This is a genomic window from Rhodococcus sp. MH15 (assembly GCF_019266045.1).
GTDB lineage: Bacteria > Actinomycetota > Actinomycetes > Mycobacteriales > Mycobacteriaceae > Rhodococcus_F > Rhodococcus_F qingshengii.
On sequence record NZ_LPNP01000081.1, the window covers coordinates 152,797 to 209,296 of the forward strand.

Below are 56,500 nucleotides of genomic sequence, written 5' to 3' on the forward strand. Positions count from 1 at the left end.
AGTTGTCGAAGACGAACAGCCTTCCAATCAGGTCGGCGGAGTCGCGAAGCTCAGATGACGACGTAGCCGTACATCCGTTCGCCCTGAGCCACAGCTCTGGTCGCTAGTTCGGCGAAGGCGGTCAGGAACGGCACTGAGTCCTCCGACGGTTCACTCGTCTCGTCGATTGCCCAGGCCGCCGCAGCGGCGGCGACACCGTCAGCGTTCAATTCCGCTAGTGCATCGCGTAATTCGTCGGTAACCGTGAGCACGAGGGTGTCGCCGTCGTCGCTCATCGCGACGAGTTTCCCGCAGCGTGGACCTTTTGCAACTTCGTCGTAGGGGCGAGCGGTGAGGGCTGCTTCCAGTCGGCCGAGCGCGACAACTGGATCGACGCCTTTCGCCTGCAGAACTGGAGTCCCACTCGCAGCCAACTGGACCCGCGGGCGAGAAGCTGCGTTCGCCTCCATCACCTCTGGTTCCAAGTCGACGAGTCCCGCGAGGGCAGAGGTGGCATGCTCATCCGTGCGCGCGGTGAAGTAGTCGGTGATCGCAGACATGGCGCGATCATCTCACACACGATGCATCTCAATGCCCCGGACTCCTTCCGCGACTTACTGATCGACGTCAGGAGGGACAGGTGTGTGCTTCCTCGATTGCTTTCGCGAAAGCGCGAAGTCGTGGGCTTTCGAGATCGGTACGCCACACGAGACCCAAAGCAGATTCGGGTAATCCGTTGATCGGTACGAATGTGATGTCCGAGCGCTGGCTGTATGCAGCGGTTGCAGCGCAGAGGATGAGGCCGACCTGACTGAATGCGACCTGCGACAGGCCTTCCTGAACGGTGCTCGCCCCACCCTGCGTGGTAATCGTGGCTCCGCCCGGCGTCGTGCTCGGGGAATTCACACGCTGCCAATAGTCGGGGGCGGGGCCGGTTATGGGTACGAGACAGATCTGCGCCAACTGCTCGGCGTCGATCACGCCCAGTTCGCTGAACGGGTGATGGACTGAGACGGCGAGCGTCTGGGGCTGTCGAGAAAAGACGAGCCCGGTTGTCAGTTCCGGCTCATCTACGGGGAGAAGGGCCACTGCCGCATCGATTCGCCCGGCGAGTACATCACTGAACGGATCACCCAGGGGTAATTCTTTGATGGTCAGGCATGTTTGCGGATGTTGTATCTCGAAACGAGAGACAGCAGCCGCGATCGAATCGTAAATTGCTCCTTGGAAACCCACCCGAAACGGCGTCGGCGTGTTGCGTGCTCTTGACTGAGCGTCCTCGATTACTCCGACAAGCGCACGATGCGCGGGAGCCAACGACGCAAGAAAATCGGCACCGAATTCAGTCAGGTGCACGCGGCGACTGGTGCGCGCCACCAGGCTGGTGCCGATACGACGCTCCAACGCGCTGATCAGCTGACTGACTCGGCCCTGGGAGATGAACAGTCGTTCGCCGGTGCGACCGAAGTGCAGTTCTTCAGCGAGAACGAGGAAACACTCGATCTCACGCATCGGAGGCTCCGACATTTTCACTCCGACCTTCGACTCATTCGACCACTCCATCATGGCTCATCGATGAATTGAGCTAATGGTTGGATGAGCGATTCGCCGTTGATCCTTGGGCGTACGGGAGCTTCTCTGGTTACATGCCACATTCCGCGCCCGGGCAGAACAGCCCCGCGCCCACGTCCTCAACCCACGCACACACCATCGAGAACCACTGGGCTGCGGTCGCCCTGATCGCAGCGTCCACCTTCATCGTTGTCGCGGCAGAGATGATGCCGGTCGGGCTACTCACCCCGATCGGTGCTGACCTGGTGGAAAGCGAAGGGACCATCGGGCTCTCACTGGCCATTACCGGATTGGTGGCAGCGGCCACTGCCCCGTTTGTGCCCATCGTGACCCGGCGCTTCGATCGTCGGTCGACGCTTATCGTTCTGATGCTTGTAGTCGCAGCGGCGAACGCCCTCACGGCTCTCGCACCAAGCTTCGCTGTTCTCGCTGGTGCTCGCGTCCTACTCGGTGTGAGCATGGGCGGAGTCTGGGCACTCGCCGCAAGCCTGGCTCCCAGGTTGGTGGGTTCCAGATCCGTCGGGTTGGCGACCACGATCATCTTCAGCGGAATCGCGGTTGCCTCAGTTCTCGGTGTCCCTGCGGGGACGTATATCGGAGCAGCGGCCGGGTGGAGCGTGGCATTCTGGACTCTCAGCTGCGCCGCGACGCTGATCGCGCTCGCCATGTTCGCTGTCCTACCCGTGATGCCAGCTGATCAAGCTTTGTCGCTCGGCAGTCTCGTGGTGGCTTTTCGGAACCCGGGAGTCCGGGTCGGAATCGCGATTACCGCGCTCATCGTCACCGCTCATTTCGCGGCGTACACCTATGTGCGTCCGGGGCTGGAGTTCTTCGCAGGATTGCACCCTGCGCAGATCGGCACGATGCTCTTGATCTACGGGGCTCTGGGCGTTGTCGGCAACTTCATAGCCGGGCCGTCTGCTACCAAGTCACCGAAGACTGTGGTCGTCATCCTCAGCGCGGGAGTAGCGATCACCCTTGCCCTGTTCCCGATCTCGGCTACCACCTTGATCACAGCTGCTCTGCTCATGGCGGCTTGGGGCCTCTTCTACGGTGGTGTATCGGTGAGTACTCAAACATGGATCGCACGAGCAGCTCCCGTTCACCGAGAGTCCGCTGCGGCTCTGTGGGTTGCAGTCTTCAATGCAAGCATCGCCCTCGGCGCGTTCGCGGGTGGACGCATTCATGACCACTCTGGTTCCGAAACGGTCTTCTGGATAGCCGCGGGAATCGCCACTCTTGCAATGCTGCTCGCCACATTCCGCAATCCCGTCGCGGCAAAGCACGAACTGACAGCCTAGCCGCCTACACAAACCTTCATAGAGGCAGGACCACAGATATGCGCCAGACTCCCGTTTCAACCTTCATGGATGTGACCGAGATGCTCGAACGCTACCGGGACAAATCGCTGTCTCCGGTGGAGGTACTCGAGTCCACCATCGAACGTATCGAGGCGCTCAACCCGACCTTGAATGCAGTGGGACACACTTTCTTCGATACTGCACGGGCACAAGCGAAGTCAGCGGAACGCCACTATGCCCGCGGTTCGGATGTCAGCCTTCCGTTCGCCGGTGTTCCCGTTGTGGTGAAAGAGGATGAACCGGTACAAGGCCAGCCGTGGACTCAAGGGTCCAAGGTCTATGAGGACTTGATCGCCACCCACACTTCGACTTTCGTGCAGCGGATCGTCGACGCCGGTGCCATCGTCCACGCGCGATCGACGGCCCCGGAATTCTCCTCGGCCGCGTTCACACAGTCCGAGTTGTGGGGCGTCACTCGCAATCCGTGGAACACGAAATACTCCTCCGGCGGGTCTTCCGGTGGATCGGCAGTCGCACTTGCCACCGGTATGACGCACTTGGCTACCGGTTCCGATGTTGCAGGATCGATCCGAACTCCGTCGTCGTTCAACGGAATTGTCGGGTTCAAGCCACCGCATGGCCGTGTCCCAGTCGATCCGCCCTTCAATCTCGATCGCTACTGCCACTGCGGTCCGATGGCTCGCACCGTAAGTGATTGCCTCACACTGCAGTCGGTCATCGCGGGACCGACCTCCCCTGACATTGCCTCGCATGTGCCGGCATCGCCGCTGTCCGGCCTCGCAACGCATTCGTTGACAGGAATGCGTATCGCCGTGATCCCCGCGTTGGGTGACTGGCCGGTTGATCCGGACGTTGCCGCCAACACCGCCAAGTTGGTGGACACCCTCACTGCGCTGGGCGCACGCGCGGAGATCATCGAAGTCGACCTGTCACGCGCTGCAATCATGCGTGCGGCCGCCATTCACTACGATCACGTGTTCGGTGCATCGATCTCCGCCGAAGCGTCCGCGCACCCCGGCAAGGTCACGGAGTACGCGAAGGAATTCGCCCGATGGGCACGCCGCACCCGTGGTGACGCGACTTTCCTCGACGGACTCGCGATCGAAGCCGAACTGTATTCGTCGATCGGATCCCTGTTCGACACCTATGACGCGTTGATCACTCCGGCAGTGGTGACCGATGGCTTTCTTGCCGGCGATGACTACGTCGGGCACGGAATCAACGTGGCTGGAACAGAATTGGGATTCTATCTCGAGGCCGTACCGGCCATCACCTTCAACATCCTGAGCAACTGCCCGGTGCTGACAATCCCCACCGGTTTCGCTCGGAACGGAATCCCCACGGGCACACAGATAGTTACGCGACCGTACGACGACCAGACGGCCTTTGCGATAGGGCTCGCCCTCGAGAAGGTCCAGCCCTATCCCGGCAATCACCCGGATTGTCGTGCCTTCTCGTGAGAATTTCGGGCAGGCGGGTGAATCACGCCACGCAGAATTCGTTGCCCTCGGGATCGGCCATGATCACATGGTGACCCTCGAATCTTTCCAATTCTGATGCGCCCGCGCGTAGTAGCCGTTCGACCTCGCGAAGGATTGTCGCCCACTTCTGAGTCGGGGTTCCGTCTCCGGATACCCGGAGATCGAGATGTAATCGGTTCTTGGCCACCTTGGATTCAGGAACCTGTAGAAGGCAGAGTCGAGGAGCCACTCCGAGCGGGTGGTGCAACCAAGCTCCGCCCATCCCGTCGTCTTCGTCGTCGAAAGTGGCAAGCCACTCCTCGCGAGTCGAAAAAGGCTGCGGTGGTGGCTCATCGACGTATCCAGCGGCTATCTTCCAAAACGTAGCCAAGCGGTCGGGGTCTGTGCAGTCCATCGTCAGATCGACGCGAGTGAGCATCTGTCGATGTTAACGCCCAGGGCAATCGAGTGCCGGGAGGGAGGAAGCTTGCGGCATTCTTCGGAACCAAGCCGCTCGCCGCTATTTCCGCGTGCGACGTGGGCAGTCCACCTGTCTGTCGGCTGCTCGATTGTCAGCAGCAGCAGATACTCGACCAGTCGCTTGTAGCGTCGATCCCGTATTCGGCCCTGTGCCAATGTGCAGGAGGACGTCACCGCAACCGCTGTCGGGGGCCGCGTTCGGGAATGTCGAACAAGCCGATCGTTCGGATCGCTATCATTCTGGCTACGCCCGCCGACCGGGCCGGGATCTCGAGGAGACGCGTGAACCACACCACGACCGAATCTACTGCCGTGCCGCCCGCGTCGTGGTTGCCGATGAAGTACCCCCGGCGCGGCGGTTTTGCCGCCGACGTGGCACCTGTCGATCCCGCAGCCGGTGCCGAACTCGATCGACAATTCGACAGCGACGACCAGTTTGGCGAATTCAGTTCAGCGTATTTGGTCAATGATCCTGATCCTGACGAGCTCACCCTCGCCGCCCGGAAGTATCAAGCCGGTGAGATCTCCGCTGTCGGTGCAGCTGCTTTGTACTGCATACTCGGCCGCTACGCAGATAATGACCGGCAACGATCGACAGTTCTCGTGGACGGGTTGGCGGCACGGCACGGGTTGGTCTTCGCGGTCGAAGCACTCTTGGAATGGGCCGACCTGCGGTTCGTTCATGTTTCGGTGCCTGTGTCAGAGCTGGGACCCGACGCGGTAATTGTAGTGGCGAACATCGGCGGTGAGTCGCCAGCTGCGGGATACAAGATGCCTGAGTATGTACTGCGCGAGCAGCTCGGGCGGACGGACGAACCTGATGCGCAAGTGGTCCGAGAGCACATGCTCGACCGTATGCGCGGCCTGTTGGCGACAGCCTCTGACGAGGACTACGCCGCAGCCCGAGAGGTGGCGTCGTCGATGCGCACCAACAGCACCCGCCGTTTGACGGCGTCGTACATCTTTCCGACCGAGGAAGGATGGTCGGAAGAACTCATCATGGGAATGCGCGCTCGGTGGTATCACTGGAACACTCAGCTGACGGTTTCGTCGAACACGGTACAGCAGCTCGAACGGGTGACCGACTCACACGCAATGCGCAGTTGGCTCGAGGACGACGCGATGGTTGCCGCAGTAGTTGACGGCATAGGTGCAGGTCTTACCGGACTGTTGGTCGACGCGTTCGACAAACCAAACCAGTACGGAAACATGAGGGACGAGGCGACACTGCTCCGAATCCTCTGGGCGCTCTCGGCGATACCCACCGACGAAGCGTTCACTGCTCTGGTTGAACGTCGCCACGTGAAGAGTGCGTTGCCCGCGGTCCTACACGCAATGCAACATTACCCACGTCGAGCATTGAAGATATTGGCAGAGAAGGATATCGACCTGTTGGACCGTCACGTGCGGGCGAATCCCGACATCGCCGCCGAGCTGTCGCCTACACTTCCCGAGCCTGCACGGCGAAGGATCGCCGAATTGTCGACGCCGACGCCCGAGGCCACGGATCTTCCGCCCATTCTCGTCGCGCCGCCATGGTCGAACAGAAAGAAAGCGCTCGACGTCGCGGTGATCGGTGATCTCGTTGCTCCTGAAATCAGCCGAATAGTCTGGCTTCCAGGTGAACTCGAACAAATCAAGAACACTCCGAGCGACTACTCCTACACCACGTGGGAAAATTACAAACAGTATGTGCAGGATGTATCACCGCGTTCGACCCATGACTGGAACACCTGGGTGATTTTTCTACTGGCCCCAGACGAAATCGCGCGCCCGTTCCTGACGGACTGGCCCGGAACCTCGCTCAAGGATCCACTTCGGGTTGTCGCTCGCTACGAACTCGATGCGCTGCCGCTGATGCTTCGCTTCACGCGCGCTCATCCAGGTGCCGCGGCGCCATACTTGATGCCATATGTCGATATCGATGTCGCGCGCGTGCATGCGACGATGTTCGCCACCAGGAAGAATCTCCGCAAACCTGCGATGGCGTGGCTGGTTCGACACGCTGAAGATGCAGTGGCACTACTCGTTCCAGACGCAGTGGGTCCGGCAGGTGCTCAACGTGATCATGCTGCCGCCGCCCTGCGTGCGCTCGCCAGAACAACCTCACGCGAGACAGTGGTCGACGGAGCGAACCGGTACGGCCCCGAAGCCGGGCAGGTAGTCGCCGGCATTGTCGATCTCGACCCGCTCGAGATGTTGCCCAAGCGGATACCGAAAACTCCGGTTTGGGTGGATGTCTCTTCACTTCCGCTGATTCTGAACGAGAATCGATCAGCCGCACTGCCGACGTCGGCGGTGTCGACGATCCTGACGATGTGCGCAATCGGAACCGCGGACGCTCCTTACGCCGGACTCGATGTAGTAACTGCGTATTGTGACCGATCGTCGCTCGCCGAGGCCGCGTGGGAACTATTCGAACGATGGTGGGGTGCCGGCGCTCCGTCGAAGGACAACTGGGTGATTCTTGCGCTGGGTTGGCTCGGCGACGATTCGACAGTGGCAAGATTGGCACCCCTCGTCAGACGGTGGCCAGGTGAGAATGGTGCAGCACGAGCACAACTCGGTCTCGATGCACTGGCTGCACATGGGTCAGCCCGCGCGTTGACAGAACTCGATCACATCTCCCGAAAAATGAAGTTCAAGTCGTTGAAGAACGGAGCGGCACAACGCGTCGCAGAGTTGGCCGACAGTCTCGGGCTCGATCGAGAACAGCTGGCCGACCGGATCGTTCCTGATCTCGATCTGACGCCGGACGGCACTATGAACTTCGACTACGGGACGCGGATGTTCACCGTTGGTTTCACGGAGGCTCTCGTGCCTTATGTGCTCGACGGAGGAGGTAAGAAGACGTCAGGACTGCCCAAACCCACCAGAAATGACGACGTTGTTCTCGCCGAGAGTGCGAAGAAGCGATTCACCGAGCTTAAGCGAGAAACGAAAGCTGTTGCTGCCGAGCAGATCAAACGCCTGAACCGTTCGATGGTTACCGGGCGCCGCTGGACTAGGACAGAATTCGACGACTTCGTGCTCGGCCATCCGCTGCTGATTCACGTTGCACGGCGACTGCTGTGGGCATCGTTCGATGACAGCGGTCTGCCTACAGTCGTGTTCCGGGTCGCGGAGGACAGTACCTTGGCCGACATCGACGACCAGACCGTCGAGCTACCTGAGGGCCGTATCGGGCTAGTACACCCCGCGCACATACCCGATACGGTGGGCGCGTGGTCCGACGTGTTCGCCGACTACGAAATCTTGCAGTCTTTCCCACAGTTGGGTCGTGCTGTCCACGATCCGCTACCCGATGACGTCGACGGGAGTGGACTGAGTCGATTCACCGGAGTAACCGCCAGCCCCAGTCAGGCACTGCGGTTGACGTACAGAGGATGGGAACCGGTGTGGGAGAACCCAGCTTCCTGGGGACAAGGCCTGCTGTACCAGCTCAGCGATGACGTGTCTGTTCTGTTGGGGTTGGAGCCCGGGATGGGGACGGGAGACCCTTACAACGGGTACCCCGATCAGAAGCTCGTTTCGGTGGAACTCCGTGGGGGGACTTTGAACGATGTCGATCGTGCGACGGTCTCCGAACTCATCGCAGACTTGGCAGGGTTCGCCTCGTGACTTCACGAGTCCAGCGCCCACCGGCTGAGGAGCGGTTTGCCGAGGAACTTGCGCGTTTGGCCGAAGAAGACACTGGGCCGCGACCACCGGGGTGGCGTCTAACCCTCACGTCGGCGCGGACGTTCGTCATGGGCGACGTCGAGCTGGGAATAGCGCCGAAATACGTAGGCAACGCATCGCTCGTCGAACGCTCACTCGTCACCTTGGCGACGACACGTGGATTGATGCTGGTCGGAGAACCTGGTACTGCCAAATCGCTACTGTCAGAGCTCATCGCCGCTGCCGTGAGCGGGGATTCGACCCTCACGATCCAGGGCGGTGCCGCCACGATCGAGGATCAGATCCGGTATTCGTGGAACTATGCACTGCTCGTCGCGGAAGGCCCCTCGACTCGATCGATGGTTCCAGCGCCGATGATGCGTGGAATGGCCGAGGGACGCGTCGTGCGGTTCGAGGAGGTCACGCGGTGTCCGCTCGAAGTGCAGGACACTCTGTTGTCGTTGCTGTCCGAACGGGTGCTGGCAGTCCCGGAACTTTCCGGAGACGACGCAATGGTCTATGCCCGTGAGGGTTTCAATGTGATCGCCACCGCAAACACCCGCGACCGTGGCGTCAACGAGATGAGCGCCGCACTCAAACGGCGCTTCAACTTCGAGACCGTGCACCCGATCGCCGATTTCGACACCGAAGTCGAACTCGTGCGAACAGAATCGGCGGCCTTGCTGCGTGCTTCCGGTGTAGCTGCAGAACAAGATCCGGCAGTGTCCGAGTTGTTGGTCACGCTGTTTCGTGACCTACGTACAGGATTCACCGCGAACGGATCGCCGGTCGAGCGACTGTCATCGGTGATGAGCACGGCTGAAGCGGTGTCCCTTGCGCATGCCACCGGTATTCGTGGGTGGTTCTTGCGAGGAGACGCCGGTACCGTCACCGACCTCGCCGAGTCCCTGGCCGGTACGGCGACGAAAGACAACAGTGAGGATGCTGCCCGGTTGCGCCGCTACGTCGAGAAAGTAGGGTCGCAGCGGACGAGTGCGGCATGGCAAGAGCTACGCCGGGCGCACGCACGTCTGACCGGACCGTGAGCGTCGCTGTGGTGGACGCTGGTCGCGACGTCGTGGTGATCGGGATTCGGCACCACAGCCCTGCGTGTGCTCGGATCGTGGCGGAGACCATTGAGCGCCTGCAGCCGACGCATGTCTTGATCGAGGGACCCGCAGACTTCACCGATCGAATCGATGAACTGAGACTCGATCACAAGTTGCCGATCGCGCTGCACTCCCACGTGCGACGAGGAGCGCACACGCGCGTGACATGGGCTGCCTTCACCGATTGGTCTCCAGAATGGATCGCCCTTCGGTCGGCCTCCAAGGTGTCGGCGGAGGTTCGGTTGATCGATCTTCCCGTCTGGCACCCCGCTTTCGACGGGCCGCCGGACGAGTACAGTGTGGCTGCAACAGTATTGGCGGCCCGACTGGGACTGGACACGGTCGACGCGATGTGGGATCACGTCGTCGAGTCGCGCGCCGATACGCTCACTGTCGAGGAATTGACTGCCGTCCTCGACGACTACTTCGATGCGATCCGGGTAGGTGACGCCACAGTATCCGAGCGCGAACAGTACATGGCATCGTGGATACGGGCCGCTCGAGAGCGCCCCGGAAGCGGTGCTGTCGTTGTCGTCTGCGGCGGGCGTCATCGGCCGGCGATCATGTCCGAACTGGCTCGCGGTAGACCGACAGACGGATTCTGGCCCGCCGTTCCGACCGCGGGCCCTGATGTCGACATCGGCAGTTACCTGGTCCCCTATTCCTACAGTCGTCTCGACCTGGAATCCCCATGGTGGTACGAGAAGCTCTGGCAGAAAACGACATCGGCCGGGGAGGTTGCAGCCGCGGCGATCGTCCGTGATTTGCGATCCCGGAATCAACGCGTCTCGACAACGGATTTCATCGGATTCCGTACGCAGATCCTCGGACTCGCCGCTATCCGTGGTCACGCGCTGCCGACGCGACGAGATGTATTAGATGCTGCAGCAAGTACATTGGTGGGTGAGGCGTTGGCGTCGCCGCTGCCTTGGACACTCGCAGGGGAACCTCTGGGGCCCGAACCCGACCCCGTCATCTCGGCCTGTATGCGCACGATGCGAGGTGATCGGCGGGGCACGCTACACCCTGATTCACCGGTACCGGGATTGGTTTGTCACGTCGATATGCTCCTCGAGGAGTTCGACCTCTTGCCCGGCCCTGTTGTACTCGACTTGGCCGACGAGCGTAGTCGTCAGCGTAGTCGTGCACTACATCAGTTGCGTGTGCTGGGAGTGCCAGGATTCGAGCGAACTGCAGGTCCAGGCAGTGGTTCTGCAGTGGTGTCGACAGAACGGTGGATGATTGTCGAATCCGCAGACCGCCTCCCGGTGCTGGTCGAGGCTGCAGCCAAAGGCCATACTCTGGTAGAGGCAGCTGGGGCCAACCTGGAATCTTCGCTGACTTCGGCTGCGGCTGATGTCGAAAGTCTTGCACACATTCTGTTCGATGCAGTTCTTTGTGGACTCGACTCGGTGGCTGACCGAACCGAGTCGATCGCATCCGAATCATTGAAGGGCGTAGGAGATCTCGGGGGCACAGGCCTGCTGCTTCGAGCCGCTCTGGACCTGTGGCGGCACGATTCACTCTTCGGGAGCCGAGGGTCCACACTGCTCGGGGCGATAATTGATTCGGCGTCCTCGCAGGTCGTTGCGTTGGCGCACCGAGTTCGGGCCACGACCGGTGGAGCTGATCTCCTCCGGATATCAGCTCTCGCAGCGTTATCCGATGCGATGGAGTATGCGACGGAGATCCTCTCGACTGATCCGGCCGACGACCTGACCGCTCTGGCACGTGACAATGGTGCCGCGGTCGACATCAGGGGATCGGCCCTGGGAACGTCCTGGGATCGAATTCCCCCCGATGCAGCAGTCGACGCCGTTCGATCGATTCCTGCAGAACACCTCGGTGATTGGTTGTGCGGACTGTTCGGAGTAGCACGTGAGCGTTTTCTGGACGCGGAATCCAGCGACACAGTGTTGACCGCCGTCGATGAAATCGTGAGCAGACTGTCCGAACACGAGTTCCTGACAGCACTTCCCGCACTACGGCAGTCCTTCGAATTCTTCCCTCCCCGTGAACGCGACATCATCGCGCGCCGCCTGACAACGTCGACACCAGAGGCTGCAGTCGTGAACTCCCTGGATGTCGGAAGGCAGCTCGACGCCCGGGTGGACGACGCGCTTGCCCAGATCGGTATGCGATGAACATCGAACGATGGCGGCTGATTCTGGGTGATGCGTCGGCCGGAGTACTCGGTGATCCAACGGGCGATGCGGCTGACCGCGACGACGCGTTGGAGTGGCTGTACGGCCGTGACCCGGCTCGCAGCGCACAGGGCGTTCGCACTGGAACTTCCCGACTGCAGGGGACCGACTCCGTAACGACTGGAGACAACCCGGGTGGCGGAGATACGCCCGGTTCCCCGGGTGCGGTTCCGCCGAGTCGCAAGGATGGGCGGTATCGCCCCAATGGGCTCGGCGAAACGACGGTGACGGCCGTGGACTGGCTCGACGACATCCATCGTCTTTTTCCTCGCGAGACAGTTCATCGACTCGAACGCGACGCCGTGGAGAAATACGAAATCACCGAAGTGGTGACAGATTTGGAAGCGTTGCAGCGTATCGAGCCCAGCGTGACTCTGCTTCAAGCAGTGCTGCGTACCAAACACCTGATGGATCCCCGAGTTCTGGCGATGGCAAAAAAGGCTGTCGATAATGTCGTACGCGAGTTGATCGAGAGGCTCTCGGTGGACGTCCGCAGGACCTTCCACGGCAAACGTAGCCGGCACAGAACAGCGTTTCGTAATTCGCGCAATTTCGACTTCGAGACAACGGTTCGCGCCAATCTGCAGCATTGGTCACCGCAAACACGCAAGATTGCTATCGAAAAGCCTTTGTTCACTTCGCGAACTCGTCGGCACACGGATACGTGGACGTTGATTCTGTTGGTCGACCAGTCCGGATCGATGATCGACTCTGTCATCCACTCGGCGATCACCGCTGCATGTTTCTGGAATGTCCCCGGATTGAGGACTCACCTCATTGCATACGACACCAATGTCGTCGATCTCACGTCCGAGGTTCTCGACCCGGTCGAGCTCTTGATGAGCGTCCAATTGGGAGGCGGGAATGACGGTGCAAAGGCCGTCGATTATGCCGCGCAACTGGTGGATACGCCGCAACGAACGATTGTTGTCATCATCTCCGATCTGTACGAAAGTGCACCGGATCGGTTCGTCCGGAGCGTTGCCGGTCTCACGGACAATGGTGTGCGTGTCCTGGCGCTTGCTGCGCTCGACGATGCTGGTGACCCTGATTACGACCGTGAAATTGCCCGTCGCTTGACGCGACTGGGTGTGCACGTCGGTGCGATGACTCCCGGAGGGCTGGCCGAATTCGTGGCCGGTTGTATTCGATGACGTCCCGGCCTGATCTGGCTGCGCTCACCGACGATGCGCTTGCGCTGGTCGCCAATCGCGGGCTCGTCAAGCGAGCCGCGCGTATGTTCGCCGAGGAAACGCCTGAACTCTTGGTGACGAGCGAACGGATCCTCGTCCGGTACGGCGACGGTGTCGAAACCAGTCTTCCTGCCGGCATTCCATTCTCGGAAGCGTCGTGCACGTGTGGCGCAAGCTCGGTGTGCCGGCACCGTGTCGGTCTCGTTCTCGTTTATCGAGCGAATCACGGGTCGAGCTTCGATCACATAGACTGGACACCAGGGGAATTCGATGACGAGGCGCTGGAGGCATTTCTCGGAGCGGCGGTACTGGCACGGGCGAATCGGACCAGGCTGCAGGGCTACCAGGCAACAGTGCATCGAGCTCGAGGTACAGATCCTGTTGTGCGAGTCGAACTCCCACATTGCACGGTCCGGTTCTTGGTCCCACACGAACTGAGTCACGCCCATTCTTCGGCATCTGCGCACACGACGGCAGAAGCGATAGCACTTGCCGTGTGGGCGGTTCGGGCGGCGGACGAATCCGGAACCGACCATGTGCACGTGGGTCGGAGTTCAGTCGTGCGAGATGCTGATCGAAGTGCTCTGGCAAGGGCCTTGGCGCGGACGATCCTCGTGGACGGTCTGTCCACCACAACGGCGGTGCAACACGCCACTGCCGTCAGAGACACCCGCACCATTGAGGCAGGTTCCGCAATCTGGTTGGCCGATGCGTGCATAGAACTGACCGACCAGATCGAGGCCTATTCGATGCGGCATGCCGGGCACAGTCGCACACGAGTGGCGATGATCATCGCCGAGATTCATGCGAGGGTCGAACTCGGTGAATCGGTCGATTCATCGCTTGCCGGGACAGCACTAGGGACCGAGACTCCCGGTGAAACTCCGCTGCGTCGTTCACGTCTGATCAGCCTCGGCGCGAGGGTGACGGCGACTGGCGATTCGACTACCGCCGATATCTACTTCGCCGAACCAGATTCGGATGCAGTCTTTCTCATGAGTCACGATTGGTCGAGTGAATCCGACGAGGCACTCTCCGGGTATGCGATCTCGACTCGCCGAATTGCCGGTTCGTCGGTCGCCGCTTTGGCTTCATCGACAGTGCTCACAGAATCAGCGGTTCGCCGTGCCAACCACAGAATCCGCCTCGGGCGTAAAGGGATCGGGCGTACTTCCATTCTCCCTCTCGGCGTCGACGCGTGGGAAAAATCGATTGACGTGGTGGACGATTACGCCGAGATGCATCGCCGGTTCATCGAGCGCCCGCCGTCGTTTGCCCGAGCCCGGCTGACTACCGATGGCGTCGGTGTGATGCGAATAGATTCTGTAATCAGCACCGATTACGCTCCTGCAGAACAGATGTGGACAATGCGGGTCGGAGATGGGCGTGGCAACCTGGCGCAGGTGAGCGTCGTACATCGAGCGCATGCGCCCGGTGCAATCGACGCGATGGTCCGGGTAATGTCGGCCCGGCCGAGGGCCGTGAGCGGTCGGCTGACTGTCCGAGCCGGTGCGTTGTGGATGACACCATTCGCTGTTGCATGCGACCTCGGCGTCATCGTTCCCGATCTCGAAGAAGGCCTCGGCAGTGCGACGATGACTCGCGCAGTCACGACGGGCGGTGTGGACGCCATCGACAGTGCGCTGGAGGGAGCTCTATCCGTACTCGCGGACATCGCTCACCGCGGGCTGAGAAATGCGGCTGAGCCTACTATTTCTGCGCTTCGTCGTTGTGCAGCAGGGGTAGTCATGGTCGGTATGGATTCAACGGCGCGAGCCTTGGAGTGCGTAGCCGATGCGATTTCGTTCGGTGAGCTGGAGACGTCGGCAGATGCGTGGGTTCATGCTGTGATCCGGATCGTCACGGCCATCGAATCACGTTGAGACACCCGGCTTTGCGACCCTTCCAGTGATCAGCCTGCCTGCAGGCTTCAATTCTGAGGGGCTGCCAATGGGTATACAGGTTCTGGCTCGCAGTCATGCCGATCTGGACCTCTTGCAACTCGCGCACGGCTTCGGCAGCGTTGACACTCGCTCTGGTGAAGGGTTGACCAGAATGTAGTTAGGTGCCATATTAGTTGCATGGCAGTGGACGGAACCGATCACGACTCACCCACGTTGGATCAGGCGCGGCGGCAGTTGGAGCATTACGGCCTCGGGTCCGATCCGCAGGCGGTGCTGGTTGCGGTGCGGCTGATCTCGGCGGGCGCGCGGCTCGGTCGAGCGACCGAGGTTCACTTCGCGAGGTATGGACTGTCGACCGGCCGTTACCGACTGCTTGCGGATCTGGAAGACCACGACGGGGAGAAATCTCCCTCACGTCTGGCGGCTGATCTCGGCGTCTCGCGGGCCACAGTCACCGGCCTGGTCGACGGGCTCGAGCAGGAGGGTTTGGTCGCTCGACGTCCGTCCGCGGAGGACGGGCGTGGTGCGGTGGTCGTCCTGACTGCTCGTGGCGCTCAGCGTTTACGTGACATGGCGCCCGAACACTTTGCTCGTCTCGAGGAAATGGTCGACGAGCTCACCGTCGACGAGCGTGCGGTTTTTCTGGATCTGCTCTCGCGGGTCGTTCGCGGTATCGGTGCGCTCACTGCGGAGTAGTCGGCTGGGATTCCAAGCCGTCGCGTAGCGATTCGAATCGTCGTCAATTCTCGACAGAGGCTTCTCCTTCCATGCCCAAATAGTTAGCCACCTAATTATAATCGGAAAGTTGGTCTCCTTCATGTCCGGACTCACCCCACCGATCCGTCGCGAAAACAAAAGGGAGATAACCGATTCCAATCGACTCGACCCGGTTGCCGATTGTCGCGCCGCACGACCTTTCACCCTGTGGAGAGAGGTGCTGGTCGCCTACCTTGCCCCTGCGCTGATGGCGGGTGCGGGCGGAGTCGCATCCGGCCAATCGGGCCTCACGATGGCGGCATTTACGTCCATCGCGGGCACGTCGGCAGTGGTGGCGTTGCTGATCGGCTCCTGGCTGCAGCGTCGCGGGAGGTCACGGCCGTGGACCACGGCCCTGCCTCGCATCATGGTGGCGGCAATTCTTGCCGTCGGAGCCGCTGTGATTGCTGGTCTCGTCGGGTGGTTCGCCTCCCGTTGGCTACCAGCTCACACGAGCGTGGTCGACACTGCTTGGCTTGCTCGCCTGCAACTCGATCTACCGATATCTGCCGCGGTCGCTGCCGTCATCGTCAGCTGGCGATGGCGCCGTCAGAATCCCTGACCGACAACACATGTCAACGATCCCCGGCTTCCCGGGGAAGACCGAAAGGAACACGATGATCGTCATCATGGGAGCGTCCGGAACCACAGGCGGCGCGTTGCTACGCAGTCTCGCATCCTCGGGTGTGCCGAGCCGAGCGCTGTCCCGCGACCCGGACAGGCTGCGCGCCCACCTCGGCGATTTGGCCGACGATTTGGTCGAAGTAGTGCCGGCCGATGCCGTAGACCCAACTTCGCTACGCACGGCTTTCAAAGGGGCCGAACAACTTTTCCTTGCCATGGCCAACGGCCTCGAACAGGTCGAGCTCGAGACGCGTGTGATCGACATAGCCGCCGAGAGCGGCGTCGAACACATCGTCAAGATCTCCGACCCCGCCGCCGCGGCCGACTCCCCCATCGCTCTCTCCCGCGGCCACCATGCCGTCGGCGAACACCTGCGTGCATCCGGGATCCGCCACACTCTGCTCCGCCCCTATGCGTTCATGCAGAATCTGTTGCTCCTGGCTCCGGCGGTGGCTGCGCAAGGGGTGATTCTGGGCGCGATGCGGGACGCGCCGTGCAACTGGATCGACTGCCGAGACATCGGTGACGTCGCCGCGGCCGTGCTCACACGCGCCGACCTCGCCGGCGGTACCTACGTCCTGACGGGCAGCGAGGCAGTCGGCTACGGCGGCATCGCCGATTCTCTGACCCGCATGCTCGATCGCCCCGTTCAATATATCGACCTGCCACCGCACGAACTGCGGCAAAACCTCGTCGATCATGCCCACATGCCTCCGTGGCTGGCCGAGCACATCCTGGAGATCCAGCAACTTGCCGTCTCGCGCCCGGAGTCACCCACCGACACGGTGGCACGTGTCCTGGGGCGTGAGCCACGAAGCCTGGATGCGTTCCTGTGTGAGCATCTGGACCGTTTCCGCTGATTCACGCTGCGAGAGCAGTGCCGCCAGAAGTCACGCGGTTGATCAACGAGCCCACCGAATCCTGATCGGACCTCGTACGGATTCCGGGTCGACGACTTCGCCGCCTTGGGTGATCTGTACTTCGCCCTCGGCCACCATGTGGCGGGCAGCCTCTCGGACAGGTTCCATCAGCGGCCGCCAATTGTCGGGTGCCGCTGCGCGGGCCACGTCGGAGGGGCAGATGCTCGACTCGGCCGATCGGGCACTGAGTAGTTCGCGGATCTTCGCCGCCAGTTCTTTCTCTTCCACCATATGACCTCAGTTTCCGGACGTGACCGTAGGCCTTCAACAGAGTATGAACCTTCGGTTCGGCGAGTTGTGGCGAAGGAATGGTGCACATCGATAATTATTGACGGCGTGGAGAATTCGAGTGCAACGCGCCGCGACGTAGTCCGAGAGTCGTATTCGGCCAGATCCCAGGAGTACACGGACCTCTTCGGCTCGATGGATTCGACGCATGCATCTGATCGGGCCCTGGTGACCAGCTGGGCTGTCACTTTGACCGGCCCCGTGCTCGACGCCGGGTGCGGGCCGGGGCAGTGGACAGACTTCCTGGCCCAGAGCGGGCTGGCTGTGAGCGGGATCGATCTCGTGCCCGAGTTCGTCGAACGAGCACGCAACCAATACCCGGATCTTTCCTTCGAGGTCGGGGGCTTCGAGGCGTTGGACGCGAAAACGAATTCACTGGGCGGCGTGCTGTCCTGGTACTCGCTCATTCACCATCACCCGCAAGATATCGAGGCACCGCTCGCTGAATTCGCGCGCGTGATCCGCCCAGGTGGTGGGTTGCTGGTGGGCTTCTTCGAAGGCACAACGGTAGAGCCTTTTGATCATGCCGCGACGACTGGTTATCGATGGCCGGTGATCGAACTTGCCGAGGTGCTGGTCACAGCGGGTTTCGACGTGATCGAGACCCATACCCGGACGGGGAGCGGCTACAGGCCGCACGGCGCAATCACTGCCAGCCGGCGCGGCGTCGAATAGCGGATCGAGACAGCGGATCGAGACAGGGCGAGCAATTCTCTTTCATTCATTTCGTGTGAGTGGTGTGCTGGATGAGTCACTCCCCGGCTTTTTCAGCACCGGATCATCCACAGTTGAAAGAAGGCGCCATGACCACGATCCATCTTCACAAGACGACCACTGCGACGCCCGAACAGGTCCTTGCCGGCCTGACCGACTTCGGCCCGGGCCGTGAGGAAATCTTCGGCCGCAGTGCGGACAGCTACCTGAAAGTGCACCAACAAGGACCCCACGATGCTGATGTCACCGAGGGCTCCAGTGGTATCTGGGAGCGTCTGCACTACGACTGGACCGACCCGCACCGCGTCGTGATGACAACCACCGACTCCAACCTGTGGGGCGGGGCGTCGAGCCATACCTACACGCTGACCCGGCAGCCGACGGGCCTGACCGATGTCGACGCCGTCGTGGTCCGGGACGGCAAGAACCTCAAGGGAAAGCTCCTGGCGTCGGTACTCGGACTCGTCGGCACCCAAGTGCTGGGAAAGTCGTTCACGAAGTCCATCGATGCCATCGAAGCTCGCAACGGTGGCGCGAGCGGCGGCAACACACAGTGACAAGAACCTGACGGACTTGTCAGAGCGCTTCGAGGGCCTCCGTCATCTTCTTCACCGTCTCCGGTGCCACTTTGGCTTCGAATCCCGCCTTCAGGAGAGGCGACGCAATCTTGGCGGCACCGTTGAACTCGACGTTCGCGTGATACTCGATCTCGGTCGAGTTCGGACCCACCGAAGTCAAGGTGATGTCGTCGGTACTGGTGGCAGTCTTGTTCTTTCCTTCGAGAACAACGTGATTCAGCTCGTCGGTCACCAGCGTGTACGTCAGTTCCGTGGTGACGCCGAACAGCTTCGACACGTTGTGCCATTGGGTTCCGACGCCGACAGGACCGTCGGAGATCTGCGTGCAACTCTCGGTGCCCGGATCCCACGTCGGCGCATTGGCGAAGTCGCGGAGAAACGCCGCAGCCTTCTCGATCGGTACCTCGGCGGTGAATTTGCGGGTGACGTCAACCATGCGGTTGGCCTTTCGGTTCATTTTCGGCGGTAGTGCCGAGGCGAGACTTCGTTCCGACGCCCGGGCTACCCAAACTCGACGAACGGTAACCGCCTTCAGAAGACTGCGCGGTCCAGTGGACGTGGAAGCGGATCGAGTGCGCCGGTCTCGCGCAGGCGCTCGTAAGCCAAAACGACCCCATCGCAGGCCCTGATCGGTAGCAACACGCCGCCGGGTAACGCGGTAACGTCTACGGCCAGGTCATCCGGGATCGCGTCAGCGCGAGCGGACGAGAGGTAGCCGAAGCGGCCGATCACGGGATCTCCGACACGATAGTCGGACTCGTTTTCGAGAGCGTCGAGGATGTCGTCGTCGGTGACATCTCCGAAGTCCGGTTCCCACACCGCGGCGAGCATCCGAAGTAGTTCTGTCTCAGGAACTTCGACGGCGTCCGGCGCGCTGACAGCGAGAATCATCGACTGTAGGACGATTTCCGGTTCGCCGCCCGCCAAGCCGGAGAGTTCGAGCCCCCATTCGGGCCCTCCTCTGGATGCGAGCCTCAATCCGATCCCCAGACGATCCGACCAGTCTTCGGCGGCCTGCGCGTTCTCGAGGACCTGTGCCAACTGGTCGCCGGTCACGGCAGTAGCAGGTCCAGAGGAATGGATCTGTTGCCACGACCCGTCGACCGACTCGGGCAACAGGAACTCGACTTGCTCCAACGTCCGACGCCACCGGGAGGCCACGGCCTGCACCGATTCCGGCCGTCGTCCCCAGAAAACTCGAATAGCGCGTCGTGTCATCGAGTCCTCCGGTAAGGATCGTCCATGGGTAGCCATATCCCGTCTTCGTGGATTTCGAGATCAGTGACGCCGCGGGTGAGAGCGTCGACGGCCGCGAGAACTGCAGGGCGCGTTTCGTTCTCGCGGCACAGGAGTGACCACGTCCAGATCGCCGCGGGGTCGATCACCGGACGTGCAGTGAGATCGCTTGGCAACGTGATGGTCTGCCCTTTGGGCGAGTTGACGACCGGACGGCCGACGGCACGGACGTGATCGAAGAATGCCGGACCGGTGATACCACCGTCGTTGATGCGCAGGATCTGTGCGCCGGTATCGCGAGCGAATTCTTCGGCGAAGACGTTCCACGAATACCAGGAGGTGGTGTCGTCGTCGACGAGTACGACGACGTCGCGTGCCCGCACCGGTGTGGTGTCCTCTCCGGTGGAGACCGCGTAGAGCCGATCCGCACCGAGCAGTTTCGCGCTCAGAGCATGTTGGGCGACATCGGTTTTCCGCACCCAGGCGATCGCCAGGTCGAGGCTGCCGTCCGCTACCCGCGCGGCCTGTGCGTGTGATGGCACCACCCAGGCGTCGACGTGCAGTTGCGCGACCCCTGAAGTGCGCGCGATCAGATCCGTGGGGAGCCAATTGACGTAGCCGATCCGGACGGGCTCTGCTCCGGACAGACGCTCCGCGCGGCACCGCAGATTCTCGGCATTCTCGAGTAGCACACGGACATCAGGGAGCAAGGCCGCGCCGGCTGGCGTCAGAGCGACGGAACGGCGGTCGCGGACGAACAGCTTGACGCCGAGGTCGCGCTCGAGTGCCATGATCTGCTGCGACAATGACGGCCCGGCGATCAGTAGTCTTGCCGCGGCTCGGCCGAAGTGCAGTTCCTCGGCGACGACCTCGAAGTATCTCAGCTGACGCAGCTCCACGATCCTTCATGCTACGTGCGGTGGGAGGTTGCGCCTATCAGTCAGGAGCAAAGCGGTCGTGGCGGTCCGGCGCGGCCGGGGCACACGATAAGACCATGACCACAATCCGCAACGGCGTCTCCTCGCGAGCGCACGCTGTCCAAGCTGCCGCTGCGCTGGCGGCGAGCATGGGAATCGGTCGATTCGTCTACACACCGATTCTGCCGTTGATGCACACGCAGGCCGGTCTGTCCGCCTCGCTCGGCGCCACCCTGGCGACGGCCAACTACATCGGGTACCTGATCGGCGCGCTCGCGGGAATCCTCATTCCCGGCGTGGTGCGCTCGGCAGCGGTGATGCGTACGTCGTTGGTGGTCCTCATCGCGACTTTGGCGCTCATGCCCACTACCCACGACGGATCCATCTGGTTCGCCCTGCGGCTCATCGCAGGCATTGCCAGTGCCCTCGTATTCATGATCGCCGTCAGCGCTTTGCACGCGCACCTTCGGGGGCAGTCCCAATTCCTGGCCGGATGGGGATTCGGCGGAGTTGGGTTGGGTATCGCCCTGTCCGGGGTCCTCGTGTTCGTCGTCCGCTTCATCGGTTCCTGGGGTACTGCCTGGCTGGCATCTGCGGGCCTTGCAGTGGTGTGTGCGGTCGCCGCTTGGGGATTGACGCCGGAACCGCGTCCGATCATCACGCCGGACGCGCCGGGAACTCCCAGTTCCCATCGCTGGTTCACCGCCCTGGTCATCAGTTATTTCCTGGAAGGCATCGGCTACATCATCGCGGGCACGTTCCTTGTTGCCGCAATCGATCTCGCCGCTCCGCAATGGGTGGGCAGCGGCGCTTGGATAGTGGTCGGTCTGGCCGCATTTCCCTCGTGCGCCCTGTGGGCTTGGCTCAGCCTGCGTTGGTCGAGGCCGACTCTGCTTCTCGTTGCCTTGTTGATTCAGGCGGTGGGCATAGCGCTTCCTGCTGTGATCGGAGGCGTCGGCCCCGCACTGATTTCAGCTTTCCTGTTCGGTGTCACCTTCCTCGGTATCGGGTCAATTGTGTTGGCAATCGGCGCGCACCTGCAGTTCCCACGCGCCGTGGCGTTGCTGACCGCTGGATACAGCGTCGGTCAGATTCTCGGCCCACTCGTTGTCACTCCGTTGCTGCGAGACGGGTATCGCGACGCTCTGCTGTTGGGTGCGGCCGTCGTTCTGGGCGCGGCAGTGGCCGCCGCGGTTTTGCGGTTCCGATTCCCTTCCGATCTCGATGCGGACCCTCGGACAGCCACCTCGACTGAGGAGGTAGTTTTTGATGTCAGATGACGAAACGGCCGGAGCACTATCCGACGTAGGACTGGAGATGTTCGAATGAGCGCACTCACAACCGATCTCGACCTGAAGGTCCCTGTCATCGCAGCGCCCATGGCCGGCGGCGCTTCCACACCGGCACTTGTTGCTGCTGCCTCTCGCGCAGGCGGTCTCGGCTTCCTCGCCGCCGGGTACAAGACGCCTCAGGCTCTGTCCGAACAGATCGACGCCGTGCGCGCCGAGGGAGTGTCCTTCGGTGTCAACGTCTTTGCGCCCAACCCGGTGCCTGTCGATGTCGATGCCTACCGTGCCTATGCCAGGGCGATCCAGGTCGAGGCGGATCGCTTCGGCATCACACTGGCTGACGGTGAGCCGGTCGAAGACGACGACTATTTCGCGGACAAGATCGATCTGCTCCTGGCCAGCCCGGTTCCGGTGGTCAGCTTCACCTTCGGCTTTCCCGCACCGGGCGTCATCAAGGCGCTGCGCGCTGCCGGTTCACTTGTCGTCCTCACAGTGACTTCGGAGGCAGAGGCGCTCCTTGCCGTCGACGCCGGTGCCGATCTGCTTGTCGTGCAATCGTCGGCTGCCGGCGGACACTCCGGAACGCTCACTCCCCTGCAGGTTCCGGCAGAAACACCGATCACCGAACTGATCGCACAAATCCGTCATCGCACCTCTGTTCCGCTATTGGCGGCCGGTGGACTGGCGACCTCCGCCGACGTCGCTGCTGCCTTACGTGCCGGAGCGGACGCGGCAGTGGTCGGTACCGTACTGCTGCGCACCGAGGAGAGTGGTGCCTCGGCTCCGCACAAGGCAGCTCTGGCCGACACGTCCCGCGGGAACACGGTCGTCACAAGAGCTTTCACGGGACGTCCTGCACGGGCGCTTCGGAACGAGTTCATCGATCGCTACGACGCACAAGCGCCCATCGGGTACCCGGCCATCCATCACCTGACCAACCCGATGCGCAAAGCCGCTGTTGCGCAGGCAGATCCCGAGCGAATGCACCTGTGGGCCGGTACTGGCTATCGCCACGCGACGGAGGAACCAGCCGGGGTAGTGCTTTCGCGATTGGCTAACCTGTGACGGCGCGGACACCGGACATCACATTGCCCGAGGTAGTGACATACGACGGGCTGCCCAGTGGTGCACACTCGCTTCGAGTCAAGCGCCCCGACGTGGCATTTCAACGCCTGCAGACATTTCTGGAAGCCTGCATCGAACCAGTGTCGTTGCCGTCGTGGACGTTCGAGATCTACCAGAGTGGGCCATCCGAGCCGACCGCGCAGTTGTCATCGTTCGCTACCGAACTCTTCGGTGGGCCCCGCTACAAAGCGCAAACCCATACTGAATGGAACGTCCCACCTGGTTCTGTCAACGAAGCGCTCGATGCCCTCGTTGGTTGCGATGCGGTCACAACCCACGGACGTTCTGTGGCGGCACTGACCTGCAGCGCGCCCGTACGCCTGATCGACCCCAACGCCCGCGCGCCGTACCCCGACATCACCCCCGACACGTTCGGCCGTTTTGCCGTGGATGGATACGGCCGGATTCTCGGCGAGTCAGGCATACGCGCAACCCTCGGCAACGCCGCATCCTCACTGTCCCTGTGGCTCAACCTGCCTGCAGACGAACGGTTGTCGTCCGGTGCTCGTCACCTACAAGACCATCTCCCGTTCCGGCTGTCCGCGAAGCACTGGCGTCTCTGGCGGCCGAACCGGAGCGCAGACTCTTATCGTTCCAACAAGATTCCGTCGCCGGTTCACGACCACGTTTGAATCACGCAGCAAGCATTCCGAGTTGCGCACCACCCATACCGCGCATGGCACGTTGTCAGAATGCGTCTTCCTCGAGTTCCATGATCTCGTTGTCGAGGGAACCCAGGATTTCTTTGGTCGACGCCAGGACGGGCAGGATGTTCTTGGCGAAGTACGACGCGATCACCACCTTGCCCCGATAGAACGACCGGTCCTTTGCCGACGCGTCACGGTCCAAGGCTGCCAACGCGACTTCCGCTTGCACCAACAGGCGCCATCCGATGAGCAGGTCGCCTACCGCGTACAGAAAGCGCACCGAGCCGAGGCCTATCTTGTACAACTCGGAGGGTTGGTCCTGGGAAGCCATCAGATACCCGGTGAGCGTCCCGGCCATCTCCTGCACGTCGGTCAAGGCGGTCTCGAGTAGGACTCGCTCGGCCTTGAGTCGACCGTTCCCGGCCTCACTGTCGATGAACTCTCGTATGCGACCGGCTACGTGAGCGAGCGCAACGCCGCGGTCGCGTGCGATCTTTCGAAAGAAGAAGTCCTGCGCCTGGATTGCCGTGGTGCCCTCGTACAGGGTGTCGATCTTGGCATCGCGGATGTACTGCTCTATGGGGTAGTCCTGAAGATAACCGGAGCCGCCCAGGGTCTGCAGGCTCTCGGTGAGCAGTTCGTAGGCCTTCTCGGAGCCGACGCCCTTGACGATCGGCAGCAGCAGATCGTTGACCCGCGCCGCCAATTCGGCATCCGCCCCCGAAACCAACTCGGCGACATCGGCATTCTGGTGTGCAGCGGTGTAGAGGTAGACCGCTCGGAGGCCTTCGGCGTAGGCCTTCTGCATCGCCAGGCTGCGTCGGACGTCAGGGTGATGCGTAATGGCCACACGGGGTGCGGTCTTGTTTGTCAGTTCGGTGAGGTCTGCACCTTGAATTCGTTCTTTCGCATACTCGAGGGCGTTGAGATAGCCGGTGGACAGTGTTCCGGTAGCCTTGGTGCCCACCATCATTCGAGCGTTCTCGATGACCTGGAACATCTGGGCGATACCGTTGTGGACATCACCCACGAGCCAGCCGACGGCAGGAACGTCCGTCGCACCGAAGGTGAGTTCGCAGGTCGGGGACGACTTGAGGCCCATCTTGTGTTCGACGCCGGTGACGTAGACGCCGTTGCGCTCTCCCAGTTCAAGTGTGTCCGAGTTGAAATGGGTCTTCGGAACGTAGAACAGGCTCAATCCTTTGGTTCCTGGACCGGCGCCTTCGGGTCGGGCAAGCACCAAGTGGAAGAGGTTCTCGGCCGTGTCTCCGACGTCGCCGCCGGAGATGAACCGCTTGACGCCCTCGATGTGCCAGGTGCCGTCGTCCTGCTCGATCGCCTTCGTTCGGCCTGCGCCCACGTCTGAGCCGGCATCGGGTTCCGTCAGCACCATCGTTCCGGCCCAGCCCCGCTCGAACCCCTCTTTGGCCCAGTGCTTTTGCTGTTCGTTGCCGATGCTGTAGAGCACGCTCGCCATCAGTGGACCCATGTTGAAAAAGCTTGCCGATCCGTTTGCCGCGACCAACATTTCGCCGATCGCCCAGACCAGCGGCGCGGGAGCAGGAACGCCGCCCATGCCCTCTGGTAGTCCGAGCCGCGACCAACCAGCCTCGTTCACCGCCTCGACGGTCTTGCGCAGGGGTTCCGGGACGACTACCGCGTGGTTGGGTGCGTCGAATTCGACAGGGTTCCGATCTGCGTCGGCGAAGGACGCGGCGACCGGGCCTTCTGCCAGCCTCGATACTTCCGCAAGAATGTTGCGCACAGTGTCGGTGTCGAGGTCCCCGTAAGCGCCGGCATCCAGCAGTTCGCCGATCCCGAGTACCTCGAACAGATTGAACTCGATATCACGCACGTTGCTTTTGTAGTGACCCATTGTTCTCCGACCTTGGTTCGTCAGCAATACGGTTCGTCAGCAATACGGTTCGTCAGCAGATACGGCTCGTCAGCAGTACACAAGAAAGCCTGCCCCACAAGGAATTCAGTACGCAACCGTAGGTAGAGACGAGTGCCGTTGCTACAAAGTAGCGCCGAGTCGCTCTCATTGAAACATTCACTCGTACAATCGGTTTCCGCTGGTGGGGGTGCATATCAGTCGCGTAGCATCCTCTACGATCAAAGCAGCTGCGCACCAATCGAAGTACCCGTCCTCACCTTCGGCGTCATACGCATTCGCTGTGATCAGTGAACATGCTGCTCGGTAAACCAAGAGCGCCTCTCGTTGGTAGCCGAGACGTTTCTCGGCCGGCGTGTAGAGCCCAGTTCTGTCTCGTGAGTCTTTGGTATCGGTCAGAGGGTGAGTAGCACTTTGGTGGCGCGCCGCTCGTCCATCGCCCGGTAGCCTGCGGCGGCGTCCTCCAACGGGAGAGTGAGGTCGAAGACGATGCCTGGGTCGATCTGGTCGGTCATGATGAGCTCGATCAGTTCGGGTAGGAATCGCCTGACCGGCGCGGGACCGCCGAGCAGGCTCACCGTCGCGAAGAACAGGTTCATGCCGTCGAGTTCGACGCCGTGGGATACCCCGACGTAGCCGACATGTCCGCCGGGGCGGGTAGCTCCGATAGCCTGCATCATCGATTCTTGGGTGCCTACGGCTTCGACGGTCGAGTGGGCGCCGTAGCCGCCGGTGAGTTCCTTGATCTTCGCGATGCCCGCGTCGCCCCGCTCTTCGACGATGTCGGTGGCGCCGAATTGTGTGGCGAGTGCCTGCCGGTCGGCGTGACGTGACATGGCAATGATCCGCTCGGCGCCGAGTTGTCTGGCAGCGAGGATCGCCAAAAGTCCGACTGCGCCGTCGCCGACGACGGCGACCGTTTTGCCAGGTCCGGCTTCCGCAGCTACGGCGGCGAACCAACCGGTGCCGAGTACGTCGGAGGCTGCAAGGAGGCTGCGGGCCTGCCGCTCGGTCGGCTCTCCGTGGACAGGGACGAGGGTGCCGTCCGCGAGCGGGATGCGAGCGTATTCGGATTGGGTGCCGACCGAGCCCATCATGACCTGGTGGATACAGCGAGACTGAAAGCCGGCCTCGCAGATTTCGCAGGTGTTGTCCGACGCGACGAACGAGCCCACGACGAAGTCCCCAACTTCGATGTCGTTGACGTCGGGGCCGACCTGTTCGACGACGCCCACGTATTCGTGTCCCATCGGCGTCGGGCCATTCAGCTCTTCGATGCCGCGGTACGGCCAGAGGTCGGAACCGCAGACGCAGGTGGCTGTAACGCGAATGATCGCGTCGGTCGGTTCGACGATCACCGGCGCTTCGATCTCTTCGACCCGGACGTCGCCGGGGGCATGCATGACGACAGCGCGCATGACGTGGCTCCTCACCATCGGTTTTCTCGTGTCACTTCAACCTGATCACGATTCGGCGGCGTGCGGGAGTCCCGCGCGATAGTGGTACTGCGAGGGACTCCCTCGCTACCGGTCACTGACTTACGCTCGATGGCATGGACGATCGAGCGCAAGTACGCGAATTCCTGACCTCGCGGCGCGCCCGAGTCACGCCCGAACAAGTTGGACTTCCGGCCGGATCGAACCGTCGCGTGGACGGTCTACGTCGAAGTGAAGTGGCAACCCTCGCCGGCGTGAGCGTCGAGTACTACACGAGGCTCGAGCGCGGAGCGATCAGCGGCGCATCGCCGGGTGTACTCGACAGTATCGCGAAGGCCTTACGACTCGACGACGCCGAGCGCGCCCACCTATTTGATCTCGCGCACGCGGCAAGCCCGGTGGCCAGACCCCCGCGTCGGCGAAATGCGAAGGGCTGGAAGCCCCATCAGAGCCTGCAGTGGGAGCTTGATGCAGTCACCGCGGGACCCGCTTTCGTGCGGAACGGTCGCATGGATCTTCTTGCTGTCAACCCACTCGCGCGTGCGTTCTACAAGGACCTCTACGACATGCCGGGGCAGCCCCCGAACATCGCGCGCTTCACGTTCCTCGACGAATGGGCTTTCGAGTTTTATCCGGACTGGAACGAGTTTGCCGAGGTGACCGTCTCGATTCTGCGAACCGAGGCCGGGCGAGATCCTCACAACAAGGAATTGCACGATCTGATCGGTGAACTCAGCACTCGGAGTGAGGAATTCCGGCGTCGGTGGGGCGCGCACGACGTCCGCCATCACGGCACCGGATTCAAGACATTTCACCACTCCGCCGTGGGGGAGCTGACGCTTGCCTTCGAAGGTTTGGAGATGGCCGCCGAGCCGGGGTTGACGCTCACGATCTACACCGCAGAGCCGGGATCGCCGTCCGCGGAACGGATGCAGTTACTCGCCTCGTTGGCAGCCAGTGAGAATGCGGACTCTTCGCCTCACGTGTCGGAGCGGTCGCTGACGGACGGCTGACGAACTGCGCGACGGTTGATCGGGTCGTCAGTTGACGACTTCGACGGTGGTGCGCTTCGTGCGTTCCTTGCGCAACAGGATCATCAGCGGCAGAAAGTAGAGAGCGGCAACGCCGGTGCCTACCAACACCGGCCCAGTGGCACCGAGACTCGAGGCGAACGCAAACCCGGCGATCCAGGAGCCGACCGCCGTGCCCAGATTGAACGACGAGGTGCTGAGAGCAGAAGCCATCGTCGGCGCCTGATCGGCATAACGCACAGCCATCCCGATCAGGATGGGATTGGTCGACATGCCGAATAGTCCCAGCATGACTACGAGAATCACCGTCACGATCACGTTGTGCGAGAAGAGGCAGAGCGCCCCGAGCACGAGAAACGTCATCGCTGCCGAGACGAACAAGACCCCGTACTGATGCTTCGCACCGAGTCGACCGCCGAGATTGGAGCCGACGAACGCACCGAGTCCGTAGCCGACAAGCACTAGCGGCACTGCTGACGCAGCAAGTCCCGTGTTCTCGGTCAACAGCGGAGAGATGAAGCTGTACGCCGCCAGCGACGACCCGCACACGACGGCGCAACCGGACAGAACGAGCCAGATGCGTCCGTCCCGTAGGCTCGCGATCTCCGCTCGCCAGGACGGCACCGCACCGGATTCGGTGTCGGCGGGTACCAATCGGTGGACGACGGCCGCGGCGACGAGTGCGAGGGCGGCGAGGGCCCAGAAAGGACCACGCCACCCGATGCTCTGACCGGCCAGAGCGCCGAGCGGAACACCGATGACGTTCGCGAGCATGCCTCCGCCCAAGACGATGCCGAGCGCGCGCGAGGAAGACGCCGGGCCTGCCGCTTTTGCTCCGACCACTGCAGCGACTGCCCAGAAGGCGCCCGTCGCCACGGCTGTGAGGAAGCGGGCGCCGAGAATGAGTCCGAAGTTGGACGAGAGCGCGACGATGACGTGTCCGATCGCGAAAACAATCAGGGCCGAGCTCAAGGTCACGCGTCGGGGAACCCTGAGTGTCAAGATCGCCATCGCCGGCGTGCCGACGATCATTCCGATCGCGAAGACGGTGATCATCAGGCCGACGTTCGCTATCGACGTACCGAGGTCACCCGCGATCTCGGGAAGAATGCCGGCGACGACGAATTCGGTTGTACCCATCAAGAAAACTCCGACGGCCAGCACGTAGATCACGAGCGGCAGGCGGCCGGTTTCTTCGACGGTCGGGGCGGAAATCATGAGGTGGTCAGTTCTCTTTCTGTTGACGACGCGCATGTCGTGGCGCACCCGTCCAGGGCATCACGCCTGTCGCCTGCGAGGGAGTCCCGGTCGTTGGGGGTACTCGAAGGGACTCCCGGTGTGGCCGATTGCGCGCTACCGTCGGCGCAAAGACTGCCTGAACCCGGGAGGCGCGCCCATGACACGACGACAGATCCGAGGGCTTGGCGCCGCCGTGCTCCTTTCGGCCTTCCTGACGGCCTGCGGTAGCGAGGATCCTGAAGGGCCCGGTCCGCAGGCAAGCACGACAACACGATCGGCGCCCGCCGCGGCCTTCGGTGAACCCGAGACCGTCGCCGACGGCTTGGACGCGCCCTGGTCGATCGAATTCCACGGCGATACACCACTTGTCAGTGAGCGCGACAGCGCGCGAATCCTCGAACTCGACGCCGGCGGAAACAGCCGCGAGGTGGGTGTCGTCGCCGGCGTCAGCCCCAGGGGTGAGGGCGGTTTACTAGGGATCGCAGCACGTGAAAACCGCCTGTACGCGTACTTCACCGCGAACGGGGAGAACCGGATCGAACGCTTCGACATCATCGGTGCTCCGGGGGAATTCGCGCTCGGGCCGGCCGAGACGATTCTCGACGGGCTCGCTTCGGCCAACTACCACAACGGTGGTCGCATCGCGTTCGGCCCGGACGGGATGCTGTACGTGACCGTCGGTGATGCCGGTAGTCGAGACAGAGCTCAGGACCTCGACTCGATGTCCGGGAAAATCCTTCGAATGACTCCGGATGGCGATGTGCCGCTAGATAATCCATTTCCGAACTCGTTTGTCTACAGCTACGGCCACCGCAACTCCCAGGGCATTGCCTGGACCGAGGACGGCACGATGTACGCCAGCGAGTTCGGGCAGGACACCTGGGACGAGCTCAACAAGATCGAAGCAGGCGGAAACTACGGGTGGCCCGAGGTCGAAGGGATTGCGGGTGAAGACGGATTCATCGACCCGCTCCAACAATGGTCACCTGACGATGCCAGTCCCAGCGGAATCGCCATCCACGACGGCACGATCTACATCGCCAATCTTCGTGGTGAGCGACTCCGCACGGTGCCCTTGACCGATCCCGCGACCGCCGACGAGCAATTCGTCGACGAATACGGGCGCCTCCGTGATGTTGTAGTCGCACCGGACGGGTCGCTGTGGATACTGACGAACAACACCGACGGACGCGGCGACCCCAACCCCGGTGATGACCGCATCCTTCGCGTGCCGTTGCGCTGATGTCGATTTCCGGCGAACGCAGTACTTCCAGCCCGAGGGTCCTGGCCGAAGCCTGTGATTCACTAATATCTTTACGACAGGTGCGCCGGGTACGGATCGGAGAGACAGCATGGGGACTTGGGGTTCAGGACCTTTCGACAACGACGTAGCGGGCGACCTGCTCAGCGCAGTACAGGCGGGTGACTACGACATCGACGATTACGCTAGCCACCCCGATGGCGGTTATCTCGATGCCGATGATGCTCAAACAGCAATTGCCGTCGCCGAGATTCTTGCGGTTGCGCACGGCGTTGCGCCGAAGCCTGTGCAGCTGGATGGAATTGACGCCGCCGGGTACGTCAGCACCTTGAGCCCGGAGCAGAAGAGTTGGGTCCTCGCCGCACTCGAGCGTGCAGTTTCCGACAGTGACACTTCGGAGTTGTACGAGTTGTGGGAAGAGAACGGTCCGGAAGACCTCGCAGCTTGGCGGGCACCGATCCTGAGCAGATTGGCCAGCCTCAAAACGGTGGGGTAAGCGTCACTAGTCTGCAGTCCCTTGCTTACTCGGAGTTCGACGAGGACAGACTCCCCTTGACGTACCGGGTGGTGTCGTCAGCGAGGATCTCGGCGAGCCCGCTTTCGATACCGTCCAGTGCTTGCGCGGCGACGTCGGCAGGATCGATCTTCTGTTCGGCGGGTACGCCAGCGGCCATGTCGGTATCCATGTATGCGACATGCAGTGCCGATACGGAGATTTTGCGCGGCGCAAGTTCTTCTCGAACGGCGTCGGTCATCGCCCAGGCCGCTGCTTTCGACGACGCGTAAGACCCGAGCGCGGCTGGATGGAACCAGGACAGCACCGACAGAACATTGAGTATTGTTCCGCCGTCGTTGTTTTCGATGACAGGAGCAAACGCCCGGGTCACGGCGAGCGGGCCGTAGAAGTTGACGTCCATCTCTCGTCGAATGTCATCGATGTCGCCCCCGATCAAGGGCGCCGAGGTAGAGATGCCTGCGTTGTTGACCAGCAAGGTCACATCCGATGCGATTTGCGCGGCGGCGGTTATCGATTCGGCGTCCGTCACGTCCAACCTCAGGGGGATGACACCGGGTAGATCGACAGATTCCGGATTGCGCGCAGCCGCGTACACCTTTGCGCCGCGCTCGACGAGTCCCGCAGCCAGATGGTGTCCGAGCCCGCGATTGGCTCCTGTGACGACCGCAACCGTCTTGTTCAGGTCCATGATTCTCCCAGAGTTGTGATTGCTCGTGACATTTAGATTATGAATCAAATCTAAGTATCAGCTAGGATAGATGTCAAGTGAAATCCAAACTGGAAGGCGTTGTGATGGGCCGCGTATCGCAGCAACAAGCGGAAGAGAACCGTCGGCGCGTCGTGGAAACCGCAGCCCGACTGTTCCGAGAGAAGGGCACTCACCTCAGCGTCGCCGACCTGATGAAGGCGTCGGGGCTGACCCACGGTGGCTTCTACAAGCAGTTCGCGTCCAAGGACGCTCTCATCGACGAAGCGACCACCCACGCCTTCAAGGAACTGGCCCAGCTGCACTCTGCGGGACTCGAAGAGTATGTAGGGCAACGTGACTCCGCCCGAAAAGCTTTGATCGATACCTATCTCTCGGTGGCGCATCGCGACAACCCGGCAGACGGATGCCCCGCTGCTGCGCTCGCCGCCGACATGGCGCGCGAGCCTGCAGACAGCGAGGCCCGTCGGGTTTACACGGAGGGAGTGGGGGATTTTGCCGCAGCTCTTGCCGACGACGAAGCTGTCGGTCTCCTCCGGCTCTCCACCATGCTCGGTGCACTGGTTCTTTCGCGAGCTACCAAGGGTTCCCCGCTCTCCGAGGAAATTCTCGATTCCGCGCGCGTCGAACTGATCAGAGGGCTTCGAGAGCCGCTGTCATCTTCTTGACGGTCTCGGGTGCCCCTGGCCGCGAATCCCGCTTTCACGAGGTCCAGTGCTCGCGGTTCCGAGAGTCGGACTCTCGATATGTCGATTGAACGCTCTAGTTGATTCCGACGACTTCCTGGGCGATCGCTGCGAGTCTTGCCTGGGCAGCGGATACGACGCCGTGTCGGTTCTTGTGCGCTTCCTCGTACGCAACGATGTCCCGCACCTGTGCGGCGTCGGTCAGTTCCTTCACGGCGGAGACGGCTTGGGTGACGTTGAGTTCGTCGAAGTCTTCGATGGGAAGTTCAGTGGGGTCGAGTAGCCCACTCGACTTCCGTACCGAACGGAAGACGTCGGCGGCACCGTCAGCACCTTCTCGGCGAGTGACCTTCTCAGCCGTGGCGATGGCCGCATCCCTACTGGCCGAGAGTGTTTTCACAGTCACGTCACCGGCATATGCGCCCCAGCTGATCAGCTCACCCAGTACCGGCGGTGAGGTGCGAACAGCGTCGATGGCACGGTCGAGACTGCGGGTGGACCAGGAGACCGGAACGTTGACCAGCCGTATCGCCGCGCCGGTGGCAGCTTGCATCGGTGTGCGGCGCAAAGCTGCCGGTCCACCGAGCGCCTCTTCGGCCAAGACAGTCGTGAGCCAGTCCACGGTCGCGGAGTGTGCAGCGATGAGGCGGTCGGCCAACACCGCGACGGTCTGATCGCCGCCGGCAGTGGCCAGGGCCTTGAGGTAGCGGGAGCGGTCGAGGAGTTGATGTTCGAGCGCAAGGTCTCCCAATACCGCTTCGTCGAAGGGCTGAGCCTGTTCGACCATCGCTTTCACTCCGGCTGTCGCGCGTCCGATGAACGGACCGATCAATTCCGGCACGCCCCCCAGATCGCGAACAGTGGACTCTATGGAACTCGCCCTTTCACGGCCGTTCTCTGCGTTTTCCGTCAATTCGCGTCGAACAGCCTCGGTTCTGGCCTGTGCGACGCGCGTTTCGGCGATCTGGATCTCGGTGTGCGTCAGACCGAGGAGGATGCGTAACTGGGTGATCAAGGCGGACGTGGTTTCGGAGTTGCTCATATCGGGGTCGTCCCTTCGTCGGTGCGTGCTTTACGTGATGTTCAGCTTCTGCTCGACGAGTGCTCCGCGGGTCGCGGAGCCACCGCCGCTACGCGGGCTACCCCGACCTACCGCGTAGTAACCACAACGAACAAGTGGGGTCGACGCACCGAGATCGTCGGCGCCAGGACGAGTGAGATCCCGGCCACCCCGAGGTTTCGATTTCTATTCGGCGGGAAGGAGGCATGTGCGGTGCATCCATCCAGAAGCCCACGAGAAACTGCGTCACCTGAGGAGTATCGATATGCCGGACCAGTACGCAATGCAGGACCCGACCACGCGGTTCCCCGCTCCTGTGCGTGAGCGGCAGGCGGAGATCGCACACCCCGGTCTCACCGCAGACATGATTTCTCCTCCCGACCACGGTGAAAACACCTATCGAGGAAGCGGTCGACTCGAAGGAAGGCGTGCGATTGTCACCGGAGCAGATTCGGGCATCGGACGTGCGGTCGCGATTGCATTTGCCAGAGAAGGCGCGGACGTTGTCCTGAGTTATCTCGACGAGGAAGAACAGGACGCTCGGGAAACCGCTCGCTGGGTCGAGGAGGCAGGTCGCAAAGCCGTCTCGGTGCCGGGAGATCTCCGAAGCGAGGAACACTGTTCTGCTTTGGTCGAAACCGCGGTGCGTGAACTCGGCGGACTCGACATCTTGGTGAACAACGCCGCGTTTCAGATGGTGCAGATGGGCGGCATCGCCGATATCACCACCGAACAATTCGACCGTGTGATGAAAACCAACCTCTACGCACTATTTTGGCTCTCCAAAGCAGCGATCGCGCAGATGGAGCCCGGATCGACGATCGTGAATACCTCGTCCATCCAAGGTGCGTCCCCGTCGCCCGAGCTGCTCGATTACGCCACGACAAAGGCGGGCATCATCGACTTCACCAAGGGGCTGGCCGCCGATGTCGCACGAAAGGGAATCAGGGTCAATGCCGTTGCACCTGGACCGATTTGGACGCCACTGATTCCGGCGACGATGCCCAAGGAGAAGTTCGAGACGTTCGGGGACGACGTTCCGCTCGGGCGGGCAGGTCAGCCGGCCGAGCTTGCTCCCGCCTATGTATTTCTCGCCTCTGGCGAATCCAGTTACACCACTGGGGAAGTCATCGGCGTGACGGGTGGAAAACCGCTCACCTGAATGTGCGACTAGACAAGGCGTACGACGACGGCGTAACGGTCAACCGTTGTCGAGGCCGGCGGCGACCATCGCTGCGGCGGTCTCTCGTTCGGAGAATGAGCCCTTCTCCAGACCCCGGATGACGCCGGAGCGATCAGCGGGGGAACGGTTTTGGTTCAACTTCGCTTTTCCGTAGACACGGGCCACGTGCAGTTCGATCCCCACAATCCCTCGCAGCTGCGCATCGACGAACTGCGGCGGCGCGTCGGTGACCTTCCATTCGTTCTCACGGCCGGATTCATGTCGAGCTGTCAGTGCGGTGACATGAGCACGCAGCCACTGCTCGTCGTCGTGCGCAACCAGTTGGCCGTAGACGTAGAGAACTTCGTAGTTCCACGTCGGGACAACCTTCCCGTGGACGCTCTTGCTCGGGTAGAACTCGGGGCTCACGTAGGCGTCGGCGCCGGGGAGGATCACCAGAGACTCCGATGTCCCGGTGTATCGCCAATGCGGATTCGTCCGGGCGAGATGCCCCTCCAACACGTTTCCTTCGGCGTTGTACAGCAGTGGCATCGACGTGACTTCGAGGGTCTCGGGGCCCGGTGTGACCAGGTGTCCGAATCCACCGGCGCGGAGAGAGTCGGCGACCGCGTCGTCCGAGAGGCGGAATTGTCCGGGCAGTATCATGTGTCTCCTCGCAGATTTTTTGTCATGTGACAATGTGTCACAGCGTGGAGGTTTTGTCATGTGCTAATAGAGTGAGCCTGTGACCAGCACTGTGGCGGACCAGGTGAGGCTCTATGTCGTCCGCGGGACAGCGGGCGAGATTTCCGAGGGCATCCGCAATCTCATCAGTGCTGGGGTACTGGCTCCAGGGGATGCGTTGCCGCCCATACGGGCCTTGGCCGACGATCTCGAGGTTCACCGGAACACAGTTGCCGGAGCCTATCGCTTGCTCGTGGCGGCGGGAGTTGTGGAGACACAGGGCCGGCGCGGCAGCTTCGTGCGAGCCATACCGTCCCTGGAAGGAGAAGGCGGTATCGCTCTTCCTGGCAGCGTGGATCTCGCCAGCGGAAATCCTGATCCGGCATTGCTGCCTGATCTCAGAGCCTCGTTGGACCGGACCACTTACACGCCCCGGTTGTACGGCGCCGCAGCCACCGAGCCTCTACTCGATTCCTGGGCACGTTCCTCGATCGAGGACGAGGTTCCAAGGCCGTGTTCGATCACCATCACCAACGGTGCCGTTGACGCGGTCGAGCGACTGTTGACCGCTCATTTGACCCGAGGTGACGCCGTCGCGATCGAGGATCCGTGCTTCCTGGCGAGCATCGGAACGCTCAAAGCCAACAGCTTCCGAGCGGTACCGATGGACATCGACACTTCGGGTATTACCCCGCAAGGGCTGCTGCGTGCTCTCGAAAGTGGTGTGCGCGCGATTATTTGCACCCCTCGTGCGCACAACCCCACCGGGGTCAGCATGAGCGCCGACCGAGCGGCGATTCTCGGAAGCATCCTGGCCGAGTTCCCTCACGTTCTGGTAATCGAGGACGATCACTTCTCTGCCGTGTCCAGCAATCGGTACTGTCGGCTCGCTCCGATGAGCACGACGCGGTGGGCGCTTGTTCGTTCCGTGTCGAAATTTCTCGGGCCCGACCTGCGCGTGGCAGTGGTCGCCTCGGACCTCGACACCGGCATTCGGCTGAGCACTCATCTCCGGTCGGGCGCCAACTGGGTCAGTCACCTGCAGCAGCGCTTGAGTGCTGAACTGCTGAGTGATCCGACGGTGATCGACGGCCTCGCCAATGCTCGCGCTGTCTACGAGCGCCGCCGAACCCTTCTGAAATCTGCACTGTCAGAACATGATATCGAGGTTCCTGACACTTTCGACGGACTCAATGTCTGGGTTCCGCTGGATCGGGATTCCGAACCGATTGTCGAGCGACTCGCCGAGTCTGGCTGGCTCGTGCGGGACGGAAGTCAGTTCTCGGCGACGCCGGGTCAGTGCCACCGGGCACTTCGTGTGACCGCCTCCACCATCACCTCTGACCAAGCACGCGAGTTCGCCAGTGCCCTGGCTGAAATATTGGCGAGCCCGTAGTTGTCCAGCTGCACTACGGTGCGAATCTGAGTCTCTCGCTTCTCGACGAAACTACCGGCGACGGCTGGATCGATAGGATCGGTTCGAGCGACGGCGAAGGGTGTAATTGTGGCGAGGGCGGTTGTTGTCGGTGCGAGCCGAGGTCTTGGTCGTGCTTTGATCGAGGGTCTGAGGAGCGATGGCGACGAAGTTCTCGGCATATCGCGTCGGCGTCCTGACGGGTTCGACGTCTCCGAGTGGATCGAAGCCGACCTGACCGACCCTGTTACGGCAGCGAATTCGATCGATCAGGAGCTTGTCGGTGGTGTAGATACCCTGATCTGCAACGTCGGAATTTGGGAAGGGGATGCCTTCACTTCCGATTATGCGTTCACAGATCAATCTGATGTCGAAATGCTCGAAATGATCAACGCCAACATCACGGCCACAATTCTCCTGCTCAAGCGCCTGATCCCGAGAATGATCGGCCGTCCTCGACCGCGGATCATCTTGACCGGGTCCACCTCGGGACTCCCGCGAAGCGGTAGGCCGGAGGTTGCCTTCGGTGCATCGAAGTCCGCGATCAACGGCATTGCCGACGCGTTGAGAGAGGGCTACCGGAAGGACCGACTCGCAGTGACGGTGCTTCACCTCGGATATCTCAACACGGAAGATGGACTCGATGTGCCCCGAGACATCGCTGCCGCCCGCGGAGATGGGTCCCTGGTTCCCGTGCACGACGTCGTGGATACCGTGCGCTCCATCTCGAATCTGTCGTCTTCGTCATCGGTTCGAGAAGTGGTCCTTACCGCCATCGACGACACACGATTCTGAACAACGGCTACCGCTTCGGTCAGTGAATCCGATTGCCGAACAGATGTATTCAGAGAATGTTGCCCTCGATAAAGATGAAGGCTCCCGCCAGGTAAACCAGGGTAAGCCCCGTCAGGAGCCACGCCATGTACGGCCGGATGTAGAGGCGCCGCAGACGGTGCAATCGCAGGGAGGCTCGCAAGAACGCGCCCACGGTCCCGAGCAGCAACATCAGGCTCGGGACGAAGACCGCCAGTCGGCGATCCTTCTGTGAGCACAGCAAGGTGTCGGTACCGAAGCATTCGCCCCGCCGGGAGCCCAACCACACGATCGCGATAACCAAAACCGCGGTAGCCAGAACGACTGACACGCCGTACGTCAGGGTTCGCCTGTTGATCTTTCGCTCTCGACGCTGAATTACATCTGACGCGTCAGAACTGTCGGTCATCACACCGGCTCCTGTACATCGCACCTCACTTCGTGGATCGGCGGTGGGAGAGGGCGTACAGCACTACTCCGACGGCCAAGAGTAATGATGCGCGTAACCACGTCGCAGCGCTCTGCTGGGTGAGCAACGCAACGCACGTACCGAGAGCGAGGATCGGGAAGATGATCGGCGTTCGGAAGTGTTTGTGTTGCACTGCGTCACGGCGCAGAACCAGGACGGCGATGTTGGTGCTGATGAATACGAAAAGCAGCAGGAGTACCACCGTCTCCGCCAGGGCTGACAGCGATCCGGTGACGCAGAGAGCCATGGCGACGGCGGTGGTCGCGATAATCGCCACCCAGGGGGTCCGTCGCTGCGGCAGTACCCGAGCGAAGACGCTCGGGAGCAAGCCTTCCGATGCCATCCCGTAGGTCAGCCTGCTCGCCATGATCATTGTCAGCAGTGCGCCGTTGGCGACGGCGACCAACGCGATCAGACTGAACAGGCGAGGCGGAACACCGACATCGGCAGCTGACACAACTTCCAGCAGTGGCCCGGAGGATGCAGCAAGTTCGTCGGCGGGCAGGACCACCGAGACAGCCAGGCCGACAAGGACATAGGCGGCGCCGGCTGTCAGCAATGCTCCGAACAGTGCGCGTGGGTAGACCTTGCTCACGTTCTTCACTTCTTCGGCGACGTTCGCGGACGTTTCGAAGCCGACAAAAGAGTAGTACGCGAGGAGTGCCGCAGCCAGCACCGCGAGTGCAGGCGATCGGCTGTCGTCGAACTCCACGACTCGGCTCAGGGTTCCGTCGCCGCGCCCGAGAACTATGCAAGCGAGGACGACAACGAGGACGAGCCCGGTGACCTCCACGACTGTCATGACGACGTTGGCGCGCATCGACTCCTTGATGCCTCTGGCATTGAGAAGTCCCACCAGGAGCAGGAAGACGAGCGCCGCTGGAACGGTTGGGACGTCGATGAAGGCTTTGAGATAGTCGCCCGAGAATGCGAGGGCGAGTCCCGCCGCACTGGTTACGCCGGCCGCCAGCATCGAGAAGCCGACAAGGAACGAGATCAGTGGTTTCCGATACGCCCGTTGGGCGAAGACGGCTGCGCCGCCCGCTCGCGGATATTTGGTGACCAGTTCGGCATACGACGTTGCTGTCAGCAATGCCATGACGAGCGCTACGAGCAGTGGTACCCAGACGGCTCCACCAACTTCACCGGCGATGACGCCCACCAATGCGTAGATACCGGCGCCCAGGACGTCTCCGAGGATGAACACGAAAAGGAGTGGGCCGGTTATGGCCCGAGTGAGAACGTTCTTACCGCCGCCTTCATCTCCGCGTGCGGTTTCGTCCACGTTCTCAGCACCCGCGGCGCGTCGCATATGCAAGGTTCGTCCTGTCTTCATGGTGGCGTGCCGCCACCTCAGGAGCAGACATGTACCCAGTGGTCGAAGTTTCAAACGTGGGTCGCTCGCTTTCTCGTGCTTTGCTTGTAGGTGAATCGCAGAAATAGTGACTGGAGGACGATGTGGCTGAAACGACGGTTGCGGCGGTGATGGACGAGCTGGCTGCGCTCGAGGATCCGAAGGCGCGCGCGGTGAACGAGAAACACGGTGACGATCACGGTGTGAACCTTTCAAAGCTGCGCGCTGTTGCGAAGCGATTGAAGACTCAGCAAGAACTCGCACAACAGCTTTGGGCAACGGGCGACACCGCAGCGAGACTGCTTGCCCTTCTGATCTGCCGCCCGAAGGTGTTCGAGCGTGACCAGTTGGACGTCATGTTGCGTGAGGCCCGTACTCCCAAGGTGCAGGACTGGCTCGTCAACTACGTGGTGAAGAAGAACCCGCATGCCGAGGAGTTGCGGGTGGCCTGGACCGCTGACCCTGATCCTGTGGTCGCTAGCGCCGGGTGGGCTCTGACCACCGAACGTGTCGCGAAGAAGCCCGAGGGACTTGACCTTTCAGGGCTACTCGACGTCATCGAGGCGGAGATGAAGGATGCTCCTGACCGCCTGCAATGGGCGATGAATCACTGCCTGGCTCAGATCGGGATCGAACATGCCGAGTACCGCGCCCGGGCAATCGAGATCGGTGAGCGACTGCGGGTGCTCGAGGATTACCCGACTCCACCGAACTGCACCTCGCCGTTTGCGCCCATCTGGATCGCGGAGATGGTGCGACGACAGAGGGCAAAGTAGAGCGCACGACAACTGAGGATAGGGTTACCTTCGTGCTACGTTAGGCGCCGTCACCCGCTCGGGGTGTCTGAGCAGGTCGATCGACCGGGAGGTCCTGGCGTGGCGAGAATTTTGGGACGAGGGCTGTCAGAGCGACGAAGTGGTGGCAGCCGTGTCCGCCGGATGGTAGCCGTCGTGGCGGCGTGCGGGCTGGCGGCCGGAATGGCGGCCTGCAGCAGCAACGGCGACAAAGACAGCACCGACGACAAAGACAGCACCCGGACTTCATCCGCAGTCGACGCCGCGTTCCCGGTGACGATCACGTCGGCCCTCGGCACGGCCGAGATCAAGGAGGAGCCCAGGCGGGTCGCAACCTGGGGATGGTCCAATCAGGACGCCCTCCTGGCGCTCGGTGTCGTCCCGGTCGCGATGCCCACTTTCTCCGGACCTCAGTACGGGGCCGACGCGCAGGGCATTCTGAAGTGGGACGCCGAGGCACTCGACAAGCTCGGTGGCGAGCAGCCGATCTTGTTGTCGGGTGACGGAACGGGCGAAGCACCTGTCGAGCAGTTCGCCAAGGCTGAACCAGATCTCATCTTCGCCCCGTACTCCGGGCTCACTCAGCAGGAATTCGACGCACTGTCGAAGATCGCGCCGGTGGTTTCCTTCCAGGACGAGCCGTGGACCGCGTCGTGGCAGGACCAGGTGACCATCGCTGGTCAGGCGCTGGGTAAACAGGCCGAGGCCGGCACGCTCATCGACAAGACCAACGCCGCGATCAGCGCGACGGCTGCGAAGAACCCTGCGTTGCAAGGTAAGACCGTCACCATCGGACTCCCGAACAGTCCGAGCACCTTCGCGGTGAGTAAGAACGCCGACGTGCGTGTCGAGTTCCTCGAGCAGCTGGGTCTGAAGAACGAGCCGACGATCCAGCAGGCCGATCCCGCCAAGGATCCCGAGGCCGTGTACTTCGAGCTGAGCACCGAGCAGGCGCCGCTGATTGCGTCTGACGTGCTGTTCGTGGTGGCCTACGACAAGGACTCTCTGAACGCGTTCCTCGCCGAGCCACTGGTGGCAGCTCAGCCGGTGATCGTCGATGGGCGTACGGCATCCACCAAGGACTTCAGCGTCGACAAGAACTTCGCGTTCGGCGGACTGACGGTCCTGACCATCCCGTACATCCTCGACGACGTCGCCACAGTTCTGAACACCGCTGCCGGCAACGTCAAGGGCTGACCGGCCCGCTAGCGGGAAGTTCGAAACTGTGTCCGGTACCGCTGTGGGCTGGTGCCGACCAAGTCTCGGAAACGTTCGCGGAACGTGGTGACGGCATTGAATCCGACTTGTCCCGCAACACGTTCGATCGAGTGGTCGGTAGTCTCGAGCAGAAATTGCGCTTGACGGAGCCGCGCGTGATGGAGCCACTGCAACGGCGTCGTACCGATTTGTTCCTGGAAGCGGCGGTTGAGCGTGCGAGTGCTCATCGTTGCCTTGGCCGCGATTGTCGTGATGTCGAGTTGCTCCCCGAGGTTCTCTTCCATCCAGTTCAGTAGCGGCCTGAGGGTTGTCCCGCTGGGTACGGGAGGCTCGTGAACGATGAATTGTGCTTGCCCTCCGGCACGTTCGAGCGGCATCACACTCAGCCGCGCCGTGTCGGCGGCGACCGCGGACCCGTAGTCCTGACGAACCATGTACAGACACAGGTCGAGTGCGGCCGCGGCGCCAGCGGAAGTCAGGACGTGCCCGTTGTCTACGTAGAGAACGGCAGCGTCGACGTCGATAGCCGGGTGCCGGCGGGCCAACTCCGACGCAGCCGCCCAGTGCGTCGTCGCGCGAAGTCCGTCGAGCAGGCCTGTGTCGGCGAGGGTGAATGCGCCGACACACAGTGAGGCGATGCGCGTGCCGCGATCCGCGGCAGTTCTGAGGGCTTCGATGATCTCGGGGTCGATCGGCACATCGAGATCGGCGGTGCCCGGGATGATGATCGTGCTGGCCTGGGCGAGGCGTGAGAGTCCGTGCGGTACGCGCATCGTGAACGTTCCGGTCTCCACCTCCTCGGTGAGCGCGCACACGGCGGTCCGGTAGGCCGGTGCGCCTGAGGGAAGCCTGCATCGTCCGAAGACTTCGAGGGGTGCTGCCAGGTCCATCGGCACCACTCCGGGCAACGCGAGAACTGCAACGTCATGCATGTCTGAAACGTAGCGTATGTGGCGCGAGATTCTGTGATCTCGTGTCGTGAAATATCCTCTCAACTGGTATTTCACAGAATATGTGAGGTTGGCTGAAAGCCGTCGAAGGTTGGCTTTCAGCCGTCGCCGCAGGGGTCAACTTCCTCCTACTGTCGTAGGAACAGCGACGCGCACAGGAGCGCGTCGCACAAAATCGGAGGTTGCAGTGCACGCGCAGATCGTGTTGTTCGACGGATTCGATCCCATGGATGTCGTGGGTCCGTACGAGGTGCTCTACGCCGGGGGTCTCGCCAGCGGTGGGGCGTTGAGTGTCGAACTCGTCAGTGCGGAGGGGCCTCGGACCGTCCTGAGTGGAAGTGGTGAACTCGCTATGACCGCCACTGCAACCCTCGATGTCGAACACGCGGATCTGATCATCGTTCCCGGAGCATCGGGTCTCTTCGAACCCGATGCGGACCAGCCGGGCACCAGTTTGCCGGAAAGGCTCGCGGCCACAACGGAAACCGAACTGCCTGTCATGATGCGGCGTGCACTCGACGATCCTGGTGTTCTTGTTGCGACCGTCTGTGGAGGATCTTTGGCGCTGGCGATGGCGGGGCTTCTCGAAGGGCGCCGCGCCGTGACACACCATCTTGCCGTGGACGCACTGGCGGCCGGCGGCGTTATTCCGATCCAGGCGCGAATCGTCGACGACGGTGACCTGATCACCGCCGGCGGTGTGACATCCGGTCTCGACCTTGGCCTGTACCTGTTGGAACGATGCCTCGGGCCCCGGATAAGTCTCGAGGTCGAAGCGCTCTTCGACTACGAGCGTCGTGGAACGGTGTGGTCGGCCAATGGCGCCGAGCCTGTAATCACCTTCGCCCCGGACGCTGCGTGAATACGCTTGTGCGTACCGAAACGCGAGAAATCCCATGACCGGAATCCTGCTGTCCCTCCACGTGATTGCGGCCATTCTTGCCATCGGCCCCGTCGCGGTGGCGGCGAGTATGTTCCCGGTGGCGAGCCGCGCCGCGCTCGCCGATCCGGACAGCGCCAGTGTTGCGACGACGGGCATGCTGCATCGCATCGTTCGGGTGTATGCCACGATCGGCGTTGTCGTTCCGATGCTCGGTGTCGCCACCGCCGTCAATCTCGGAGTGCTCGGTGACCTGTGGATCCTCACCTCGATCGCACTCACCGTCGTTGCCGCCGTGATACTCACCGCGGTCGTGCTTCCCGCCCAACGGCTGACAATGGCGGCGATCGAAGGAACCGGGTCCGTTGTGGATGTCGCAACGCGGCTCACCCGTCGACTGGGCACAGCGACGGGGATCTTCAATCTGCTCTGGGTCGTTGTCGTCGTGCTGATGATCTTTCGGCCAGGATCGACAACCGGCGTGTGATCCGAGGCGATATTTCACGTGTCGGTGACAGCGCTGCTTGACCTTGACACAGTGACAAGGACTCCAATGTTCGACGAAGGAGGTGGTTGTCGTGAACACAACCAACCACGATGGGCAGAATGCTCACCTCGTCGACGCATTGGCCGCAGCTGATCCCTCGGTTAGGCTGCGCGCCGCGCTAGCCGCCGGCACACGCCCGGACCCTGAGCTGACGGTTGCCCTGGTCGATCGGTGTGCCGTCGAGCCGGATTTCTTCGTCCGCGACATGCTGACCTGGGCGTTGTGCCGCCTGCCGGCCGAAATCACGGTACCGAAGCTGATCCGTGAGCTCGGGTCCGATGGTTCGCAAGCCCGCAGTCAGGCGCTCCACACCTTGTCCAAGATCGGCGATCCGACCGCTTGGCCCGCGGTCTCTGCGCTGGTTCACGACCAGGACGACGAGGTCGTGCGCAGTGCGTGGCGCGCCGCAGTGGCACTCGTGCCGGCAGGAGTCGAGGGTGCACTCGCAGCGGATCTGGCGACCGAACTCGGGCGGGGTGAACTGCAGATGCAGCTCAGTCTCAGTCGAGCTCTGACAGGACTCGGCGAGGCTGTACTCCCGGTGCTCGACGCGGCCGGTACGAGCCCGAATCCGCGTGTCCGGGCGCATGCTGATGCTACAAAGCAACTCTGGCACGACCCCGACGGTGGGTTCGCACTCTCTCACGAGTTGGCGAAGCGCGTCGCGGCAATCGGCCCGGACGCGTAGGAAGGGGAGACGGATGTTGATCGGCGAGGTCTCGCGGCGTTGTGGTGTCAGCACACGGATGCTGCGTCACTACGACACCTTGGGACTGGTGAAGCCGACGGGCCGCACGTCCGGCGGTTACCGGGAGTACTCCGCCGACGACATCCGTCGACTCTTCCACGTCGAGAGCTTGAGGACGTTGGGGCTCTCGTTGAACGAGGCCAAGCGTGCACTGGACGAACCCGACTTCGCGCCGGCCGATTTGGTGGGTGAACTCATGCAACACACTCGGCAACGGATCGCGGCGGAGGAGGAACTGCTGACCAAACTCGAAAGGGTCGATGCCAGCGCCCCTTCGGAGTGGGACGACGTCCTACGCATGGTCTCACTGTTGCGTGCACTCGAATCCGAGTTCGCTGCCCATCGTCAGCAAGCGATCCTGTCGCAGGAGCTGAATGCGGCGTTGCCCGTCGACGCACTCGTCGAGGCCATCCTGTCGGAGAAGGATGCCAACGTGGCCGGAGCGTTGCAGTGGGCGTTGGCGAGGACCGAAGGTGCGGGCCTTGCAGGTCTCACGAAGGGCCTCGAATCGGAGGACGTCGAGGTTCGACGCCGCGCGACGTCGGCCATCTCCGGGATCCACACCGAGGAAGCAACTCGGGCGCTGAAGCGAGCTCTCGATGATTCGGACGCGATAGTCCGCGCTGATGCCGCTCTCACCCTCGGATCTCGCGGAGAGGCCGTCTCGATGCCCGCTCTCCTCGAGATGGTCGCCGACGGGCGACGCGACGTCGAGGCCGGAGAGGTGCTCGGTCTTCTCGCGGAGCACTCACCGACAAGCGGTGAGGTCGTCGATGCCGTGCAGGCAAGACTCGACGGCACTGACGACGCCCCGACGAGGTTGCGAATCACGCAGGCACTCGCTGAGATTCCCGGCGCGGCGGCCCGGGAAGCGCTCGCCCGGCTGACACGCGACGACGACAAGACGGTCGCGTCCACGGCAGCGGCGATCCTCGCGATGCGGGACCGTGGACCACGCCGACGCGAACGACCGCGTATCGGGAACTGAAATCGGAGAACTAGGGCACCTCTGAAAAATGCGGGCCCGGGTGGTCAGCGCCGCAACGATTTTGCCGCGGCGTTGCCCTTCAACGCTGCGCAGAGCAGGACAAGGAGCACCGCTAGAAACACGACTGTTGAGGCGACAGCCGACACCACAGATCCGAAACCTGTCACGACACCGATGGTGACCTGCATGCACAGTCCCACTACGGCTGTCCACACCGTCCGGCGTAGAAGGGGCCACGCAATCCGATGGGCCAATTGCCACGCCTCGGGGCTCGAGATCGTCGCCTTCGTGCGTATGCCGACAACGGGATTCGGTTCATCACCGACCAGTCGCGGCATGAGCCCAGCAACGAAGGCGAGGATAAGCGTCGACGACGACAGCGAGGCCGTCAGACCCAGTAAGTCAGGCGATCCCACCCGTCCAGCCCCCCTGTCGGCAGATTTGACACAGCGGACATTCCAGTCTGGGGTGCCGCTGGGACACATCCGACTGTATGCGAACGAATGTATGTACTGCTGATCGGGTGACGCACTTTCAGGCTTTGTCGGATGAGCAGTGGACTCGATCTCGGACTAGTTTTCAGACAAGCCCTAGTGTGGATTGCCTAGGCAAAAAAGGTTTCCCGCCGGATCCGCCAACACGTGCCGGATGATCCGCCCGAATCAAGTCGAGGTGAACCGTATTCCTTTGGCTGTGAGCCTGATCCATCTCAGGCAAAGCCTCGAAGCTGCTGCGCACCCGCTGCGCGGTGATCAACGGATATGGTCTCTCACGTGGTGGATCAACGGCGAATGAGTTTGCGACGCAGGTACCTGAGCCTCGGTCTTGGCGAACTGGCCGCCGCGGGAGTGTTTGCCGCCGTGGCTGTCAGCGTCGTGATGCCTCGGCTCGAAGGTCCGAAAGACTCCGCGGCGCTGTGGTCGGCGCTGGCCCCAATGCTCGTGGTTCTCGTGCAAGCGGGTGTCTATTGGCTGCTTGCCCGAGGCTGGGTCGAGCAGGCGCCGATGCCTGCCCGCCTCGCGGCGCTCTACCGTGTGTTTCGGGTCCTCGACATTGTCGTCTTGGCGGTCGGTCTCCTCGGCGTGCTCATTTGGCTACCAGATCATTTCGTCACTGCGGCGGCCATCATGGTGGTGTGGGCTTTCGGCGTCGTCGAATACGTCAATTACTTCGTGGCCCGTCTCGCTTATCCGCTGCGGCGGTGGCCGTTCGAGGTCGGCAAGTGGCGGACGCCTCAACTTGTGCGCGACCTGCATTCGGCGCGGTGATACCGGCAATTAAGCCGGCCTTTGCCGCAACGGCAAAATTTGATGCGGGATCGGCGTGAGTTCGGAAGGATCGGTACTGCCTATCCAGGAATGAAGCCTCTTCGTCGTTCTTCACCGAGGAAGGAGATCCACCATGGCAACGTCGCGTCGGAGCCGCCGTGATGTCCCACCGCCCCGGACAGGGATTAGCGAGACCGATACGCTGCGCGCGTTTCTCGACTACCTGCGTGATTCGATCGCTGCCGAGGTTGAAGGTGCTCCGGAACCTCAGGTGCGCACCACAATTGTTCGGTCGGGAACAACCTTGCTCGGGCTGGTCAATCATTTGACCTTTGTCGAACGATCGATGTTTCTCGCCGAAAACGTGACGGATTGGAAAGCGACGTTTCAGCGAAGAGACCGGGCGCCATGCCGGGCACGCTGACATCCTCCGCGAACTTATCGACGGTTCGACCGGTCGGTGACATCGCAACATCGATCACAACAGTGGTTCGAAGTCGTCCGTCTCGCCGACAGCTTCCGCGCTTCATTGAGGCGAATGTCCGCTACCGAAATCGGGGCCCACAGGTATCGGGTCGGTCGCTCCGTCGGGAGTTGTTACTTCCCAGTGCAGTTCGGATGCAGTCGGGGGAACGAGCGCGCCGATCCACTCGGCAACGACACCGACGATAACTTTCTCGAGTTCCGTGCGTGACCACTCTCGCGGACGAGTGGGAACCGGTGGCTCCCAGCCTTCCTCACCCCAGATCACGCTGAAAAGCTCCCGCTCGTCGCCGATCTGCTGATTCAAACTGAACGCATCCGGATCGTCGAATCGCGCCCAGACGCCGAAAGTGCCCTCGCCGTCCTGGTCCACGGAGACGTCGATGACAATGCCTTCGGCATGTGCTGTCGCCGCGGCGCGCATCGCCGCCAGCCGGCTTTCGACTACCGACGATGTGGTGTCGAGGACGGACCTCAGCGAGTCACGGTATTCGGTAGCTTCCACGGACTCAGAATATAGAACTCGTGGCTTCGAGCACGGTGGTATCGGGTCTTGGCCGAAATGTGGAGCGATGACGAGACCTGGGGGACTCGCAGTGCATCTTCGTGTCAAAGGATAACCATTCGCCTGCAAGCATTTTCGGAAATCGATAGGGTTTGGCTTGTATTGATGTGGGGAGACTCGCAGCGTTGAGTGCGGAATCTGCGCACGACGGTTTCGCTCCTCGAGATCAGAGCGGTGAAGGTGGCATATGTCCGTTATCTTTTAAGCGGTGGTCCCATCTCCGGCCGCCACGCACTTGCGAGTGCGGACTGCAAGTGGAAGGCGGCCCTCGTGCAACAGGTATCGAGCCGAGTCTTGTGACGGCCCTGCGAGTGGTCATCGCCGACGACGACGTGCTCCTACGGGAGGGGGTGGCCAGCCTGCTCACTCGGGCAGGCCTGGAAATCGTCGGACAGGCAGGGGATGCGGACGAACTGCTGACACTGGTCGACGGGCAAAATCCGCAACTGGCCATCATCGACATCCGGATGCCACCGTCACACACTTCGGAAGGGCTCGACGCAGCGCTGCGTATAAGAAGAGAGTTCCCCTCCGTTGCAATGCTTTTACTGTCAGCACATGTCGAGGTCGATCATGCGTTGGAGCTTCTCGACGGAGGGAAGGGGATCGGGTACCTCCTCAAGAGTCGAGTGACCGACGTAGACGATTTCGTCGCGACGCTCGACAGGATCGCAGCCGGCGCCTCGGTCATCGATCCCGCTCTGGTCTACGAATTGGTGGCGGCCAGGCGACGTGACGACCCGTTGGCGGCACTTAGCGTCCGCGAGCGAGAAGTGCTGACGCTGATGGCAGAAGGCCTGTCGAACGTGGGGATAGGGCGTCGGCTGTGGATCACCGAGGGCACCGTCGAAAAGCACGTGCGGAGCATCCTCACCAAGCTCGATCTGGAGAGTACCGCCGACGACCATCGCCGCGTGCGCGCAGTCATCATGTATCTCGATGCCGTCAGCTGACGGGTGTCTGCGTTTGAATCGGCACACTCATCCTTGCGAAAGAATCCGCGCAATCGAGTCTGCGGACAGTTCGAACTTCGAGAGGAATCCGATGGCTGAACTCGATTCGACAAGATCGGCGAAGTCTTCTTCGTCGTGTGTCGACACAAGGATGATGGCCGGCGTCGGCGCCAAACCGGCGGCGTGGAGAACCTCCACCACGTCGAATCCGCTTTCGAAACCGAGGTCGATGTCCACCAGGACCAGGTCGGGGTGGGTAGCTTCGGCCACTGTGATGGCCGTGCCGAGGCTGGATGCGGTTCCGACAACCGTCATACCCGCGGCCTCGAGCACTCGTCGTGCAGCGGTGCAGAATGCATCGCTGTCGTCGACGATGAGGCAGCTCCGGTCGGAAGACTTCACCCTGTCAAGGCTGTCAGACGTCGGCGCACCCGGCATTACCGCTACCCGTAATTTCTCGGGGAACCCGGGCGTCCGATGACTTCGTCAGTTCCGTTGCGCGGCCGTCTCGTCACGTCCGTGCTGCGTCCGAGCGCTCCTCCCCTCGGTTGGGGCATCGCCCTGGCTACGGGATTGATTGTCGTGGAGATTCTTCTCGTTCTGATGTTGAAGCGGATTGCACCCGAGAATGCGTTCGGCGCGGTTTTTCTTTTCGGTGTCCTCGTCGTTTCGGCAGGCTGGGGATTTCGGCTGTCAATTGCGACGGCGGTTGCCAGCACTGCCGCGTACGCCTACATCCACGTCGTCGAAAGCCGTGAAAGCCTTGTACCGGCAGTGGTGGTTTTTCTCGTCCTGGCCTTGCTGACCAACGTTCTCGTCGGTCAGTCACGTCTTCGCGCCATGGAATCGGATCAGCGTCGTCGTGAGGCGGATCTGTTGGCTGCGCTGGCTCGGACGATGCTTCGGACGTCGAATGTAGTGGAGATGCTTGACGACGCGAGCGTGCGATTGTCCGCCGTGCTCGACCTGCCCGCGCCGTATGCGAAGTTAGGGCCCGCGGATGCCCCGGTGGGGCGCGGGCAGAGGCGGATCGTTCTACGGGATGGAGCCTGTGTCGCGGGTTCGCTACTTGTACCGGCAGAGTTGACCCAGGCCGATGCTCGCCGCGTTCAACGAATCGTACCGTCGCTCGAGGCCCTGCTTGCCGCTGTGCGAGATCGCGGGGTACTTCTCGAACAGACTCTCGCGTTGGCGCGTCAGCAGGCTTCACTGCGACGCGTAGCGACACTTGTTGCCTCGAGAGCCGAACCCGACGATGTCCATCATGCTGTCGCCGCGGAGTTGGCCGACGGACTGGACATCGAACACGTGTCGGTCGTGCGTTACGACGACGACTACTTCACAATTCTCGCTGCGCGGGACGATACTACAACCGGAGAACGATTGATCCCGGGTGAACGCTTCCCTGTCGGTGGATACAACGTCTGCACGATCGTCGAGACTTCGGGTGCGCCGATTGCCATCGACTTCACCACTGCGACAGGGGCGATCGCGGGGAGGCTGCGCGGACGCGGGTTGCGTACGGGAATCGGGGTACCGATCAACGTCGACGGTCGGACGTGGGGAGCTGTAATCATCGGCGGTACGGGACGTGTTCTCGCGAGTGACGTCGAGGACCGGTTGACCGACTTCGCAGACCTGCTCGCAACCGCGGTCTACAACGGTGAAACCAGGCGCGAGCTCACACGGTCCAGGGCGCGCGTCGTGGCTGCAGCCGACAAAGCCCGCCGAACCATCGAACGTGACCTGCACGACGGGGCGCAACAGCGGATCGTCACTCTCGGGATGGAGTTACGCGGCGCTCAGGCCGCAGTTCCCGACGGATTCGATGAGCTGCGAATCAGCTTGGCCCGCACCGTTGAGACACTGGCTCAAGTCAATACCGATCTTCGTGAACTCTCGCGAGGGATTCACCCGGCGATCCTGTCCCGCGGGGGTCTCGCGCCGGCGCTGAAGACTTTGGCTCGCCGCAGTCCGATCCCGGTCGCGCTCACAGCCGAGATCGTCACTCGACTAACCGATTCTGTGGAAGTCGCGGCGTACTACGTTGTCGCTGAAGCGCTCACCAACACCGCGAAATATGCCGACGCGTCCGTGGTTACGATCGCGGCCGTCTCGCAAGAGGGTCGTCTGGACCTCACCATCAGTGACGATGGCAAGGGGGGAGCAGACGCCGAAAGCGGTTCGGGTCTGATCGGGCTGCAGGACCGCGTTGCCGCGGTTGGAGGAACTCTGACGATCTCGAGCCCGGTCGGTGGTGGCACCACCATCACCGTTCGCATCGATCCCTCTACCAGTTAGCCGGTAGTGGGTTCCCCGGGTAGCGCTCCCCCACAATGGAAGCCAGCAGCGACGACATCGCTCCTGAAGTGGACGAATGTTCTTGTTACCCAACGAGAACCTTTCGCCCAGGAGGACATCATGCCGTACATCACCACTTCCGACGGAACCGAGATCTACTACACCGAACAGGGCGCCGGGAGGCCTGTGCTGCTCAGCCACGGTTGGCCCCTCTCCTCGGACGCCTGGCAGTTGGAACTCAAGGTGCTCGCCGACGCCGGTTACCGTGCCATCGCACACGACCGTCGCGGCCACGGCCGGTCCTCGAAGACCTATCAGGGCAACGACATGGATACCTATGCCCGTGATCTGGCTGAACTCGTCGAAGCGCTCGACCTCCACGATCTGACGCTCGTCGGTCACTCGACCGGAGGCGGCGAGGTCGTTCGGTACGCAGCGCAACACGGCGCAGGGCGTGTTGCCAAGGTGATCACCGCCGGCGCCGTTCCGCCGATCATGGTGAAGTCGGAGAACAACCCGGAGGGCACACCGATCGAAGCGTTCGACGACATCCGGTCCGGAGTTCTCACCGACCGTTCGCAGTTCTATCGCGACATCGCCGAGCCGTTCTTCGGCGCAAATCGCGAGGGGTCGAACGTGTCCCAGGGGGCGAAGGACGATTTCTGGCGCCAGGGAATGCTGGTCAATCTGGCAGCTGCCTACGACTGTGTCAAGGCGTTCTCGGAGACGGACTTCAGCGAGGACTTGAAGGCGTTGACCGTTCCCGTCTTCATTGCGCAGGGTGACGACGACCAGATCGTTCCCATTGGCGCAGCCGCCCTCAAGGCAATCGAATTGGTCAATGACGGCACATTGAAGATCTACAAGGGTGCGCCGCACGGAATCTACGGCGACTACCAGAAGGCTTTGGACGCAGACATTCTCGACTTCATCGCCAAGTAAGCCATTCAGCCCAGGCCGGTGGTGACCGTATGGTCACCACCGGCCTTTACGTGACAGAGTCCCGCCCTCGTCCGGAGACGGGACTCGGGTATCAGAGAACTCGGCAGCGCGTCAGACGGCTTCCTTGCTCGCCTGCGCCGCAAGGGTGAGCGCGATGTCGACGATCATGTCCTCCTGGCCACCCACCAGACGGCGGCGTCCGGCTTCGAGCAGCAGTGTGCGAACGTCGATTCCGTAGCGCTCCGACGCAGCCTCCGCGTGGCGCAGGAAGCTCGAGTACACGCCTGCGTAGCCAAGTGTGAGGGTCTCTCGATCGACGCGGACCGGCCGGTCCTGCAGCGGACGGACGATGTCGTCGGCAGCATCCTGCAGTGCGAACAGGTCGCAGCCGTGCTCCCACTCCTCGATGTTCGCAACGGCGATAAACGCTTCGAGGGGGCAGTTGCCGGCACCGGCGCCGTGACCGGCAAGCGAAGCATCGACGCGGGTGACGCCGTTCTGCACTGCAACAACGGAATTGGCAACCGAGAGCGAGAGATTCTCATGGGCGTGGATACCGATTTCGGTGCCCTCGTCGAGGATGTCGCGGTATGCACGAACACGATCCGCGACGTCGTTCATCACCAGACGTCCACCCGAGTCGGTGACGTAGACGCAGTGCGCGCCATACGATTCCATCAACTTGGCCTGCTTGGCCAGTTCCTCGGCAGGCGCCATGTGGCTCATCATCAGGAAGCCCGAGACGTCCATGCCGATCTCGCGGGCGGTTTCGATGTGCTGCGCGGAGACGTCGGCCTCGGTGCAGTGCGTGGCAACGCGAACCGAGCGCACACCGAGGTCGTAAGCATGCTTGAGTTCACTGATCGTGCCGACACCCGGAAGTAGCAGCGTGGTGAGACGAGCGTGCTCGAGTACCTCGGCCGCTGCTTCGATCCATTCCCAGTCGGTGTTCGAGCCGGGGCCGTAGTTGAGCGAGCCGCCGGCGAGGCCGTCACCGTGCGCTACTTCGATCGCGTCGACGCCGGCAGCGTCGAGAGCTGTGACGATCCGCTTGACGTCGGTGGGCGAAATGCGGTGGCGGACAGCGTGCATGCCGTCGCGAAGGGTGACGTCCTGGACGAAGATCTTGCGGTTGCTCACTTGGTTGCTTCCTTCTGCTGGGCGATGCGCTCCGCGATCTGCATTCCGGCGGACGTCATAATGTCGAGATTGCCGGCGTACGCAGGCAGGTAGTGTGCCGCGCCCTCGACCTCGAGGAACACCGACACCTGGTGGGTGGGGCGATTGCCGTCGACGAGCAACGTCTCGACGGGCTGGTCGGCCGGGATCTCGGTGATCTGGACTTCCTGCTTGAGTCGGTAGCCGGGGACATACGCGGAGACGTCGCCGACCATCTTCTCGATCGACTGACGGATCTCGTCGTGAACAGCCGGGTCCGGTGCGTCGACGAGGCAGAAGACCGTGTCGCGCATGATGAGCGGCGGCTCAGCGGGGTTGAGGATGATGATGGCCTTGCCGCGACGAGCGCCGCCGACTGCCACGATCGCCTCGGACGTGGTCTCGGTGAACTCGTCGATGTTGGCGCGCGTTCCGGGACCGGCCGACTTGGAGGCGATGGACGCGACGATCTCCGCATACGCCACCGGGACGACCCGAGAAACAGCGGCAACCATCGGGATGGTGGCCTGGCCGCCACACGTCACCATGTTGACGTTGGGTGCGTCCAAGTGCTCGTCCGCGTTGACGGCCGGTACGACGTACGGTCCGATCGCGGCAGGCGTCAGGTCGATCATGCGCTTGCCGAGGGGAGCCAGCCGCGCGTTGTTGGCCACGTGAGCCTTTGCCGAGGTGGCGTCGAAGACGATCTCGATCTCGTCAAAGTTCGGCAGACCGACAAGGCCTTCGACGCCTTCTGCCGTGATCGGCACGTTCAGACGCGCGGCGCGAGCGAGGCCGTCGGACGCGGGGTCGATACCGACCATCGCGCCCATCTCCAGGTAGTCGGAGTTGCGCAGCACCTTGATCATCAGATCCGTGCCGATGTTGCCCGATCCGATGATCGCGACCTTGACCTTGCTCATGCGTTGTCCTCTTCGCTGGAGAAACTGGTGGTGACGGAACCGAGCCCGGAGACGGTCACGGTGACTACGTTGCCTGCGGTGACCGGTGCCATGGGGCCGAGAGCGCCGGACAGGATCACCTGCCCTGCGGTCAGCGGCTGCCCCAACTCACGTGCAGTGCGGGCGAGCCAGACGACGGCTTCGATCGGATCGCCCAGGCAGGCGGTTCCGACGCCGGTGGACACCTCGGTGCCGTCGACGGACATCGACATGACGACGCCGGCGGGTTCCACCTCGTCGAGGGTGCGTCGTTCGGTTCCCAGGACGTACACGCCCGAGGACGCATTGTCGGCGACGGTGTCACCGAACTTGATGTCCCACGACTCGATGCGGCTGTCGCAGATCTCGATCGCGGCGACGGCGTAGTCGATCGCACCGCGCACCTGCGCACTGTCCAGCGGTCCGTCCACGAGGTCGGCACCGAGCACGAAGGCAACTTCCGCTTCGACCTTGGGCTGGATCAAACGGCTCATGGGGATGGCGCCGCCGGCGGGGAACTCCATGTCGGCGTACAGCACGCCGAGGTCGGGCTGGTCGACACCGAGCTGCTGCTGGACTGCCACCGAGGTCAGGCCGATCTTGCGGCCTACGACCACGGCCCCCGCCTGCCGACGGATTTCGTCGACGCGGCGCTGGACGGCATAGGCGGCGACGAGGTCGTCGGCGCCGATCAGATCGCGCACGGGCGCGCAGGGAGTGCCGCTCGCGATGGCGGCTGCGAGGCGGTCCGCAGCAGCTGCGATGTCGGTCTCGCTAGCTGTACTGGTATTCGTGGGCTGGCTCATGGCCACTACTTTCGCCGCGGCACCGAGATTGCGCCAGGGAACTGTCTCACTCAGCGATACGCTGGGGAGGTGACTGGCAGCGCAAACCTCGACACCGTGCTCGGCAAGGCGGTGACGATCCTGCGCGCCTTCCGGGCCGACGACCACGTGTTGCCTCTGGCCACCCTGGTCCAGCGGACGGGCCTGCACAAGGCGACGGTGCACCGCCTGGCCAACGAACTGGTCGCGAACCGGCTACTCGACCGTATCGACGGTGGCTACCGGCTCAGCGGCGGCCTCTTCGAACTCGGCATGCTCGCCTCTCTCGAACGTAGCCTCCTGGAGATGGCGATGCCGTTCCTCCAGGACCTGTACGAGCGGACCCACGAGACAGTCCACCTGGGGGTCCGTGACGGCCACGACGTCGTATACGTCGCGAAGATCGGCGGACACCGGCAAGCCAACTCGCCGTCCCGGACCGGTGGCCGGATACCGCTGTATTGCACCGCAATCGGCAAGGCGCTCCTGGCATTCTCCGACAACGAGTTTCGCCGCGAGGTGCTGTCGGAGCCGATGACGCGCCGGACCCCGCACACAATTGTTGCGCCCGGCATTCTCAACACCCAACTGAACCGAGTGGTCGAGACCGGTATTGCGTTCGAGCGCGAGGAATCAGCGCCGGGTCTCGCATGCGTTGCGGCGCCGGTATTCGGAACCAATGACAAACCCGTCGCGGCCATCAGTGTCACCGGTCCCACCAGTCGCTTCGTCCCCGAGAGCCAGGTGTCCTACGTGCGCGCTGCTGCCGAAGGCCTACACAGCACGATCGCTCGCCGCGAACGATTGCGGTGATCTGGCCGTCCCGACCCGGACGAGCCCGGTCAATGCGTGCGGCAATGGCCCCTCGTGTAGGACGCCGAGACGTTGGGTCGCGCGGGTGAGGGCGACATAGAGTTCAGACGCACCGCGTGGGCCGTCGGCGATGATTCGCTCCGGTTCCACGACGAGCACGGCATCGAACTCGAGGCCCTTCGTTTCCGAAACCGGCACAGCGCCGGGCACACTCGCAGGTCCGATGACGACGCTCGTACCCTCGCGTCCGGCCTCGTCCTGATTGAATTCGTCGATGGCGGAGGCTAGTTCGTCGGCGGAGATTCGCTTGGACCACGGTTGGACCCCGCAGGCGCGGACGGACTCGGGTGGCTGGATGTCTGGCGCGAACTCGGCGAGCAAGGCGGCGGCGACGCTCATGATCTCGGCGGGGGTGCGATAGTTC

At 62.3% G+C, this 56,500-nt stretch carries 57 protein-coding genes and 1 pseudogene (1 of these 58 cut by a window edge); 35 read left to right on the forward strand and 23 right to left on the reverse strand.

What is annotated here, in order from left to right; all coding sequences use genetic code 11:
• Positions 1–50: 50 nt before the first annotated feature.
• Together ATN37_RS29830 and ATN37_RS29835 are read right to left on the reverse strand one after the other, a co-directional pair.
• Positions 51–539 (reverse strand): hypothetical protein, encoded by a 489-nt coding sequence (locus tag ATN37_RS29830; protein ID WP_007735590.1) that lies wholly within the window; start codon positions 537–539, stop codon positions 51–53.
• A gap of 67 nt (positions 540–606) precedes the next feature.
• Positions 607–1,506 (reverse strand): LysR family transcriptional regulator, encoded by a 900-nt coding sequence (locus tag ATN37_RS29835; RefSeq protein WP_166502844.1) that lies wholly within the window; start codon positions 1,504–1,506, stop codon positions 607–609.
• A 119-nt stretch (positions 1,507–1,625) separates the two neighbouring features.
• Between ATN37_RS29835 and ATN37_RS29840 the strand changes: the two genes are divergently transcribed.
• Both ATN37_RS29840 and ATN37_RS29845 read left to right on the forward strand, forming a co-directional pair.
• Complete coding sequence (locus ATN37_RS29840; RefSeq protein ID WP_166502843.1) at positions 1,626–2,852, forward strand: MFS transporter; 1,227 nt, start codon at positions 1,626–1,628, stop codon at positions 2,850–2,852.
• A 38-nt stretch (positions 2,853–2,890) separates the two neighbouring features.
• Positions 2,891–4,333, forward strand: coding sequence for an amidase (locus tag ATN37_RS29845; protein ID WP_166502842.1), 1,443 nt, complete (start codon positions 2,891–2,893; stop codon positions 4,331–4,333).
• A 22-nt stretch (positions 4,334–4,355) separates the two neighbouring features.
• Here the strand turns inward: ATN37_RS29845 and ATN37_RS29850 are convergent, their stop codons facing one another.
• The gene (locus tag ATN37_RS29850) at positions 4,356–4,772 is read right to left on the reverse strand and encodes a VOC family protein (protein ID WP_003943122.1); all 417 of its coding nucleotides are present in this window, start codon (positions 4,770–4,772) and stop codon (positions 4,356–4,358) included.
• 323 nt (positions 4,773–5,095) lie between these two features.
• Between ATN37_RS29850 and ATN37_RS33025 the strand changes: the two genes are divergently transcribed.
• From ATN37_RS33025 to ATN37_RS29890, 8 genes are all read left to right on the forward strand, one after another.
• Entirely contained in the window at positions 5,096–8,434 is a 3,339-nt protein-coding gene (locus tag ATN37_RS33025; RefSeq protein WP_218696028.1) for a DUF4132 domain-containing protein, read from the forward strand.
• The gene (locus ATN37_RS29860) at positions 8,431–9,519 is read left to right on the forward strand and encodes an AAA family ATPase (protein ID WP_218696029.1); all 1,089 of its coding nucleotides are present in this window, start codon (positions 8,431–8,433) and stop codon (positions 9,517–9,519) included. The genes ATN37_RS33025 and ATN37_RS29860 overlap by 4 nt, the downstream gene beginning before the upstream one ends.
• Positions 9,474–11,726 carry a DUF5682 family protein gene (locus ATN37_RS29865; protein WP_166502840.1) on the forward strand — a complete coding sequence of 751 codons (2,253 nt, stop codon included), beginning with the start codon at positions 9,474–9,476 and terminating at the stop codon, positions 11,724–11,726. Before ATN37_RS29860 ends, ATN37_RS29865 begins: the two co-directional genes overlap by 46 nt.
• Positions 11,723–12,940 (forward strand): VWA domain-containing protein, encoded by a 1,218-nt coding sequence (locus ATN37_RS29870; protein WP_218696030.1) that lies wholly within the window; start codon positions 11,723–11,725, stop codon positions 12,938–12,940. The genes ATN37_RS29865 and ATN37_RS29870 overlap by 4 nt, the downstream gene beginning before the upstream one ends.
• The gene (locus ATN37_RS29875) at positions 12,937–14,862 is read left to right on the forward strand and encodes a hypothetical protein (RefSeq protein ID WP_166502838.1); all 1,926 of its coding nucleotides are present in this window, start codon (positions 12,937–12,939) and stop codon (positions 14,860–14,862) included. The genes ATN37_RS29870 and ATN37_RS29875 overlap by 4 nt, the downstream gene beginning before the upstream one ends.
• A 198-nt stretch (positions 14,863–15,060) precedes the next feature.
• Positions 15,061–15,579 (forward strand): MarR family winged helix-turn-helix transcriptional regulator, encoded by a 519-nt coding sequence (locus tag ATN37_RS29880; protein ID WP_003943230.1) that lies wholly within the window; start codon positions 15,061–15,063, stop codon positions 15,577–15,579.
• Positions 15,580–15,817: 238 nt separating this feature from the next.
• Positions 15,818–16,201: a hypothetical protein gene (locus ATN37_RS29885; protein WP_225320195.1), complete on the forward strand. Its 384-nt coding sequence runs from the start codon at positions 15,818–15,820 to the stop codon at positions 16,199–16,201.
• Positions 16,202–16,211: 10 nt separating this feature from the next.
• Entirely contained in the window at positions 16,212–17,123 is a 912-nt protein-coding gene (locus ATN37_RS29890; protein ID WP_225320194.1) for an NmrA family NAD(P)-binding protein, read from the forward strand.
• A gap of 42 nt (positions 17,124–17,165) precedes the next feature.
• On the opposite strand, the gene ATN37_RS29895 is transcribed toward ATN37_RS29890, so the two are convergent.
• Entirely contained in the window at positions 17,166–17,414 is a 249-nt protein-coding gene (locus tag ATN37_RS29895; protein ID WP_180279563.1) for a DUF3253 domain-containing protein, read from the reverse strand.
• Between the two features lie 105 nt (positions 17,415–17,519).
• Here ATN37_RS29895 and ATN37_RS29900 point away from each other — a divergent pair, with 105 nt between their 5' ends.
• Positions 17,520–18,146, forward strand: coding sequence for a class I SAM-dependent methyltransferase (locus ATN37_RS29900; RefSeq protein ID WP_180279562.1), 627 nt, complete (start codon positions 17,520–17,522; stop codon positions 18,144–18,146).
• Between the two features lie 128 nt (positions 18,147–18,274).
• Positions 18,275–18,742 carry a hypothetical protein gene (locus tag ATN37_RS29905; protein WP_020971317.1) on the forward strand — a complete coding sequence of 156 codons (468 nt, stop codon included), beginning with the start codon at positions 18,275–18,277 and terminating at the stop codon, positions 18,740–18,742.
• Between the two features lie 19 nt (positions 18,743–18,761).
• Here the strand turns inward: ATN37_RS29905 and ATN37_RS29910 are convergent, their stop codons facing one another.
• The 3 genes from ATN37_RS29910 to ATN37_RS29920 form a co-directional block, all read right to left on the reverse strand.
• Positions 18,762–19,199, reverse strand: a complete 438-nt coding sequence (locus tag ATN37_RS29910) for an SRPBCC family protein (RefSeq protein WP_007735601.1) — start codon at positions 19,197–19,199, stop codon at positions 18,762–18,764.
• A 95-nt stretch (positions 19,200–19,294) separates the two neighbouring features.
• Complete coding sequence (locus tag ATN37_RS29915) at positions 19,295–19,981, reverse strand: hypothetical protein (RefSeq protein WP_166502837.1); 687 nt, start codon at positions 19,979–19,981, stop codon at positions 19,295–19,297.
• A complete protein-coding gene (locus ATN37_RS29920; RefSeq protein ID WP_166502836.1) occupies positions 19,978–20,898 on the reverse strand; it encodes a LysR family transcriptional regulator in 921 nt (306 codons plus the stop codon). The genes ATN37_RS29915 and ATN37_RS29920 overlap by 4 nt, the downstream gene beginning before the upstream one ends.
• Positions 20,899–20,993: 95 nt before the next feature.
• Here ATN37_RS29920 and ATN37_RS29925 point away from each other — a divergent pair, with 95 nt between their 5' ends.
• From ATN37_RS29925 to ATN37_RS29935, 3 genes are read left to right on the forward strand one after another with little or no spacing between them, the layout of a single operon-like run.
• A complete protein-coding gene (locus ATN37_RS29925) occupies positions 20,994–22,196 on the forward strand; it encodes a YbfB/YjiJ family MFS transporter (RefSeq protein WP_166502835.1) in 1,203 nt (400 codons plus the stop codon).
• 45 nt (positions 22,197–22,241) lie between these two features.
• Positions 22,242–23,270: a nitronate monooxygenase family protein gene (locus ATN37_RS29930; RefSeq protein WP_075834859.1), complete on the forward strand. Its 1,029-nt coding sequence runs from the start codon at positions 22,242–22,244 to the stop codon at positions 23,268–23,270.
• Complete coding sequence (locus tag ATN37_RS29935; RefSeq protein WP_166502834.1) at positions 23,267–23,962, forward strand: hypothetical protein; 696 nt, start codon at positions 23,267–23,269, stop codon at positions 23,960–23,962. Before ATN37_RS29930 ends, ATN37_RS29935 begins: the two co-directional genes overlap by 4 nt.
• A gap of 55 nt (positions 23,963–24,017) precedes the next feature.
• On the opposite strand, the gene ATN37_RS29940 is transcribed toward ATN37_RS29935, so the two are convergent.
• Together ATN37_RS29940 and ATN37_RS29945 are read right to left on the reverse strand one after the other, a co-directional pair.
• Complete coding sequence (locus tag ATN37_RS29940; protein ID WP_217018084.1) at positions 24,018–25,853, reverse strand: acyl-CoA dehydrogenase; 1,836 nt, start codon at positions 25,851–25,853, stop codon at positions 24,018–24,020.
• A gap of 413 nt (positions 25,854–26,266) precedes the next feature.
• Positions 26,267–27,289 (reverse strand): zinc-dependent alcohol dehydrogenase family protein, encoded by a 1,023-nt coding sequence (locus tag ATN37_RS29945; RefSeq protein ID WP_030537173.1) that lies wholly within the window; start codon positions 27,287–27,289, stop codon positions 26,267–26,269.
• A 134-nt stretch (positions 27,290–27,423) separates the two neighbouring features.
• Here ATN37_RS29945 and ATN37_RS29950 point away from each other — a divergent pair, with 134 nt between their 5' ends.
• Positions 27,424–28,320 carry a helix-turn-helix transcriptional regulator gene (locus ATN37_RS29950; RefSeq protein ID WP_217018081.1) on the forward strand — a complete coding sequence of 299 codons (897 nt, stop codon included), beginning with the start codon at positions 27,424–27,426 and terminating at the stop codon, positions 28,318–28,320.
• 27 nt (positions 28,321–28,347) lie between these two features.
• Here ATN37_RS29950 and ATN37_RS29955 read toward each other — a convergent pair whose 3' ends face one another.
• Entirely contained in the window at positions 28,348–29,556 is a 1,209-nt protein-coding gene (locus ATN37_RS29955) for an MFS transporter (protein ID WP_256933560.1), read from the reverse strand.
• 178 nt (positions 29,557–29,734) lie between these two features.
• Here ATN37_RS29955 and ATN37_RS29960 point away from each other — a divergent pair, with 178 nt between their 5' ends.
• Positions 29,735–30,820 (forward strand): sorbosone dehydrogenase family protein, encoded by a 1,086-nt coding sequence (locus ATN37_RS29960; protein ID WP_218696032.1) that lies wholly within the window; start codon positions 29,735–29,737, stop codon positions 30,818–30,820.
• A 109-nt stretch (positions 30,821–30,929) separates the two neighbouring features.
• Complete coding sequence (locus tag ATN37_RS29965) at positions 30,930–31,334, forward strand: DUF4259 domain-containing protein (protein ID WP_042448139.1); 405 nt, start codon at positions 30,930–30,932, stop codon at positions 31,332–31,334.
• A gap of 25 nt (positions 31,335–31,359) precedes the next feature.
• On the opposite strand, the gene ATN37_RS29970 is transcribed toward ATN37_RS29965, so the two are convergent.
• Positions 31,360–32,043 (reverse strand): SDR family oxidoreductase, encoded by a 684-nt coding sequence (locus tag ATN37_RS29970; RefSeq protein ID WP_054781323.1) that lies wholly within the window; start codon positions 32,041–32,043, stop codon positions 31,360–31,362.
• A gap of 77 nt (positions 32,044–32,120) precedes the next feature.
• Here ATN37_RS29970 and ATN37_RS29975 point away from each other — a divergent pair, with 77 nt between their 5' ends.
• Entirely contained in the window at positions 32,121–32,729 is a 609-nt protein-coding gene (locus ATN37_RS29975; protein WP_216637130.1) for a TetR/AcrR family transcriptional regulator, read from the forward strand.
• A 94-nt stretch (positions 32,730–32,823) separates the two neighbouring features.
• Here the strand turns inward: ATN37_RS29975 and ATN37_RS29980 are convergent, their stop codons facing one another.
• Positions 32,824–33,789, reverse strand: a complete 966-nt coding sequence (locus ATN37_RS29980; RefSeq protein ID WP_218696033.1) for a ferritin-like domain-containing protein — start codon at positions 33,787–33,789, stop codon at positions 32,824–32,826.
• Positions 33,790–34,072: 283 nt separating this feature from the next.
• On the opposite strand from ATN37_RS29980, the gene ATN37_RS29985 reads away from it, so the two are divergent.
• Complete coding sequence (locus ATN37_RS29985) at positions 34,073–34,969, forward strand: SDR family oxidoreductase (RefSeq protein ID WP_007735622.1); 897 nt, start codon at positions 34,073–34,075, stop codon at positions 34,967–34,969.
• Between the two features lie 39 nt (positions 34,970–35,008).
• Here ATN37_RS29985 and ATN37_RS29990 read toward each other — a convergent pair whose 3' ends face one another.
• Entirely contained in the window at positions 35,009–35,635 is a 627-nt protein-coding gene (locus ATN37_RS29990) for an FMN-binding negative transcriptional regulator (protein ID WP_047889521.1), read from the reverse strand.
• 79 nt (positions 35,636–35,714) lie between these two features.
• Between ATN37_RS29990 and ATN37_RS29995 the strand changes: the two genes are divergently transcribed.
• Both ATN37_RS29995 and ATN37_RS30000 read left to right on the forward strand, forming a co-directional pair.
• Positions 35,715–37,049 carry an aminotransferase class I/II-fold pyridoxal phosphate-dependent enzyme gene (locus tag ATN37_RS29995; RefSeq protein WP_231915169.1) on the forward strand — a complete coding sequence of 445 codons (1,335 nt, stop codon included), beginning with the start codon at positions 35,715–35,717 and terminating at the stop codon, positions 37,047–37,049.
• Positions 37,050–37,157: 108 nt separating this feature from the next.
• Positions 37,158–37,862: an SDR family oxidoreductase gene (locus tag ATN37_RS30000; RefSeq protein WP_218696034.1), complete on the forward strand. Its 705-nt coding sequence runs from the start codon at positions 37,158–37,160 to the stop codon at positions 37,860–37,862.
• 49 nt (positions 37,863–37,911) lie between these two features.
• On the opposite strand, the gene ATN37_RS30005 is transcribed toward ATN37_RS30000, so the two are convergent.
• Together ATN37_RS30005 and ATN37_RS30010 are read right to left on the reverse strand one after the other, a co-directional pair.
• The gene (locus ATN37_RS30005) at positions 37,912–38,289 is read right to left on the reverse strand and encodes a hypothetical protein (RefSeq protein ID WP_218696035.1); all 378 of its coding nucleotides are present in this window, start codon (positions 38,287–38,289) and stop codon (positions 37,912–37,914) included.
• Between the two features lie 25 nt (positions 38,290–38,314).
• Positions 38,315–39,685: an APC family permease gene (locus tag ATN37_RS30010; protein WP_235867766.1), complete on the reverse strand. Its 1,371-nt coding sequence runs from the start codon at positions 39,683–39,685 to the stop codon at positions 38,315–38,317.
• Positions 39,686–39,807: 122 nt separating this feature from the next.
• On the opposite strand from ATN37_RS30010, the gene ATN37_RS30015 reads away from it, so the two are divergent.
• Together ATN37_RS30015 and ATN37_RS30020 are read left to right on the forward strand one after the other, a co-directional pair.
• Positions 39,808–40,479, forward strand: a complete 672-nt coding sequence (locus ATN37_RS30015) for a DNA alkylation repair protein (RefSeq protein WP_257233550.1) — start codon at positions 39,808–39,810, stop codon at positions 40,477–40,479.
• A 162-nt stretch (positions 40,480–40,641) separates the two neighbouring features.
• Positions 40,642–41,694 carry an ABC transporter substrate-binding protein gene (locus ATN37_RS30020; protein ID WP_007735664.1) on the forward strand — a complete coding sequence of 351 codons (1,053 nt, stop codon included), beginning with the start codon at positions 40,642–40,644 and terminating at the stop codon, positions 41,692–41,694.
• A gap of 8 nt (positions 41,695–41,702) precedes the next feature.
• Here ATN37_RS30020 and ATN37_RS30025 read toward each other — a convergent pair whose 3' ends face one another.
• Positions 41,703–42,647 (reverse strand): GlxA family transcriptional regulator, encoded by a 945-nt coding sequence (locus tag ATN37_RS30025; RefSeq protein ID WP_003942841.1) that lies wholly within the window; start codon positions 42,645–42,647, stop codon positions 41,703–41,705.
• 205 nt (positions 42,648–42,852) lie between these two features.
• Between ATN37_RS30025 and ATN37_RS30030 the strand changes: the two genes are divergently transcribed.
• The 4 genes from ATN37_RS30030 to ATN37_RS30045 all read left to right on the forward strand — a co-directional run bounded on the left by ATN37_RS30030 (position 42,853) and on the right by ATN37_RS30045 (position 45,828).
• Positions 42,853–43,527 carry a DJ-1/PfpI family protein gene (locus tag ATN37_RS30030; protein ID WP_081558639.1) on the forward strand — a complete coding sequence of 225 codons (675 nt, stop codon included), beginning with the start codon at positions 42,853–42,855 and terminating at the stop codon, positions 43,525–43,527.
• Between the two features lie 34 nt (positions 43,528–43,561).
• Positions 43,562–44,032 carry a DUF2269 family protein gene (locus ATN37_RS30035; protein ID WP_003943264.1) on the forward strand — a complete coding sequence of 157 codons (471 nt, stop codon included), beginning with the start codon at positions 43,562–43,564 and terminating at the stop codon, positions 44,030–44,032.
• An 82-nt stretch (positions 44,033–44,114) separates the two neighbouring features.
• Positions 44,115–44,780, forward strand: coding sequence for a HEAT repeat domain-containing protein (locus tag ATN37_RS30040; protein WP_218696036.1), 666 nt, complete (start codon positions 44,115–44,117; stop codon positions 44,778–44,780).
• Between the two features lie 13 nt (positions 44,781–44,793).
• Positions 44,794–45,828 carry a HEAT repeat domain-containing protein gene (locus tag ATN37_RS30045; RefSeq protein ID WP_063315452.1) on the forward strand — a complete coding sequence of 345 codons (1,035 nt, stop codon included), beginning with the start codon at positions 44,794–44,796 and terminating at the stop codon, positions 45,826–45,828.
• A gap of 44 nt (positions 45,829–45,872) precedes the next feature.
• Here the strand turns inward: ATN37_RS30045 and ATN37_RS30050 are convergent, their stop codons facing one another.
• Positions 45,873–46,244: an SdpI family protein gene (locus ATN37_RS30050; RefSeq protein ID WP_158656626.1), complete on the reverse strand. Its 372-nt coding sequence runs from the start codon at positions 46,242–46,244 to the stop codon at positions 45,873–45,875.
• Positions 46,245–46,619: 375 nt separating this feature from the next.
• Here ATN37_RS30050 and ATN37_RS30055 point away from each other — a divergent pair, with 375 nt between their 5' ends.
• From ATN37_RS30055 to ATN37_RS33255, 3 genes and pseudogenes are all read left to right on the forward strand, one after another.
• Complete coding sequence (locus ATN37_RS30055) at positions 46,620–47,096, forward strand: hypothetical protein (RefSeq protein ID WP_030537437.1); 477 nt, start codon at positions 46,620–46,622, stop codon at positions 47,094–47,096.
• A 133-nt stretch (positions 47,097–47,229) separates the two neighbouring features.
• A pseudogene (locus ATN37_RS33250) lies at positions 47,230–47,388 on the forward strand (mini-circle protein); the annotation flags it as partial.
• 79 nt (positions 47,389–47,467) lie between these two features.
• Positions 47,468–47,560 (forward strand): DUF664 domain-containing protein, encoded by a 93-nt coding sequence (locus ATN37_RS33255; protein ID WP_370852753.1) that lies wholly within the window; start codon positions 47,468–47,470, stop codon positions 47,558–47,560.
• A 62-nt stretch (positions 47,561–47,622) separates the two neighbouring features.
• Here the strand turns inward: ATN37_RS33255 and ATN37_RS30065 are convergent, their stop codons facing one another.
• A complete protein-coding gene (locus tag ATN37_RS30065; protein ID WP_054188324.1) occupies positions 47,623–48,084 on the reverse strand; it encodes a DUF6389 family protein in 462 nt (153 codons plus the stop codon).
• A gap of 356 nt (positions 48,085–48,440) precedes the next feature.
• On the opposite strand from ATN37_RS30065, the gene ATN37_RS30070 reads away from it, so the two are divergent.
• Entirely contained in the window at positions 48,441–49,097 is a 657-nt protein-coding gene (locus ATN37_RS30070; RefSeq protein ID WP_030537435.1) for a response regulator transcription factor, read from the forward strand.
• 27 nt (positions 49,098–49,124) lie between these two features.
• Here ATN37_RS30070 and ATN37_RS30075 read toward each other — a convergent pair whose 3' ends face one another.
• Positions 49,125–49,499: a response regulator transcription factor gene (locus tag ATN37_RS30075; protein WP_223304479.1), complete on the reverse strand. Its 375-nt coding sequence runs from the start codon at positions 49,497–49,499 to the stop codon at positions 49,125–49,127.
• Between the two features lie 75 nt (positions 49,500–49,574).
• Here ATN37_RS30075 and ATN37_RS30080 point away from each other — a divergent pair, with 75 nt between their 5' ends.
• Positions 49,575–51,398 (forward strand): ATP-binding protein, encoded by a 1,824-nt coding sequence (locus tag ATN37_RS30080; RefSeq protein WP_058226789.1) that lies wholly within the window; start codon positions 49,575–49,577, stop codon positions 51,396–51,398.
• Between the two features lie 120 nt (positions 51,399–51,518).
• Positions 51,519–52,340, forward strand: coding sequence for an alpha/beta fold hydrolase (locus ATN37_RS30085; RefSeq protein ID WP_030537432.1), 822 nt, complete (start codon positions 51,519–51,521; stop codon positions 52,338–52,340).
• 111 nt (positions 52,341–52,451) lie between these two features.
• Here ATN37_RS30085 and dmpG read toward each other — a convergent pair whose 3' ends face one another.
• The 3 genes from dmpG to ATN37_RS30100 are packed head-to-tail and all read right to left on the reverse strand — an operon-like array spanning position 52,452 to position 55,245.
• The gene (gene dmpG / locus ATN37_RS30090; RefSeq protein ID WP_030537431.1) at positions 52,452–53,480 is read right to left on the reverse strand and encodes a 4-hydroxy-2-oxovalerate aldolase; all 1,029 of its coding nucleotides are present in this window, start codon (positions 53,478–53,480) and stop codon (positions 52,452–52,454) included.
• A complete protein-coding gene (locus ATN37_RS30095) occupies positions 53,477–54,421 on the reverse strand; it encodes an acetaldehyde dehydrogenase (acetylating) (RefSeq protein WP_003943168.1) in 945 nt (314 codons plus the stop codon). Before ATN37_RS30095 ends, dmpG begins: the two co-directional genes overlap by 4 nt.
• Entirely contained in the window at positions 54,418–55,245 is an 828-nt protein-coding gene (locus ATN37_RS30100) for a 2-keto-4-pentenoate hydratase (RefSeq protein ID WP_007735684.1), read from the reverse strand. The genes ATN37_RS30095 and ATN37_RS30100 overlap by 4 nt, the downstream gene beginning before the upstream one ends.
• Positions 55,246–55,314: 69 nt before the next feature.
• Here ATN37_RS30100 and ATN37_RS30105 point away from each other — a divergent pair, with 69 nt between their 5' ends.
• The gene (locus ATN37_RS30105; protein WP_003942865.1) at positions 55,315–56,076 is read left to right on the forward strand and encodes an IclR family transcriptional regulator; all 762 of its coding nucleotides are present in this window, start codon (positions 55,315–55,317) and stop codon (positions 56,074–56,076) included.
• Here ATN37_RS30105 and helR read toward each other — a convergent pair.
• Positions 56,038–56,500 carry the final stretch of an RNA polymerase recycling motor ATPase HelR gene (gene helR / locus ATN37_RS30110; protein WP_217018061.1) on the reverse strand. 1,760 nt of this gene lie beyond the right edge of the window, so the window shows 463 of its 2,223 coding nt (coding positions 1,761–2,223); its start codon lies off the right edge, out of view; it ends in the stop codon at positions 56,038–56,040. The genes ATN37_RS30105 and helR overlap by 39 nt on opposite strands.

Bases quoted from the DNA above. Each gene is read 5' to 3' on its own strand.
- ATN37_RS30095 (WP_003943168.1), bottom strand. From the start codon at position 54,421: ATGAGCAAGGTCAAGGTCGCGATCATCGGATCGGGCAACATCGGCACG.
- ATN37_RS30020 (WP_007735664.1), top strand. From the start codon at position 40,642: ATGGTAGCCGTCGTGGCGGCGTGCGGGCTGGCGGCCGGAATGGCGGCC.
- ATN37_RS30085 (WP_030537432.1), top strand. From the start codon at position 51,519: ATGCCGTACATCACCACTTCCGACGGAACCGAGATCTACTACACCGAA.
- ATN37_RS29840 (WP_166502843.1), top strand. From the start codon at position 1,626: ATGCCACATTCCGCGCCCGGGCAGAACAGCCCCGCGCCCACGTCCTCA.
- ATN37_RS29830 (WP_007735590.1), bottom strand. From the start codon at position 539: ATGTCTGCGATCACCGACTACTTCACCGCGCGCACGGATGAGCATGCC.
- ATN37_RS29890 (WP_225320194.1), top strand. From the start codon at position 16,212: ATGTCAACGATCCCCGGCTTCCCGGGGAAGACCGAAAGGAACACGATG.
- ATN37_RS29865 (WP_166502840.1), top strand. From the start codon at position 9,474: ATGGCAAGAGCTACGCCGGGCGCACGCACGTCTGACCGGACCGTGAGC.
- ATN37_RS29875 (WP_166502838.1), top strand. From the start codon at position 12,937: ATGACGTCCCGGCCTGATCTGGCTGCGCTCACCGACGATGCGCTTGCG.
- ATN37_RS29880 (WP_003943230.1), top strand. From the start codon at position 15,061: ATGGCAGTGGACGGAACCGATCACGACTCACCCACGTTGGATCAGGCG.
- ATN37_RS29985 (WP_007735622.1), top strand. From the start codon at position 34,073: ATGCCGGACCAGTACGCAATGCAGGACCCGACCACGCGGTTCCCCGCT.
- ATN37_RS29955 (WP_256933560.1), bottom strand. From the start codon at position 29,556: ATGATTTCCGCCCCGACCGTCGAAGAAACCGGCCGCCTGCCGCTCGTG.
- ATN37_RS29980 (WP_218696033.1), bottom strand. From the start codon at position 33,789: ATGAGCAACTCCGAAACCACGTCCGCCTTGATCACCCAGTTACGCATC.
- ATN37_RS29960 (WP_218696032.1), top strand. From the start codon at position 29,735: ATGACACGACGACAGATCCGAGGGCTTGGCGCCGCCGTGCTCCTTTCG.
- ATN37_RS29930 (WP_075834859.1), top strand. From the start codon at position 22,242: ATGAGCGCACTCACAACCGATCTCGACCTGAAGGTCCCTGTCATCGCA.
- ATN37_RS29915 (WP_166502837.1), bottom strand. From the start codon at position 19,981: ATGACACGACGCGCTATTCGAGTTTTCTGGGGACGACGGCCGGAATCG.
- ATN37_RS29940 (WP_217018084.1), bottom strand. From the start codon at position 25,853: ATGGGTCACTACAAAAGCAACGTGCGTGATATCGAGTTCAATCTGTTC.
- ATN37_RS29950 (WP_217018081.1), top strand. From the start codon at position 27,424: ATGGACGATCGAGCGCAAGTACGCGAATTCCTGACCTCGCGGCGCGCC.
- ATN37_RS29925 (WP_166502835.1), top strand. From the start codon at position 20,994: ATGACCACAATCCGCAACGGCGTCTCCTCGCGAGCGCACGCTGTCCAA.
- ATN37_RS29945 (WP_030537173.1), bottom strand. From the start codon at position 27,289: ATGCGCGCTGTCGTCATGCATGCCCCCGGCGACGTCCGGGTCGAAGAG.
- ATN37_RS29910 (WP_007735601.1), bottom strand. From the start codon at position 19,199: ATGGTTGACGTCACCCGCAAATTCACCGCCGAGGTACCGATCGAGAAG.
- ATN37_RS29870 (WP_218696030.1), top strand. From the start codon at position 11,723: ATGAACATCGAACGATGGCGGCTGATTCTGGGTGATGCGTCGGCCGGA.
- ATN37_RS29835 (WP_166502844.1), bottom strand. From the start codon at position 1,506: ATGTCGGAGCCTCCGATGCGTGAGATCGAGTGTTTCCTCGTTCTCGCT.
- ATN37_RS30080 (WP_058226789.1), top strand. From the start codon at position 49,575: ATGACTTCGTCAGTTCCGTTGCGCGGCCGTCTCGTCACGTCCGTGCTG.
- ATN37_RS30100 (WP_007735684.1), bottom strand. From the start codon at position 55,245: ATGAGCCAGCCCACGAATACCAGTACAGCTAGCGAGACCGACATCGCA.
- ATN37_RS30005 (WP_218696035.1), bottom strand. From the start codon at position 38,289: ATGACCGACAGTTCTGACGCGTCAGATGTAATTCAGCGTCGAGAGCGA.
- ATN37_RS29905 (WP_020971317.1), top strand. From the start codon at position 18,275: ATGACCACGATCCATCTTCACAAGACGACCACTGCGACGCCCGAACAG.
- ATN37_RS30045 (WP_063315452.1), top strand. From the start codon at position 44,794: ATGTTGATCGGCGAGGTCTCGCGGCGTTGTGGTGTCAGCACACGGATG.
- ATN37_RS30025 (WP_003942841.1), bottom strand. From the start codon at position 42,647: ATGCATGACGTTGCAGTTCTCGCGTTGCCCGGAGTGGTGCCGATGGAC.
- ATN37_RS30035 (WP_003943264.1), top strand. From the start codon at position 43,562: ATGACCGGAATCCTGCTGTCCCTCCACGTGATTGCGGCCATTCTTGCC.
- ATN37_RS29965 (WP_042448139.1), top strand. From the start codon at position 30,930: ATGGGGACTTGGGGTTCAGGACCTTTCGACAACGACGTAGCGGGCGAC.
- ATN37_RS29850 (WP_003943122.1), bottom strand. From the start codon at position 4,772: ATGCTCACTCGCGTCGATCTGACGATGGACTGCACAGACCCCGACCGC.
- ATN37_RS29990 (WP_047889521.1), bottom strand. From the start codon at position 35,635: ATGATACTGCCCGGACAATTCCGCCTCTCGGACGACGCGGTCGCCGAC.
- ATN37_RS30055 (WP_030537437.1), top strand. From the start codon at position 46,620: ATGAGTTTGCGACGCAGGTACCTGAGCCTCGGTCTTGGCGAACTGGCC.
- ATN37_RS29845 (WP_166502842.1), top strand. From the start codon at position 2,891: ATGCGCCAGACTCCCGTTTCAACCTTCATGGATGTGACCGAGATGCTC.
- ATN37_RS29970 (WP_054781323.1), bottom strand. From the start codon at position 32,043: ATGGACCTGAACAAGACGGTTGCGGTCGTCACAGGAGCCAATCGCGGG.
- ATN37_RS29895 (WP_180279563.1), bottom strand. From the start codon at position 17,414: ATGGTGGAAGAGAAAGAACTGGCGGCGAAGATCCGCGAACTACTCAGT.
- ATN37_RS30010 (WP_235867766.1), bottom strand. From the start codon at position 39,685: ATGAAGACAGGACGAACCTTGCATATGCGACGCGCCGCGGGTGCTGAG.